Genomic DNA, 57,671 nt, shown 5'->3' on the forward strand with positions numbered 1-57,671 from the left:
TTCGACTCGATGACCGGAGCCGCTTGCCTCAGCGAGGAAGGCGTATTCTACGCACTTCCTGATATTTGTCAACCGCTGTTTTCAGCGGGTGAAGCAAGCGATTAAAACTTCGCTAACCTCCTGACAAACCGAAGGTTTTCACCTTCTTCACCGCTGGTAACGCTGGACGTCCCCGGCAGCGGATGCGTACTTTACGGATTCGCCGGGCGTTTGGCAAGGGGCTGGGTGAAATATGTTTGAAAAACGTCAGCAGCCTCTTTTATAAGGCCATGAAAGCACTTCGGCGAACCACGTATTGGCGGTTACACTACACGCAGTCACTTCATCTACCCACTTCGCCTTCTACTTCAACATGAGGTCCATGATGAGCCCCCATCTGCTATCCGTTGACTCCTTAAACCGCGACAGCGTTAACCACCTTCTACGCGTTGCGGCCCAAATGGAGCCCATTGCCCAGCGCCGTCAGGTTACCCGTGTTCTTGAGGGCGCCGTTTTGGGCAACTTGTTCTTCGAAGCCAGCACGCGCACCCGGGTAAGTTTTCATACGGCGTTTTGTCGGTTGGGCGGCAGCGTATGTGATACCACAGGCTTTACGTTCTCATCCATGGCCAAAGGCGAGTCGCTTTACGATACCAGCCGGGTAATGAGTGGCTACTGCGATGCGATTGTCATGCGCCACCCGGACCAAGGCTCTGTTGCCGAGTTTGCGGCGGCGACGAATGTACCGGTGATTAACGGCGGCGACGGCCCTGGTGAACACCCAAGCCAAGCCCTGCTGGATATCTATACGATCGATAAGGAGTTTCAGCGATTAGGCAAATCGTTTGGCGGAGCACATATTCTGCTGACCGGCGATCTCAAGTATGGGCGTACGGTGCACTCTCTGATCAAGCTGCTTTCTTTATACGATCCGTTACGTATCACACTGGTATCGCCGCCTGGGCTTGAAATGCCTACTGCACTGATTGATCTGGTCACATCACGCGGGCACCAGGTAGAGGTACGCGATCATTTAGCCACTGACTTCAGTGATCTGGATGTTGTGTACACCACGCGAATTCAGAAAGAGCGCTTTACCGAAGAAATGAACGAGAACTTCCAGGGCATCTCGGATGACTTTATAGTCAACAAGGCGTTTCTGAATCAACGCTGCAGTGAATCGACCATTGTTATGCACCCACTGCCCCGCGATAGCCGCCCCGGCGCGAATGATTTGAACGTGGATCTTAACGGCGACCCGCGCCTGGCGATCTTTCGTCAGACAGATAACGGCATCGCCATGCGGATGGCCATCTTTGCAACGCTGCTGCACGTCGATTCACTGATTGAGAAAGACCTTCGCCCGGTGCGCTGGTTTGTACCCAGCCAGATCGGGACACTGGATCGCTAACGCTACTTATATACGCTAGAGAGCAGAACGCCCATCGGGAAGACCTTCCTGATGGGCAAACCAGCCTTCCAGAATCAACACCGCCGCAATGCCATCGACGCTCTCTTCGCGGTAGTTGCCTCGGTGACCCGCTTCACGGGCAATCAGCTTGGCTTCGCGGGTAGAGCCACGTTCATCTACCATCACGCAGGGTTTGCCGTAGCGCCCATGTAAACGGTTACCAAACTTGCGGGCACGCTTACTCATGTCCGATTCGCTGTCATCCATATTGAGCGGTAAGCCAACCACCAGCAGGTCCGGCTGCCACTCTTTCAGCAGCTGCTCTACTTTATTCCAGTCGGGGATGCCATCACGTGCAGTAAGTGGGGAAAGCTCGCGGGCGCTTTTTAAAAGCTCATTGCCCACGGCGACCCCAATACGCCGCGTACCGTAATCAAAGGCAAGAATTAAGCGCTGGCCAACCTCTGCCATTACGCGTGCCCTGCATCACGAGTCATCAAGTATAGATCGACTCCTAACAATCCTGCGGCAGCCGTTAAGCGCTCAGCAGGTGGTGTGTTGAACAGCACTTCCGTCTGGCCCTCAACCGTCAGCCAGCTATTGTCCTTTAGCTCATCTTCAAGCTGACCGACTTCCCAGCCCGCGCAGCCCAGACAAATCAGATAGTGCTCAGGACCTTCACCGTTAGCTAGCGCCTGAAGAATGTCCATAGAGGTCGTCAGCGCCACACCATCCTCTACTTGAACGCTGGAGTCCCACTCCTGGCTATCGCCAAGATGGAGGATAAAGCCGCGATCCTTGTGCGTAGGGCCACCGTAATAGACCGGAGCATTGCGGTGGGGGCTGTCTTCCCCCCCCAGCTCCAACTGATCAAACAGTGCATCCAGCGTCATATCCAACGGGCGGTTGGTGATAACCCCCATGCAGCCATTATGGTCATGATCACAGAGGTAGATCAGGCTGCCCACAAAGTCAGGATCATCCAGATGCGGCATCGCCATTAAAAAATGGTGTTTCAAACTTTGCATGCGTCTCCTACGACCTGCTGACATAGCCAGCAGACCTTTCTTATCATCAAGTGTGAATCAGGCGTATCAAGCAGCGCTCAAGCGACGTTCGATGGCATCCAACAACAGGCCCGCGATATTCGTGCCGCGCTGGTCATCAATTTCACGCACGCAGGTGGGGCTGGTAACGTTAATTTCAGTGATGTAGTCGCCAATCACGTCCAGCCCTACAAACATCAGGCCTTTTTCACGAATCATTGGCTGTACTTGCTCAATCAGCCAGTAATCACGTTCAGTAAGATCACGTGCGACACCACGGCCACCAGCGGCCAGATTACCGCGCGTTTCACCAGCCGAAGGGATACGCGCCAGCCCAAAGGGCACCGGCTCGCCGTCCACCAGCAGGATACGCGTGTCGCCGTCTTTAATGTCAGGCAGGTAGCGCTGAACCATAATCTGGCGCTGACCACGCAGCGTTAGCTGCTCAATGACCGCGCCAATATTGCGGCCATCAGGGCCGATATGGAAAATCCCGGTGCCACCCATCCCATCCAGCGGTTTGAAAATCACATCGCCGTGCTCGGCATGAAAGGCCCGCAGCACATCATCGCGGCTGGCCACCATGGTGGGCGTGCAGCACTGAGGAAACTGCTGGGCAAACAACTTCTCATTACACTGTAAAAGCGCTGAGGTTGGATTAACAATAAGCACGCCGTCACGCTCAGCAAAACCCAAGAGGTGGACCGCATTGGTGAAGTCAGCATCCACCGGCGGGTCTTTACGCATTAACACCACATCAAGCTCAGCCAGTGGCCGGGCAGCCGCTTCACCCAGGTCATACCAATGCTCAGGGTCGCGATGCACGGTTAGTGGTCGCATGCGTGCGTAGGCCTGCCCCGCCTGTAAGAAAAGATCTTCCTGCTCCATATAGTGCAGGATATAGCCGCGTTCCTGGGCCGCCCACAGCATGGCTATGGTGGTATCTTTCTTGTAAGCGATGTCGCTGATAGGGTCCATCACGACACCGAGATGCAGATTTGATTGACTCATCGGGGCACAATCCATACGTAAACAATAGGTAGGCAGTATGCCGTACTGCCTGTCAGGCTCCAACCATTGGCGCCGTTACGGGGCAAGCGCGCCCGGCACCAGCCGTATCGCGTCAGGCTCTAAGATAATCAGTTGCTGCTTATAAAGCCGCCCAATGGCTTGTTTAAACGCACTTTTACTTACCCCTAAGCGCGCTTTAATCGCGTGGGCGTCACTTTTATCGCCCAGCGGTAGATAGCCGCCGCTTTCACGCAGTGCTTTGAGTATTTTATCGCCGACGACGTCTAGCCGCGCCGCGCCTGGCGGCAACAGAGAAATATCCAGCCGGCCATCCTCACGGCGCTGCTTAACGTAGCCTTTTAGCGTCTGCCCGCGGCGCAGCGGCTGAGAAATATCATCCTGGTAGATTAGTCCCCAATAGCGGTGATCAACCGCTACTTTCATACCGAGGTCGGTGCGGTCAGCGACCACGACGCTCACCTCACTCCCCTTTTCAAGCGCCCAGGCATCATCGGTTAAAAAGCGATCAAGGCGCATGGAGGCCACAGGACGCCCCTGATCATCTTCATACAACATGACCAGCACCCGCTTGCCAGGATCCGGCCGGAAGATTTGCTCGCTGTACGGCAAGAGAACGTCCTTGGGCTGCCCCCAACGCAAAAACGCGCCCGTGTTATTAACGGTCACAACAGTTAAATACGCCACTTCGCCTAACTGGGCAGAGGCGTCGCTTGTAGCGCGAGGAGGAGTCGTTGATTCACGGACCATGGGTGCCGTCCTTAAAAAGTGAGTCTATAGTATGGCGCCTGAGGATCACCGAGCAAAGCAGCTGGCCCGCTACATAGTGATGGCCGCTGCTTAACGCAGGCCAGGCTAATGGCTACTCATTCACACTTGTAAAGCCTATAGCGAAGGCTAACGCTAAACAGCAGGCCACTGAGGAAGGGGATCAATGAAGGTGTTAGTAGGCGCTTACAAATCACCAAAGTAGTGCTGTAGAAGGGTCAAGGCAACCACCGGGGCTGTTTCCGTACGCAGAACACGTGGCCCTAGCGTTAATGGCGTAAAGCCAGCTGCCTGAGCGGCTGCAATATCCGTCTCCGCTAAGCCACCCTCAGGGCCAATTAAAAGTGCGGCGGCCTCAGGGCGCTCCGGCTGATCAAACGCATTACCCGTTGCCAAGTGCAGCATCAAGCGAAGCGGCTCCTGGCGGGCGCTTAGCCACTCAACAAGGCTTAGTGGCGAGTGCACGACAGGCACTACCGCCCGGCCACTTTGTTCGCAAGCGCTTGCCGCAACAGCCTGCCAATGGGCCAGCTTTTTGGCTTCACGATCACCCTTTAAACGTACATCACCACGCTCTGTATACAGTGGCGTGATAGCAGCGACACCTAATTCAACCGCCTTCTGGATCGCGTAATCCATCCGGTCGCCTTTGGAGATCGCCTGGCCAAGGTGAACAGCAAAGGGTGACTCCCCCTCACCAACCCAAACGGCGTCGATAACCGCCGTCGTGTGCTTACGCCCTACCTCAGCCAAGCGGACGCCCGCTTCATTGCCCTGGCCATCGAACAGCACCAAAGGCGCGCCCTCACCCATGCGTAGCACGCGGGTGACATGGCGCGCCGGGCCTTCCGGCAGCACTACCTCTTGGCCTACTGCAAAAACAGCCGGTACATGGAGGCGCGGCATTTTGCCATGCACGGCATACCAGTCGGCAGCCTGCATGCTTAGTGAGTACTCACTTCAGCCTGGCTTGCCTGTTGCGCTTCGCGCTGCTTACGCTGGGCGTACATGGCTTCAAAGTTCACCGGTGCCAACATCAGCGGCGGGAAGCCACCACGGTTTACCAGGTTATCGACACACTCACGCGCGTAAGGGAACAGCAGGTTGGGGCAGAACGCACCCAGTGTCTGCTCCAACTGAGCGCCTTCGATGCCCGAAATACGGAATAAACCCGCTTGTTCAACCTCTGCAAGAAACGAGGTAGTGCCGGTTTCTGAATCGTTGACCTGAGCGGTGACTTTCACAACCACTTCATACTGGTCGTCATCGATTTTAGTGCTGGTGGTATTAAGATCCAGATTCACCTTCGGCTTAAACGCCTGCTTGAAAACAGACGGTGAGTTAGGTGCTTCAAAGGAGATATCTTTCACGTAAATACGCTGCATAGAGAACTTCAGCTGCGGCTTGTCGCCGGACGCTGCTGCACCAGCCTGCGGGGTGTTGTTATCTTCCGCCATGGGGAAACTCCTCGTTGTTCATTGAATCAATAGTAAAAGGTGAGAACGCTTACTTCTTAACGACGGGAAGGCTATCGGCCTGCCACTGCGCCATGCCACCTTTCAATTTAGTCACACGCTCGAAACCGGCCTTGGCAAGCTTGGCTTGAACCGCGCCTGCACTTTGCCCATGCTTGCATACGACGATGATCGGCTGGTTTTTCACTTTATCCAGCTCGTTCATACGGTTATCAAGCTTGTTATGGGGAATGTTACGTGCGCCAGCAATATGCCCGGCTTTGAAGTCTTTGCTTTCACGAATGTCCAGCACAACCGCATCTTCTCGGTTGATGAGCTGGGTGGCCTGGGTTGAGGTCACCGCATTGGTTGAAGCACTACGCGTTTCATAAATAAGCCACGCTACTAGCACCAGCAAAAACGCCCCAACGAGCAGGGGGTGGTTCTGTACGAATTCGAACAACTGATCGATCATCGCGAACACAATCTCTTGGTCTATGCAGAAAAAAGCGGCAACGCCGCCGTCAAAACGCGATAAGTATACACGTCACAGGGCACCCCGCGCAGGCCTTGCTCATGACGCCCGGCGGTCGCCTACGTTATGATGCCCCAAGCGTGCATCAGTCGCGACCCTGATCACAAGGAGTTGTTTGAAAATAACGTGAGTTGACTCACCTTTTTAAACCTCTTTACTTTCAAACAGCGCTTTCGTTGCTGATTGCTTTACGCCGCTTGGATTACTCAACCGAACGAGGTTCTTATGGCTACGTCTACTCCGCGTCCCGTCGCACTGATCATTCTTGACGGTTATGGACACAACCCCGATAGCGCTAATAACGCGGTGGCATCGGCCAACACGCCCGTAATGGATGCGCTTTGGGCGAATCGTCCACACGCGTTTGTGCATACTGACGGCCACCACGTAGGCCTGCCCGATGGGCAAATGGGCAACTCAGAAGTGGGCCATATGAATCTGGGTGCCGGACGCATCGTTTATCAGGACTTCACACGGATCACCAAAGCCATTAAAGAGGGCGATCTGGACGTTAACGAAAACCTGACACAGCCGATTGATGATGCCGTGGCCAATGGCCGCGCCGTTCACCTGCTGGGCTTGCTCTCGCCTGGCGGCGTACATAGCCATGAAGATCATTTCATCGCGATGGCCGAACTGGCGGCTCGCCGCGGTGCGCAACGTATCTTTATTCATGCGTTCCTGGATGGCCGAGACATGCCGCCTCAAAGCGCGCTGGCTTCTATCGAACGCGCTAATGCCCGCCTGGCCGAGCTGGTAGGCGCTGAAAATGGTTTTGTGGCCTCCATTATTGGCCGCTTTTACGCCATGGACCGCGACAACCGCTGGGAGCGGGTAGAAAAAGCCTACCATCTGCTGACCGAAGGCCAGGCTGACATCTATGCCACCAGTGCCGAAACCGCGTTGCGCGACGCCTATGAGCGCGGCGAAACCGACGAATTTGTCCTGCCAAGCTGCGTATTGCTCAACGACAAGTGCGTTACCCTGCAAGACGGTGACGCCGCCCTGTTTCTTAACTTCCGCTCTGACCGCGCGCGCGAACTTACCCGTGCATTTGTAGAGCCTGACTTCAGCGGCTTTTCGCGTAGGGCCTGCCCATCGCTGGCGGGCAAGGGCTTGGTCATGTTGACCCAGTACGCGGCGGACATTCCTGCACCGGCCGCGTTTCCGCCATTTGATCTCAACGATACCCTGGGCGAAGTCGTCGCCAAGCGCGGTTTAACGCAGCTACGTATCGCCGAAACAGAGAAGTATCCCCACGTTACCTTTTTCTTCTCGGGTGGCAACGAAGCCGAGTATGAAGGCGAAGAGCGCATTCTGGTGCCCTCCCCTCGGGACGTGAAGACCTACGACGAAAAACCCGAGATGAGCGCTTACGAGATCACCGACAACCTCGTTGAGGCTATCGACAGCGGCCGCTTTGACTTCATCGTATGTAACTATGCCAACGGCGATATGGTGGGCCATACCGGCGACTTCAACGCGGCGGTAACAGCCATTGAAACGGTCGATATCTGCGTTGGCCGCGTTATTGACGCGATTGAGCGCGCTGGCGGTGCTTGCCTGGTAACCGCCGACCACGGCAATGCCGAACAAATGGTGCATCCGGTCACAGGCGCCCCCCAAACGGCCCACACCACCTTTGTGGTACCGCTGGTTTACGTGGGTGAGCGAGCCGGCACGTTAAGCGATGGCCGCCTGTGCGACCTGGCCCCCACACTCTTGACCATGATGAATCAACCGGTTCCCGAGGCCATGACCGGGAACCCACTGATTGATTTCACTTGATCATACCGTTGCGACGTCCTGTGCGAACCGCGTTAGTACTGGGTGCGCTACTGGTCATTGTGTACTCACCGGCGGGTTTGGCCCAGTCGGATGAGCAGGCAACGCGCCAGCAGCTGGATGCGCTTGGCCAGGAAATTGAGTCGCTTACGCAGCGGCTGAGTACAACAGGAGAAGCACGGGACAGCGCCGAACGTGAACTACGCGAGGTTGAAACGGAGCTGGCCGACACTCACCAGCGGCTGGATGCCTTACAGGCCGAGCGGCGCCAGTTGGACGATGAAATGAACCAGCTGCGCCAGCATCGCGACCGCCTGGAGGACGAGCAAGCCAGCCAGTACGCCGCCCTCAGTCAACAACTCGCGGCGCTTTACCGGCTAGGGCCGACGCCACAGCTCAAGCTGCTGCTGAACCAGGGCGACCCGGCCGAGCTTGACCGTATGCAGGCTTACCTGAACCGCTTTACTCGAGCACGCAATGAACGTCTTGCCGATATTGCCCGGCTGGATACCGCGCTTGCCGATACGGAGCAGGCCCTTAACGAGCGCCAAACGCGCCTGGCAAGTGTCGCCACCGAGCTGGATGCGCAGCGGGTACGGCTTGCCGAGCGCACCTCCGACCGGCGCAACGTCGTGGCCACGCTGGATGATCGCTATGGTAGCGAAGCTGATCGCCTGGCGGATCTTAACGATAACCGGGAGCAGGCCGAGCGTAAGCTGCGTGAAATTCAGGAGGAACTAGCGCGCCTGGATGCCCCCACGCCCAGCACTCAGATTACCCGTACTCAAGGGGATTTACCGTGGCCCGTGCAAGGAGCCATCACCACAACATTTAATCGTCGTGATGGCGTTCACTATAACGGCATTGTCATCCAGGCAAGCGCCGGTACGCAGGTAAATGCCGTGCACACCGGGCGGGTGGTATTTGCCGATTGGATGCGCGGCTTCGGCAACCTGCTGATTATTGACCATGGCGACCAGATCATGACGCTCTATGCTCACTTACAGCAGTTTAGCGTACGTCCTGGCCAGCAGGTCAGTCGCGGCGACGAAATTGGCCGCGTAGGCGACAGTGGTGGACAATCAAGTAATGCGCTCTACTTTGAAGTACGTCAGAGTGGCAAACCAATTAACCCACAGCGTTGGATTGCGCGCCGCTGACGGGATAAGCTGAACCGTATTAGGTTCTGTCTGAAACGTTGCCGAACGCAGACACTTTTCAGACAGAACGGTAATGTCAACTTGGGGCAGCTTTAAACACTGCCTAACGCCTTGCGGAGTCTGCATGACGCTATTTGTTAACGAAGTACCGGCCTCTGCCAAGCGCCTTCTGGTGACTCTACTTCCTGTTGCGCTATTGTCGGCACCGCTACCGCTGTTTGCCCAGCCCGCCAACCAAGCGGCAGCTGATGAATTACCCCTTGAAGAGATCCAGACCTTTGCCGAGGTGTTTGAGCGTATCAAGCGTGGCTACGTTGAAGAGGTCGATGACCGCACGCTACTGCGTAACGCCATGCGCGGTATGCTCAGCGAACTCGACCCTCACTCCGCCTATCTTGATGCGGAAGAGTATCAAAGCCTGCGCGAAACCACTCAAGGAGAGTTTGGCGGCATTGGTATAGAAGTTGGCATGGAAAACGGCCAACTATTGGTGATCACCCCGATTGATGATACGCCCGCCTCACGGGCTGGTCTGCTTCCTCGGGATGTTATCGTTGCCATTGATGGCACGCCGACTGAAAGCATGTCGCTTCAAGAAGCCGTTACGCTAATGCGCGGCGAACCAGGCAGCCAGTTGCGCATGATGATTCTACGCACGGGAGAGGACACCCCGCGTGAGTTCAACCTTACCCGAGAGGCCATCCGCAGCGAAAGCGTTAAGCATGAGCTTCTTGAGCCCGGCTATGGCTACCTGCGAATTAGTCAGTTCCAGTCGCGTACGCCAGAACAGGCACGCCAGGCGATAGAGCGCATGACGCGTGAACAGCCGCTGGAAGGGCTGATTCTTGACCTGCGCAATAATCCCGGCGGTGTACTCCAGGCGGCGGCCGGTGTGGCAGACCTGTTTCTGGATAACGGCCTGATTGTGTATACCGAAGGCCGCCTTTCCGATACCGCCATGTCATTTTCAGCCTCATCCGCCACGCCCGCCAGTGATATTCCGCTGGTCGTGCTGATTAACAGCGGCAGCGCTTCGGCCGCAGAAATTGTGGCGGGTGCGCTTCAAGACCAACGCCGCGGCGTCATTATGGGCACAGACAGTTTCGGAAAGGGTTCCGTTCAGCAGGTCATGCCGCTGGGTAATGGTGAAGGTTTGAAACTCACCACCGCGCTTTACTACACGCCAAACGGACGCTCCATTCAGGCGCAGGGCATCGCGCCCGATGTAGAAGTAGTGCGGGGCCGTCTGGAAGTCGCCGAAAGCCGCCCGGAGCTTCGCGAGGCGGACCTTGGCGGCCACCTGGATGCACAGCAGCCCGCCACCCAGACACGTTCATCCGCGACCGAGCGGCTACGTGATGACTACCAAATGAGTGAAGCGCTCAATCTTCTCAAAGCGCTTAATGTGGTCGACCGCCGCCGTTAGCGGCAGCTATGCGGCAAGCGCCCCCGCTCTCCGGTGGCCTGCCGCATGACGCTGCGTTTAACAGGGCTTAGCTGGTTCATACCGCTCATGCCGAGATTGCGGGCCAGTGTAAAGAGCGGCATTTGGGTACCAAACAGCTCCCTGAACCCTTTCATCAGCCCTAACATGGCACTGTTATCCAAGCGCCGCCTGCGCTCATAGCGTTTCAATGTGGTTAACTCACCCCACGGGGCGCCGCGCTTCCAGGCGCTAACCACTTCTTCAGCCAATACCGCGGCATCCATCAAACCGAGGTTAACGCCCTGCCCTGCCAATGGATGAATGCTGTGCGCCGCGTCGCCGATCAGCGCGAAGTGCGGCAATACATACTGCCTTGCATGACGCTGTACCAGCGGAAAACGATACGCACGATCACACACCTCCACCTCGCCCAGGCGATAACCGAATGCCTCGCCCAGCGCTTTCCCTAACTCGTCAGGCGCAAAATGGCTAAGCGCCAACGCGTGCTCGGGCGTGGTCGACCAAACAATCGAGCAGTAGCGTGCATCGTCCTCTAGCGTGATCGGCAAGAAGGCCAGCGGGCCGCTCTGGGTAAACGCTTGTCGCGCGGTGCTGCCGTGTACATGAGCACACTTGACGGTAGTGACCACAGCCTCTTGGCCCATATCGTCGCTGGTGATCTCTATGTCGGCCAGCTCCCGCAGGGTTGAACGCGCACCATCTGCCGCTACCAGCAGCGGTGCATGCAGCTTGCGCGCATCGTCCAGCACTAACCAACGGCCTGTCGCTGAGGTTTGTAGCGCCTGAACCCGGCAACCAAAAAAATGCTCTACTCTGGGATGATCCAGTACCGCATCATTGAGCGCCGCCTGAGTAATCGCATTCTCTACTATATGCCCAAGTACGGGCACCCCAGCTTCATCGGCCGAAAATTTGATTTCACCACTGCCTTCCGCATCCCATACCTGCATATAGCGATACGGCGTTACGCGACATTCGGCCATGGCGGGCCAAACGTCCAGATGGGTTAACAGGCGCTGAGATACTGGCGTTAATGCACTGACCCGGGGCGTGGGAAGCGTCTTGTTAACGGCCTCCCAGCGCTGGGGTTCATGGCGCGCTTCCACCAATGCCACATGCATACCTGCTTGTGCCAGCAAGGCTGTTAGCGCTGTTCCCACCATGCCTGCGCCCACGACAATAACGTCAAAATTTTCTGTCGGTGCAGTGTCTGTCGCGTGCGTATCCATAACGCTCCTATCCGAGCCCAGCTCTTAGAGCTTTGTTCCTGTTGAGCCAAATAGCTGGCTAAGCGTTTGGCATCTTTAATCTTAAACAGCGGGGCATGCCTAACGCTCCAGCCCCATTGCGCGGCGCGCCAGGCTGCGTCGCAACGGCCCTACAAGGTTAAGGCCGATAAGCCCGGCTGCCCGAGCGTGAGGCAGAAGCGGTAACGAGTGTCCGAACAGGCGCACCAACCCGTCGCTAAAGCGAATGACATTGCGGCGATCACGCGCACGCTTCTGCTCAAAGGCCTGCAGCGTCGTCATATCACCCAGTGGCAGCCCGGTCTGTTCGCCCTGCTCAAGCGCTTCAACGAGGTCCATAATACCGCGTAACGCCAGGTTAAAGCCTTGACCGGCAACAGGATGCAGCGCATGAGCTGCATTTCCCAGGACCGCCAGCCCCGGACGAACCGGCTCTTCTGCCGTTACCAACGAAAGCGGGTAGCTGTAGCGTTTTCCTACGCGAGTGAAACGTCCCACCCGGTCACCAAAGGCGCTCTGTAACTGGGTAAGAAACTCACGGTCCGGGAGCGCCATTCGCGCATGTTCCTGACCGCTGGGGTGTGTCCATATCAGCTCCATTGCCTGACCTGGCAAAGGCAACAAGGCAATCGGCCCCTCCTGAGTGAAGCGCTCATAGGCAATACCCTCGTGTGGTTGGCTGATGCCCACATGGGTAATGAGCGCTGTCTGCTCGTAGGAATTATGGCGACTGTTGATACCCAACTGCTCTTTAAGTCCCGAACGCCCTCCATCGGCCAGCACGGTTAAGGCGGCGCGCAGCTCGCTGCCGTCAGAAAGGCGCAGATAGTGCCCGCCACCTTCTGGGGCAAGCTTTTCTACCTTGGCCGGGCAGTACCAATCGACCGGCAGCGTTTTAAGATGGTGGTGAAGCACACGGCCCATCCAGGCATTGGGGATAACATGACCTAGCGCATCGACGCCTAATCCCTGGGCACTGAGCCGCGTCGCTCCCAAGCGGCCACGCTCACTGATATGAATATACCGAATAGGCGTTGCTTCGCCCTGCATCGCATCCCAAATGCCCAACTGTTGAAAACGCTGTGCTGAGCCTTCAGCAATGGCGCTTGCACGCGCATCAAAGCTCGGCTGCCAACTCTTTTCAAGCGGCGCTTCATTCATCGGCGTCGCTTCGATAATGGCGACTTTCCAGCCATAACGCTTGATAAGCGGGGCCAGTGCACAGCCCAGGCTGGCGCCCACTAATCCGCCCCCCACAATCACGATATCGTGTGTGGTCGTCTTTACTGGCGTATCCGTCGACGACGGCATTAGCATCTCCTGTCACCTAGCGCACCGCCATATCGTAATGGCGTAACGTAAATTACATAATAGATATTCAGGCAATCAATATACGCTTATTATTTAACCATTAGCGCTTCAATGTCAGCCATGCCTTTAGGTACTCCCGCCGTCAGGTTTTCATACCCTTCGTCGGTCACTACGACGTTATCCTCAATCCTGATACCGATTCCACGATACGCAGGCGGAACATCCTCTGCGTCGGGAATGTAGAGTCCTGGCTCAATGGTTAACACCATACCCGCAACTAAAGGTCGTGGCGTTTTTTCATCCAGCCGGTAGCTCCCAACATCGTGGACATCCAACCCCAGCCAGTGGGACGTAGAGTGCAGGTAAAAGCGCCGGTAGCTTTCATCATCAATCCGGGCTTGAACATCGCCTTCAAGTAACCCCAACGCAATCAACCCAGCCGTTAAATCCTCAACGACGTTCTGGTGAACATCAACGAGCGTCGCCCCGGGTTTTATCGCGGCGACTGCGCGCTCCTGGGCGCTCAGTACGACTTGATAAAGAGCCCGCTGAGCCTCGCTAAACTGGCCATTTACCGGAAAGGTGCGGGTAATATCGCCAGCGTAGAGTTCAAACTCGGCCCCGGCATCAATTAACACCAGGCTATCGTTGGTTAGCGCGGCACGATTCTCGATATAGTGTAATACGCATGCGTTCGCACCGCCGCCCACTATCGTACTGTAAGCAGGCCCGCTGCCGCCCTGCCAAACAAACTCATGTTCAAGCTCGGCCTGCAGCTGATACTCGTAAAGCCCGGGGCGCGATGCCTGCATGGCACGCACATGGGCCTGCGCTGAAATCGCCGCGGCATGGCGCAGCAGGGCAATCTCGGCCTCACTTTTTATTAGCCGCATCGCATGAATCAGCGCGCTGACATCCAGCCAGCCTTTGAGTGGGGCCCGCCCACGGCGCAGCCCCACTTGGGCGAAGGAGAAAGCCTCTTCGGCAATACCCAGCGCATCGGGATTATCCAGGGGCACGTAAAGCAGTTCGCGGCCCTCCAGCAGCGCTGGCAGCTGTGCCTCGCGGGCAGCATTTTCAAACGCCTGGTCGATGCCATGCTCCGCTTCAACGCCCCGGGCGCCCAAACGGCGGCCTGTCCAGGCCTCCATCGTTGGGTCGCGGTCCTGGCAAAACACAATGCTCTGTCCGGCGTCATGACCGGGAAGCAGCACCAGCAGCGCATCAGGCTCAGTGATTCCGGTCAGATAGTAAAAATCACTGTTTTGACGAAACGTGTACTCACTGTCGTGTGAACGGGTAACCAGCGAAGCACCAGGCAGCACGACAGCGGCATTTGCGGGCAACTGCGCAATCAAGGCGTCACGGCGAGCGCGATACTCTTCGTTGCCAATCGCAGGCGGCCGGGGAAGTAACTCAGGCAACATACAAACTCCGAAGAATTAGTGAACGGGCGCGTCGGCTTGCTCAACCTGGGGCTTGCCCGGGTGCTGCTCGGTATACAGCAGCATGGCAGCCATCCGCACGTGCTCTGTCAGAGCAAACAGGTCATTCTCATTTTCAGGGCTGTCGTCAATATCTGTTTCGATGTGACCAATGCCTGCCAAATCGTCAATCGCCTCACTCAGCGTTTGTGACCAGCGCTCGCGAAGCTCGCCATCCACCACTTCCTCGACGACTTCCATAAAGCCCAGCGTCCACTCTTTTAGCCCCTGGGCTTGCTCGCCCAGCGAGAACAGCTCATCGGGGAGTAGCGGCGCATAGTTCAAGTCGCTGGCGCTGAGCGCCTCCAGCGTTTGGCGCCGCCAACCCAGCAGGCGTTCTGCACTGGGCTGGTCACGCGGTTGCTCAACGCCCAGGCTTATGCAGACCTCTTCAAGCCATGCCTCGGCACTTACATCGCGCAGCGCTAAAAGGGCGCTTAAACGTCCGTCTAAAAAGGCCGGTGACTGCATACTTCCATGCAGCAAAAAAACATCGGCTACGTCAGAAAAATCCTGGCGCTCATCAATCAATGACATAGTAATAACTCGCTGTGTAATAATGATTCATACGTTAATGCGCCCTGGACACTTGCGCGTTGACCCCGTACAAGCGCCTCTCTTATAGTGAGCGACGACTGTTTTCCTATGCCATGATGTTAACGCATTGGGCCCCTCGCTGGCCCGCGCTGGAGCTTTAAATGAGTAACGCCAAGCGGCCAACGAAAGAAATTACCCTTCTCGGGCGCAGCTATGTCATTGCCTGCGATACCGGGGAAGAAGCCAAGCTTGATCGCGCCGCTCGCTATCTGGACCGCGCCATGAACGGTATCCAAGCGCAAAGCGGCACCCTGGGCAGTGAGCGCGTCACGTTGATCGCGGCGCTTAATATCACTCATGAACTGCTTGAAGCGCTGGATGAGCACCGGGCAAGCGAAGCCAACTTGAACAAGCTAAATGACCGTCTTGAGCGGGCGTTGGAAAAAACCCGCCAGCCTTAGGCAACCTTTCACTCAATACTTTGGCATGGCCGCTGGCTCTGTTAGAATAGCGGGGTTCTCTGGGGTGTACGCCAGTCGTTATAGTCCCTCGAGCCTATGCGCAGTACCCAGGGGGCCAATTGCTAGCCAGACCCGTGTGCATGTCCGTGCGTCGGAAAGCCTGACGGTTTGGCTGCGGCCACCCACTCTGAACCAGTAGGTTCAGGGCCAGAATGACAGCGGCACTCTGGGGAACTCTTATTTATGGAAAGCCTGCATCATCCTGAGGCCAAGCGCACCCTGCGCCTTGCGTTACGCCGACAACGCCTCGCCCTTTCAAAACATGAGCAGCGCCAAGCCGCTCTACGCCTTTGCCAACAGCTCAAACGGTTGCCTGAAATTCAGCGCGCCAAGCGCATCAGCCTCTATTTACCGGTTAACGGTGAAATCGACCCTACGCTTTTACTACCCTGGCTCCGCCAGCGTAATGTCGACGTTTATCTCCCGGTTCTGCGCCCGCTAAGCGATAACTCACTGTGGTTCGTTAACTACCACGCGACGACGCCCATGGTAAAAAACCGCTTTGGGATTCTTGAACCGGATACCCGGTTTGGCGCTCACCGCCACAATCGGTTGCCCGCTTGGGCGCTGGATACGCTCATTGTGCCGCTGGTAGGGTTTGATGACGAGGCGAACCGCATGGGAATGGGGGGAGGCTTCTACGACCGCAGTCTTGCGTTTATGCGCAGGCAAGGCCCGGCGCCTGCCTTAATTGGCGTTGCCCACGCCTGCCAGCGTGTCGAATCGCTCCCAGTTGAACCCTGGGATGTGCCGCTAACCGCCGTGGTTAGCAACGAGAGTATCGTGCGTGCTGGCAAAAAAAAGAGCTGACTCTCTTAAAGTCAGCTCACACTACCTTTTGGCAAATGGCTGCGATGTCTTAAGCGTTACGTTTAACTTCCCGATAACGCCTGTGCATAGCCAGTGGCGAGTACGCCTAACAAGAACACTACTGTTAATGCCATTACCATATCAGGCTTTTTCCGCCGCATGCCGATTCTCCAACGCCTTTCGCCAATGCATTAATGCATCACCCACCTGCGTTTTAGAAAGGGCGACGCACCACATAAATATCGTTGACGACTATAGGGCCATAAGGGCATCAATGACAACGACAAAACAGGCTGTTTTTTTGCTTATTTAGACATTTTGATAACTCATGAGCCCTTATTGGCCCTGAATTTTGCAGTTAGCGAGCACTTACCCACCTAGCAAAACACCCTAGGCCATGAACAGCTGGTAAGCCGGGTTGTCGCTTTCACGCCAGTAACGATAGCCAATCGCATCCAGATAATCTGCCACATGAGTTTGGTCACTGCCGGGGACCTGCATACCCACCAGGACGCGACCATAAGCCGCACCGTGATTACGATAATGGAACAGTGAAATATTCCAATCATGGGGCAGTTGGGTCAGGAAATTCATCAGCGCCCCCGGGCGTTCAGGGAACTCGAAGCGGTACACTTCTTCTTCAAAGCGCTCGCTGGGTCGGCCACCGCTTAGATGGCGAATATGCAGCTTGGCCAGTTCGTTATCGGTTAAATCTTCTACCTGATAACCACCATCACGCAGCTTGGCGATCACGGCCTGACGATCTTCGCCGCCCGGCTTTACTTGAATCCCTACAAAAATATGCGCGTCGCTTTCGTCCGCATAGCGGTAGCTGAATTCGGTCACCATGCGCTTACCCAGCGCCCGGCAAAACTTTTTAAAGCTGCCGGGTTTTTCATCAATGGTCACCGCTAAAATAGCTTCGCGCTGTTCGCCAAGCTCGGTACGCTCGGCAATATGCTGTAGTCGGTCGAAGTTGGTATTAGCGCCGGAGTTAATACATAACAGCGTTTCTCCCTCAGCGCCGGTTTGCTGTACATATTTTTTCAAGCCGGCAAGCGACAGCGCTCCAGAGGTTTCAGCAACGGCACGGGTATCGTCAAAGATGTCCTTGACGGCGGCACACATCTCATCGGTATTCACCGTAATGACATCATCAACCAGGTCCTTCACCAGCGAGAACGGTGCCTCGCCAATTTGAGCAACCGCGACACCTTCGGCAAATACACCGACCTGGTCGAGCACGACGCGCTCACCCGCCGCCAAAGCGGCTTTTAGACAGGCGCTGTCTTCCGCCTCTACACCGATAATCTTGATATCAGGGCGCAAGTACTTCACGTACGCCGCCACGCCTGCAATCAATCCGCCGCCGCCGACAGGCACAAAAATAGCGTCCAGACGCCCGCTGTGCTGGCGCAGAATCTCGACACCTATCGTGCCCTGGCCTGCAATCACATCAATGTCATCAAATGGCGGAATATAGGTGTAGCCGTGCTCTTTGATCAACTCGTGAGCATGCTCGGCAGCAGCGGCAAACGCATCGCCTTTCAGCACGACTTTTGCCCCTCGAGCACGTACCGCCTGCACCTTGATTTCCGGCGTAATACGCGGCATCACAATCACCGCTTTCACGCCCATCAGTTTTGCCGCCATGGCAAGGCCTTGTGCATGATTACCCGCAGACGCCGCAATGACGCCTTTTTCCTTTTGCGCCTCGGTGAGCTGAGCCATTTTGTTATAGGCGCCACGAATCTTGAACGAGAACACCGGCTGTAGGTCCTCACGCTTAATCAAAATCTGGTTGCTAAAGCGACGCGACAAAAAGGGAGCGGGGGAGATCGGGGTCTCGCAAGCGGCTTCGTAAACGTTGGCCTGGAGAATCTTTTTGACGGTAGCTTCAAGCATGCAGGTATCCAATGGAAAATCGTGAGTGAGAGTACGCGTTACGGCGAGGGGTTAAAACACTAACAAAGCCTGTATTGGTAGCAGATTACGCCTACCGACGTCTACTGTGTTTCCATCGGCAGCCAGCGCTTTGGTCGGTATACTAACGCAATAACCCTCCTCCTCTGACCTGGAAAAACACATGACTCAAGATGAACTCAAAGCCGCCGTCGCAGATGCGGCAATTAAAGAGATTGAATCAGGATTGGAAAAGAACACCGTACTGGGCATTGGCACTGGCTCAACGGCTAATTTGTTCATTGATCGATTAGGGCCGTTTCGCGACCGTTTTAAAGGCGCGGTGGCAAGCTCAGAAGCCAGTGCCAAGCGTTTGGAAGGCCTGGGCATTGAAGTGTTTGAACTCAACAGCGTAGGCACCGTCCCCTTCTACATCGACGGCGCCGACGAAGTAAATGCTCACTTACACATGATTAAAGGAGGCGGCGCCGCACTTACTCGCGAGAAAATCGTGGCAGCCTGTGCCGAGCGTTTTATCTGCATCGCCGATGGTTCAAAGTACGTGGCAACGCTGGGCGATTTCCCTTTGCCGGTGGAAGTCATTCCCATGGCACGCTCTTACGTGGCCCGTGAGCTGGTGAAGCTGGGTGTCGACCCGGTCTACCGTCAGGGCGTCGTCACGGATAACGGCAATCATATTATCGACTGTTTTGATTTTATGATTGAAGACCCGGTTGCCATGGAAGCGCGCATTAACGCCATTGTCGGCGTTGTGACCAATGGCTTGTTTGCCGCGCGCGGGGCCGATGTATTGCTGCTGGGTAAAGCAGGTGGTGTTGAGCGTATCGTGCGTTAAGGGCTTATCGTTCAGCGCTTGAGAGCGCCTCGAGGCCCTCCAGGGTGCGTACAAGCGCACCCTGCTGCGCTTTGATAGCGGATTGGCCAGCCTGGCCTTCTTGAAGACAGCGCTTGGGGTCGACGAAGCGGCACTGCAAGGCATCGACCAGCGCATCGACATCCGCCACCAGAGTAAGTGCGCCAGCCGTTTCCAGCGGCTCGACCACATCAGCAAAGTTTTCGATAAAAGGACCGCTGAGCACAGGTTTGCCCAGCGCTGCGGGCTCGAGCACGTTGTGCCCGCCTAGCGGCACCAGGCTGCCGCCAACAAATGCCACCTGGCCTGCACCATAGAGAACAGCCAGCTCACCCAGCGTATCGCCTAGATACACTTGGGTAGCCGGGGTAACAGGTTCGCCCTGGCTGCGCCGACTTGTCTCCCATTTCTTTGCTTCACACAGTGCTGCGACCTCATCAAAGCGTTGAGGGTGGCGCGGCACAAGCACCAGCAGGGCGTCAGGAAATTGATGTAGCAATTGCCGGTGTGCTTCCAGCAGTAGCGCCTCTTCGCCATCACGGGTAGAACCGGCGACCCAGACAGGTCGCCCTTTCCACTCTAAAAGTAAGCGCTCACTTTCAACCGAGTCCCTTGGTGGCAGACCCACTTCAAACTTTAACGACCCTACCACCGCCGTTTTATCGGGCGCAGCGCCTAGCGCTTCAAACCGTCTGGCATCGTCAGCAGACTTGGCTGCCAGCCAATCGACATTGGCCAGTGTGCGGGCCATTAGCGGGGCAACTTTCTGATAGCGCTTGAACGCTCGAGGCGAGAGCCGCCCATTGACCACCGCAACCGGCGTGCCATGTTGCTGACACGCATCAAGCAGATTAGGCCAAAGCTCGGTTTCAAACATGATGGCAAGCTCAGGCGCTACGCGGCGCACAAACCGTTTGGCCGCACCGGGAAAATCCAGGGGTAGAAAGCAGTGCGCGAGTCGGGGGCGGTGATCAAGCTGCTGCTCGATCAATGCCTGCACCTGCTGTGCGCCCGTAGCGGTCATGGTGGTTAACAGCAGGCTATGGCGAGGGTAGCGGACGAGCAGGCCCTCTATCAGCGGGCGGGCCGCACGGACCTCACCTACCGAGGCACAGTGCAACCAAATACGCGGCGGCGTAGGCAGCTTGCCAAGGCGCCTGCCCAGCCGCTGCCAACGTGAGTAAGTAGGTACTTGCTCACGCCAGATGCGCCAGCCAATCAGTGGTGAAAGCGCATAGAGCGCCGCAGAATAGCCAAGGCGCGGCCAGTTAATTCGCCCCATTATCCCTCGCGGTCCAAAATGGAGCTAATCATCGCCGAGGTGGATACGCCGTCCTCAAACCCGAGCACTTTAACGTCTCCTCCATTGGCTCGAACGGCGTCTCCACCGGCAATATCGTCTGGGTGGTAGTCACCGCCTTTTACCAGGATATCAGGCAGAACGGTTTCGATCAGCGCTTGCGGCGTATCGTTACTAAACGGCACAACCCAATCGACCGCGCCCAGGCCAGCCAGCACCTGCATACGTCGATTGAGCGGATTAATCGGCCGCTTGGGCCCTTTAAGACGGCCAATGGAGGCATCGTCATTTACCGCCACAATCAGGCGATCACCGAGGCGTTTTGCCTGCTCCAGATAGGCCACATGCCCTGCATGCAGAATATCAAAGCAGCCATTGGTCATGACGACCCTTTCACCGCGTAGCTGTGCCGCACGCACAGCCTCAACGAGAGGCGCCGGCTCGATAACCCCAAACTCGGCGAGCCTATCGCCATGTAGCGCGGTATAAAGCTCAGCTATTGAGAGTGTCGCGGTGCCTGGCTTGGCAACCACCAGACCCGCGCCCAGATTCGCCAGCATCATGGCTTCGGGCAAGGCATGGCCTGCGGCTAACGCGAGGCCCATTAAGCCAATGACCGTGTCACCGGCCCCGGTGACATCAAACACTTCCTGGGCGCGCGTAGGTAAATGAATAGGCGGCTGGCCTTCGCAGATCAGGGTCATGCCTTTTTCGCTGCGGGTGACCAGCAGGGCTTCCAGCTCAAGCTCGGCGCGCAGTGCTTCACCGCGCTTGGCAAGCTCAGCATCGCTTGCGCAGTGGCCTACCACGGCTTCAAACTCTGCAAGGTTAGGTGTGATCAAGCTCGCGCCGCGATACTTACTGAAGTCTTGCCCTTTGGGATCAATCAGAACGCGCTTGTCATGCGCACGCGCTTGGGCAATCAGCCGCTCCACCTGGTTGAGCGTGCCTTTACCGTAGTCAGAAAGGATCACAACATCGCAGTCCGGCAACGCCCGTTCCACCTGGGCCAATAAATCGCCGGTGTCGATGTTATCCAGGCGTTGCTCAAAATCCAGCCGCAGCAGTTGCTGGTTACGACTCATCACACGCAGCTTGGTAATCGTGGGCACGTCGGGGCTGCGTTGAAAGTGAGTATTTACATTGGCTGTATGCAGCCGGTTTTCCAATAACACCGCGTTGTCGTCATCCCCGACAACGCCCGCCAAGGCTGCATGGCCACCTAAAGAGGCCACATTCAGCGCCACGTTGGCCGCGCCACCGGGGCGGTCGTCGGCCTCTTCAACACGCACGACCGGTACGGGGGCTTCAGGAGAAATACGCGACGTGCCACCGTGCCAGTAACGGTCAAGCATGACATCGCCGACGACCAGTATGTGGGCATGCTCTAACGCGGTTAAATCAACTTTCATGAGTAGATCCTGCAACTGTGTCTGACGCTGTATGCGCAAGAAGCGTATCCAGCTGGGCAATAACGGTCTCGGTTTTAATGAGCTGCATCGCATCCTGATGGCGCACCCGCTGCCCCCAGGCGACCTCGCCCACCGACTTATGTAGGTAGGCATGCACGGCATCCGGATACGCATTGACGGCGAAATCACGCCAGCAATAAGGCGCCGCCCGCTGCGGATTCGTGGTGGCGTACAACCCCAGAGTCGGCGTTCCCATCGCATTGGCCATGTGGGCGGGGCCGGTATCCGGCGCGATCACCGCACGCGCCTGGCCAATCAGGGCCAACACGCCTTTCAATGACGTGCCGCCTATCGCATTAATCACGCTGCCCGGCTGGCACAAGGCTTCAATCTGCTCGCCTATTTCGCGCTCAAGCGTACTGCTTCCCCCGGTCAGCACGCTTTTTAGACCATGGTGTCGCCAAGCGTGTTCGATAACGCTGGCGTAACCTTCCACCGACCAATTGCGAAAATTGCGCAAGCGGGCATTACTGCACGGGTTGATGACAAGATAAGGCGATTCACCACTGATGACGCGCGCCTCTTCATAGGCCATCGCGGGTACCGGCATGTTCCACTCCAGGTGGTCGTCCTTCACACCCAGAAGGCGAGCAAAATCCATAAAGGATTCCAGCACATGCGCCTTGGGATGCGGCGCCAGCTGATGCTGGGTAAACCAGTGCTGGGCATCCTTGGCGCGAGCCTTGTCATACCCTACGCGTACATTGGCTTTTAGGCCCAGAGAGAGCACGCTGGCGCGAATCGCCTGCTGCATATGCAGCAGTACATCAAAGCGTGTATCGGCAAGCTCGCGCCACAAGCGGCGCATTCCAGCAAGGCCGGTCGACTTGTCGTACACGACAAACTCGACCCCGGAAAGCCCCGCCAGTAGACTATGCTCCCCCTTACCGATAATCCAGGTAATACGCGTTCGTGGCCACTGGCGCTGCAATGCACGTACCGTCGGCACGAGATTGCACACATCTCCCAAGGCGGAGAGGCGCAAAATGGCAATGTGGTTGGGTTCAGCAGGCAACGAGGGCTTCATGCGCTTAACGGCACTCCGGCAAAAAAATAGTCTGATGTTACATGATGCAGACAGTTTAAGTGACGCACCGGGATCACACCAACTATCACACCCGATTGGGCCTGAGCTGTTCAGCGCGAATTACTGGCGCGGCAAGGACCTTGTGGTAGGTGAAGCGCCCGGCCGGGGCAGCAGCCTTTTCCTACAGGCAACGCCGACCCAGCAGTGGGTGCTGCGCCCCTATCGACGCGGCGGCATGGTCGCCAGGTTGAGTGAAAAGCGCTATCTATGGACAGGTGCCGAGCATACCCGCGCCTTTCGAGAACTGCGCTTAACCGCCACGCTGTTTGAACAGGGCCTGCCCGTTCCAGCCCCGGTTGCCTGCTGCGTCACCCGCTATGGCATCACTTATGAAGCGGCGCTATTAACGGTAAGGGTCCCCGGCGCTCAGGCGTTAGCCTCGCTGCTTACTGAAAACAGCGCCGATAATGCGCTGCTTGCAAGGGTAGGCGCGATGATCAAACGCTTTCATGATGCAGGGCTTGATCATGTCGACCTTAACGCACGCAATATACTGGTCGACCCGGCAGGAGAACCGTGGTTGATTGATCTGGACCGCTGCCGCCTACGCCCACCAGGCAAATGGCAAGCTGCTAATCTGGCGCGCCTTTCCCGCTCAGTGGCGAAGTTTAACGCACCTCACGCCATAACCCCTATCCGGCAAGGCTATGCTGAAAGGGCACTCACTGGCAGGGAAAGCTAAATATATCCGCCAAGCCTAATGACCTAAAGTATCTTCCTTACTAACGCCTTATTCTTATAAAATACTGATTATCGAATTATAATGAGCGCGCGTAAGGAAAATAATCGAATGCCAAGATGGAACAAGGCGCTTGGGCGCAGGCTGCTTGAACGCTGGTACGACTACACTCCCGACAGCTGGCAACCCGACACAGTCCGCAAGGCAGTCATTCTCTGCCCAAAATCGGTTGGCGACGGAATGGCTATTTACCCCATCATCAGGGCCTTACAGGCGCGCCATGTTGATTGGCTTTGTGTCGTAGCATCGCACAGAAACGCCCCGGTCTTCGAAACACTGAAAAGTGAGGGAGTTGAAGTTCAAACTGTACCCAGAGACAGGGACTATAAAGCGGTCAAAACGCTCGCGAGGAACCTTCGAAAGCGCCATGGAAGTATTGATCTTTGCGTAGATGCAACGGGACACGCCACCTCTCCCGGCATCTATTTTGTGGGCAAACTGAAAGCCCGTATGAACCTCACTTATAGCGCTTACAACATGCAGGCATTCGCTGACTTTGGTCAGCCAATCACGTATGACACACCGCTACCCACTCGCTGGTCCAAGCTGATTGAGAAAGTCGGATTAGGTAGTGTCGAAGGGTGCTTTGAGCTGCCGATCCCTGCCAATATCGATCAGGAAGTCCATCAGTGGGCGAGCGAGCTTGGCCCCTATGTACTGTTTAATCTTGATGGCGGCGCTGACTATCGCTGTATTTCCATGGCTAAAGCCAAGGCGCTTATGGATACTGTTCACAAAACCACAGGGTTACCGCTGGTTATTCCCTATGCCCCCAGTGGTGAACAAAAAGCCGTGCAGTTAGCCAAACAGTTTCCATTTGTTCACACGTTTCCTGGCCCGTGCTCACTGTTGGTGTCAGCCGCTCTCGTCAAATATGCCGCCGCCGTTTTCTCACCCGACACCTCTATTGTGCATATCGCCAGCGCCTATAATCGCCCCACGGTGGGCGTGTATACGGTTATCGACAGCGCATGGCAACCCCAGGCAACGCTCCATGAAATCATCCATTCAACGGATCATGTTGAGCAGGGGCTGACACCCGAGCGGCTGGCTGACGCATTTAAGCGGGTCTACCCTTCATCTGCCGAGATTTTGTAATACTCAATCAAGCGCTTTACATGCCGCTGGTTACTAAAATGCTGCTCAACTCGCGTGCGGGCTGCCTTACCCATAGCATGACGCGTTGTTTCATCACGCACCATGGCCTCCATCGCCGTGGCCCACGCGTTAATATCGTGCGGGCCCACGAGCACGCCAGAGGCTTCATCGACCAGTTCGGGTAGCGACCCCGTGTTGGAGCCAATAATCGGCAATGCGCACGCCATCGACTCAATAATGGTCAAGCCAAACGCTTCATTTTCCGAGGGGATACATACCAAATCCAGCGCGGGAAATATCTCGGGTAGGTCACTGCGGTGGCCGAGAAAGCTGATTCTTTTCTCAAGCGGCGTGCCCGCAATCATCGCTTGCAGCTCGCTATAGAAACTTTCTTCCCCCCCGGACGCATAGTCAGTACCGCCTATCGACACGGCGTAAAAGGGCAACGCGGGATCAAGTTCCAGTAGTGCTTTAACCCAGACATCCTGGCCTTTACCTGGCGTCACGCGCCCAGGCAATCCGATAATAACGGCCTCTTCAGGCACTCCTAATTCTGCACGTTTGGTGTGAATAAAACGCTCATCATTGCAAGGGCGATACTTATTGATATCGACACCGTGAGGTAAGCAGACAACCCTTTCGCTGGGCAGCGGAAGATTGCGAATGTTACGAAGGTGAGTCGCCTGGCTAATCGACAGGACACGTTCTACATTGGCATAAGCGAAGCGGTGGTAGAGACTTTTTTTGGGACGCTGCCCGCCCATGTGGTCGGTGTAGAACACTCGAACACTCGGCATAACCAGTTTTAAAAGTGCGGTTAAACGCAGGTCACTCGATTTATGGCAGTGGATAACGCGAACGTTCTCTTCGATCAACCATCGGCGGATGCGTAACACGTGCTTTAGCGCTTGGGTACTGCTTTTGAATGCCAGGTAAGGTATCTGATGACGCTGCATATAAGTATTAATCCGCGTGCCCTCAAGGCAGATGCCGATGACGTCAATCTGGGCCGCTTTTAAATCCTCGGTTATACGGTCAACATAAAACTCCATTCCGCCGTTACCCTTCGACAGACAAAGTTGCACCACCTTATTTACCATCGCATCCCTCACTTCGCCACGCACTGTTAAACAAGCCCTTCATTCTCTTGTAGTATACAGGCTGCAATTAACGGGGCACCCAAAATGGCGCAGAAAGTGCTGGTCGTACGTAATGATAAAATTGGTGATTTCATGCTGGCCTGGCCAGCGCTGGCCTGCCTAAAAAGCGCATCACCTACGCCGCATATTACGGTGCTGGTACCGGCTTACACTGCACCGCTGGCTAGCGAATGCCCTTGGGTGGATGAGGTGATTATCGACCCTGGTAGCCATGCTGACAAACACGCCCAGAAAGCACTGCTTAAGCGCATCAAATCCGCCCAGTTTGATGCGCTGCTGACCCTGTTTTCAACGCCACGCATTGGCTGGCTAGGCTGGCGGGCAGGTATACCGCTTCGTGTTGCTCCTGCGACCAAGTGGGCTCAACTGTTTTACAACGTGCGCATTCGCCAGCGCCGCTCTCAATCGGCAAAGCCTGAATATCAGTACAACGTGGACCTGGCGTGCGAGCTGTTATCCAAACTTTCGCTTAAGCTGCCTGCACGGCCCGAACCGCCCTTTTGGCCACTGCCCAGAACACCAATGCAGGGCCAAACGCCGACAGAGGAGATGACAGCCGAAGTATCTATCGTTGTGCATCCAGGCAGCGGTGGCTCGGCGGTTAATCTTTCAATTGATCAGTACGCGGGGCTTATTGCTCAAATAGACCAGCAGGTGAAAGAAGTGCCGTCTATTAATTGGTTGATCAGCGCCGGCCCCGGAGAAGAGGCACCTGCCCAGGCGTTAATCGACCGGCTTGCCAGCGCTGGCGTCACGGCCAGGCATCTACCCGAGAGCAGCAACGTCGCTGAGTTTGCCCACCGGCTGGCCGAGGCCGATATGCTGATTGCGGGCTCAACTGGTCCGCTGCATATTGCTGGATGCCTGGACATCGCCACCGCAGGATTCTACCCGGCTAAACGCTCAGCCACCCCACTGCGCTGGCAAACGTGCAACAGCGCTGAAAAGCGGCTGGCCTTTAGCCCTCCAGCCACTGCTGATCAGCAGGACATGTCGGCGATTGATATTGACGCTGCCGCTCAGCAAATTTCAACGTTTCTCCTTTCAGCGTTTATACGGGGGTGATGTTCGGGTGCGGATCCATAAGTCAGCGTATTTATTAAACGTAGAGTGCGCTGACAAAAGCGCTAGCAAGAACCCCTGCTTACCATCCTTAAAGCCCGCTTTTAGCAGATACATCTTCACAAAGCAGGCAAGCCCATGTGTGAAACCGCTCGCCAGCGTGGCTGTTTTACCCTGAGCGGCCCGTTGCTCCGACCACGCCTGCGCATAGTGGGCAGATTTTTCCAGATAATGGCGCAGATCACGGTAGGTGTAGTGCAGCAAATCACCTGATAGGCGTTTGACCGCTAGACCATCGGGCACCACCAGTTTTTCATGTACCAGCGCTGCATTATAGGAGGCTTGCCCTTTGGGATAGAGACGCGCGACCCAGTCCGGGTACCAGCCAGAATGACGAATAAACCGACCGAAACACCAGGAAAGCCGCCCGAGACTAAAAACGGCTGGCCCCCCCTGCACAGCCTCCTGAATGCTTTTTTGCAGCGCTGGCGTAATGCGCTCATCGGCATCCACCATCAATATCCACTCGTGGCTGGCCAGCGCCTCGGCGCGCTGGCGCTGTACGCCAAAGCCCTGCCAATCCGTATTAACGCTTACGTTATCCGTATACTCGCGCGCAATCGCGCAGGTTTCATCCTGGCTCCCCGCATCCAGCACGACGATTTCGTCGGCCCAGGTGAGCGTATCAAGACATTCGCGCAGATGGTGCGCTTCATTTTTAACAATCAACACAGCAGAAATTGGCAAGAGGATTTCTCAGCTTAAGAATTTTTCAAGGTAACAGCATCATAGCTTTCACAAATCGCATATGAAAATTAGCATCTTTTTAATTAGCATCTTGCTGTTTTCTAAACGACCTTTTCGTGGTGCTTCTTTATTTTTTGAGAGTATCTCAAGCTGTTTTTTTGCGGAAATCCACTTAGCATAGACAGGAACATTCTGACGCCCATTTTCTTCTTAAACATTCTAAAAAACAGCTTAAAGAATAATGCTATTTTAAGTAGAGCCCGACCGGTGCGACTGTAGTGTTTACTTAGCAAGTGGTAATAGGAAATATAAAACTCTTGTTGCATTAGAAACCCTTGCTCTGTGCTACCACCCGCTTCGTGAAATACCTGTGCTTCAGGAATAAAAAAAACTTTCCCACCAGACTCCCAAACTCTTTTTGCAATATCCTCTTCTTCACAGTAAAGAAAAAAGGCGGTATCAAAACCACCAATATCGCAAAAAGCATCTGCATTAAAAAACATGCAAGAGCCACTAACAACTTCAACCTGCGTGGGTTTATCTAATTTCACTCGGTTGCTTGGAAATTTAACCTTTGAAAATTTTCTTTGCACGCTGTTACCAAACAGCTGTTTTAAAAGATGGGGAAACTGTTTGTGCGAAGATGAATAATTGTTGTTGGCATCGACTATTTGAGCAGTTGCCAACGCCACCTCTGCGTTTGAATCCAGATATGTTTTTAATACACCTGCCGTATTATTTAAAAGTTTACAATCATTGTTAACAAAAAAGTAATACTGTCCACTCGCATGATTTACCCCTAGCATGTTGCCACTTGAGAACCCGCTGTTGATGGAGTTCCTAATTAATTTCACGTCATTTTTATCTTTCAGAAACTCTTTCAGACTTAAAAAGTCTTTATCTTCAGAGGCATTATCAACAACAATAATTTCGTAAGATACGCTATCAGTATTCGATAAAATGCTATCAATTAACTCAGCTGTATGTTGTGAAGAATTATAATTTATCGTAATAAATGACACTTCTATTTTTTTCATAAGGAACCACTGTGGTTGAGTTCAATTTAAAGAATGCTTCATTACAATAAATGACGAATACTTCTGATAGCGGTTGCAGATAGATGTATATAGTCAACTATTTAAATTCTACCGTAAGCCGCCATACTATTAAACATCGCTGCCAACCTACCCTGGATCGATAAAAACCAACAGCTCATTCATATAGCCACAGTAGGCTGCCTCAACGTGCTGCCATATAGAAAATCAAACTTCCCCCCCCTGCCGATCAAGGGCATAAGAAGGCAGATGGTTTTTCAGCGGCGCTTTAGCGTAACATTGCACTAGCACCAACAACGTTATTTTACCAAAATTGCAATAGCATTAGGATATGGCATGCCCTCTTCAAGGATACTGAAACTTACTCCCTGGCTGCCACTAGCGACCATTGGCCTTAGCCTGGGCTATGCCGCTACCGTGTTAACTCGCCTGCCCTGGTGGGCGCTCTTTCTCATCGCCGCAGGCTGGATCGGCACGGGGTTGAAGCTGAGCTGGGGTCGCCCAGCAAATGCTCGCTACCGCAAAGTATGGCCCTGGTCATTAGTGCCGCTAAGCTTGATGGGCGTGTACGTTTATTTAGCTGACAGCTTCGGCAATGTCGATTTAGGTGCTGTGTTTTTTCATTTACAGGCCGGTATCGCGGAGCACGGCGGCGCCAGCAAAATGGTGGTCGCGGTGCTTTATACGCTGACTATGCTGGGCATTTTATGCTCCATTACGTGGCTTTCCCGCCATGACCAGCGCTGGCGACTAGCCGAGCGCTATTTTGCGATTATTTTGCTGGCGACCAACCCGTTACTTTATGGCTTGGGGCAACGCAGCGTTGCCGTCGTGGCTGATGATAGAGAGTGGTTAAATCGACGTTATATGCCGCCCATGACCGGCGAGCAGTCACACACGCCTAATCTGCTAATCATGTACCTGGAGAGCCTTGAGCGGACCTATAGCAACGAGGTTTTTGATGACGCTTATGCCGACTTGAACACGCTGGGCGAACAGGGTCTGGTTTTCGAAGGCATCCGACAAATGGAAAACACCGGCTGGACCATGGCGGGAATGATCGCCAGTCAGTGCGGTGTTCCGCTAATGCCTGCCGGGCTTTTACACGATACACAGTTTGAGCCATTGAAAAAGGTGGTGCCTGGCGTTGACTGCCTGGGTGATATTTTAGCGGCTCAAGGGTATCAATTAAGCTACCTGGGGGGCGCTAGTACGCAGTTCGCGGGTAAAGGCCTTTTCTATCGTGGTCATCAGTTTAATCGCGTAATGGGTAAAGAAGCGTTTTTACCCGACATGGAAGATCCAGAGTATTTAAATAACTGGGGACTCCATGACGACACGCTTTATGAGTTTACCGCTGATGAAATACGCCGGTTAAATGAAGAGAATAGCGGCCCCTGGGCAGTGGTGAATCTTAACCTGGCAGCCCATGCGCCGAGCGGGTTTCCGTCCCAATCCTGCCAGGACCGCCAGGGCATATTTGATGGCCAGGATATTCTGTACTCAGTGGAGTGCTCGGCTCATGAAGCACGGGTATTTATCGAGCAGTTACAGCGCGAAGGGCTTTTGGATAATACGCTGGTAGTTGTACTCAGCGATCACCTCACCATGCGAGTCTCCGTATGGGACCAACTGACAGCCCTGGACCGCGATAACACGCTGATTATGCTAGGCGACTATATTGAGCCCCAGCGTATTCGCCGCGATGCCACGATGCTGGATGTGTTTCCAACGATATTAGAAGCGCTTGGCTTTACCTTGAACGATCACCGAGCAGGGCTGGGTGCTTCACTACTCAGTGAAAAACCCACGCTGGCTGAGGTGCATGGTATCGAAACACTCAACGAGCGCTTGCGTGAGGAAACCGCCCTGCAGCACCGCTTATGGGAAGGGCTAACGCCCCAGCGCCGCGAAGCAGAAGATACCTCAGCAACTCAAGTGACAGAAACGCCAGCGGATCAGGCCGACGAAGTAAACATCACCCATTAATGATCAAGCCGCTGGCACGCTGCGGGTCGGCTTGCATCGCCTGATAGACCTGCTCTACCGCTAACTGATTAAGGCAGTTGGTATGCCCCAACGGGCAAACACGCTTAAAGCAGGGCGAGCAGTAGAGCCCCAAATAATGAGCGACAGCGTTGTTGGTCAAGGGCGGCGTATAGGCCGGTGACGAAGAGCCGTAAAGCGCATGAATGCGCACGCCGACGGCAGCGGCCACATGCATGAGACCTGAGTCGTTGGTTACCACTTGCCGACAGTCGGCCAACAGGTCTACCGCATCGGCTAACTGCGTTTTGCCGCATAAATTATGCGCATGGGGAAGCCCTTTCACAATGCTCTCGCCTGCCGAATGATCTTTTGGCCCACCCAGTACCCGAATTTCAAAACCGTCGCTGATAAGTTGTGCGGCCAGGTTGTGAAAATAGGCCAGCGGCCACTGCTTGGCAGGCCCATATTCTGCACCGGGCATCATGCCAATGGCGGGCCGCGATGACAGCGCATGAGCCAGGCGCAAATTAACCAGGTTATCCCGGTCGATCATTAAACGCGGCCTGGGGATCGGAAAATCCCCGTTTAGCGCTTCATCACGAGGCAAACCCAGCGATACAAACCGCTTTACGGTCTGGTCCAGAACCTGCTTATCTAGCTTGCGGCGCTCTTTTAAAAGCCCATAGCGATGCTCGCCCAAAAAGCCCACCCGCTCAGGAATGCGAGCCATGAAGGGAACGAGGGCGGCTTTCCAGGAGCGTGGCAGCACAATGGCACGGTCAAAGCGCCCTTTTAGCTGGCTGGAGAGTTCACGGCGATTAGCCAAACCAAACTCGCCGTGACCAACAGCCAAGGGGAGCACTTCGTCTACCTCCGGCATACGCTCTAAAATGGGCTGTGACCACGCGGGCGCAACCACCCCAATGGTCGCATCAGGCTGACGCGCTTTAAGCGTCATAAAGAGGCTTTGCGCCATGACCATATCGCCCACCCATGACGGGCCAACCACCAGCAGACGCTTGGCGGAATTAGCCATTTAGCCACTCCAGGTAAGCGCCAACCCCTTGGGCCACGGTTTTGAACTCAACATCGCAGCCGGCTTCACGCAAATGACTGATGTCGGCACGCGTGTAGCTTTGATAACGGCCTTTCAACTCTTCAGGAAAATCGATGTAATTGATCTCGCCTTTACCATAGAAGTCGATGACTGCTTCGCCAATCGCTTTAAAGGGCTCTGCTCGGCCAGTTCCCAGGTTAAAAATGCCAGACGCTTGAGGGTTATCCAAAAACCATAGATTGACGTCGACGACATCGCCCACGTACACAAAATCCCGGCTCTGCATGCCAGCCTCATAACCACCATAGGCGCCAAACAGTTTCAGGGTTTCGCCGTTACGGATTTGAAGATGGTTATGGTAAGCGACACTTGCCATCTTGCCTTTATGCTGTTCACGAGGGCCGTAAACATTGAAATAACGGAAACCAACGACCTGGGTAGTCAGCGACTCCCAGCGTGAGCGCACATGTTGATCAAACAGCAGCTTGGAGTAACCGTAGACATTAAGCGGTTTTTCGTACTCGGGCGCCTCTTTAAAGACGTCACTGCCGCCATAGGTCGCGGCGGATGATGCGTAGAGGAAAGGGATACCGAATTTCTCACAATAATTCAGCAGTACCTTCGAGTACTCGAAGTTATTTTTCATCATGTACTGGCCGTCCCACTCCGTGGTATCGGAACACGCCCCTTCATGAAAAATCGCCTCGATGTTTGGCAAGTCGGTTATCTCGCCGCGCAACGCGGCCTCTACCTTGGCAAGAAAGTCATCTTTATCCAGGTAATCGGCCAGCGTACAGTCGGCTAAATTGACAAATTTAGTGCCGTCGCGCAGGTCATCCACCACCATGACATCATTACGGCCGCGCGCATTCAGTGCTTTCACGATGTTTGCGCCAATAAAACCGGCACCGCCTGTTACAACGATCATTTTGCTCTCCTTAACCAAAAGCGGTTCTGTTGGCTTATGTGCCTATAACCCATCTGCCTAGGATTGTATACTTGACGGCTTATGAATTCATGGCCAACGGTGCTTTCTGCGATGAGTGTCTCGACAAACCAATCGACACCTGATGTGTCGACCTTCCAAGGCTTGATCCTTGCTCTGCAACAGTACTGGGCAGAACAGGGCTGCGTCATTCTCCAACCTCTTGATATGGAAGTTGGCGCGGGCACCTTTCATCCCGCTACTTTCCTGCGCTCAATCGGCCCGGAAAGCTGGAACGCGGCCTACGTTCAGCCTTCTCGCCGCCCAACCGATGGCCGCTATGGCGAAAACCCCAATCGCCTGCAGCACTACTACCAGTTTCAGGTCGTCATGAAGCCATCGCCAAGTAATCTGCAGGACCTTTATCTTGGCTCACTAAAGCGTTTAGGCCTGGACCCACTGATCCACGATGTGCGCTTTGTTGAGGATAACTGGGAATCGCCAACACTGGGCGCTTGGGGCCTGGGTTGGGAAGTATGGCTCAATGGGATGGAAGTTACCCAGTTCACCTATTTCCAGCAAGCGGGCGGTATTGAGTGCTACCCCGTTACCGGTGAGCTGACCTATGGTCTTGAGCGGATTGCCATGTATCTGCAAAACGTTGACAGCGTTTACGACCTGGTATGGGCGATTGCCCCGGACGGTAGCCAAGTCACCTATGGCGATGTGTATCTGCAGAACGAGCGTGAGCAATCGACCTATAACTTCGAGCATGCCGACGTCGATCAGCTGTTTGCCTCCTTCGATCACCAGGAGCGTGAGTGTGCCAAGCTGCTGACCGCCAACCTGCCCTTACCTGCTTATGAGCAGGTACTCAAGGCATCACACACCTTTAACCTTCTGGATGCCCGTCACGCTATTTCGGTAACCGAGCGTCAGCGCTTTATTCTGCGCGTGCGCACCATGGCGCGGGATGTTGCCCATACCTACTTTGAGTCGCGTAAAGCAGCAGGTTTCCCCATGGCTCCAGAAGCGCTTCGCCGCGAACTACTTGCCGATCAGGGAGATGCATAATGGCTGTTGATACGCTTTTATTAGAACTGGGCGCCGAAGAGCTGCCACCCGCGGCGCTGGATGCACTCTCTGACGCGTTTGCTGCGGGGATTGAAAAAGGCCTGCAAGAGGCCGAGATTCCTTTCCAGCACGTGACCGCTTACGCCACACCTCGCCGTTTAGCCGTCAAGGTCAGCGAGCTTGCCGATAAACAGCCGGACCGCGAGGTAGAGCGTCGTGGTCCGGCGCTGGCCGCCGCCTTTAAAGACGGTGTTGCAAGCAAAGCAGCCGAAGGCTTCGCTCGTTCCTGTGGTGTTAGCGTCGATGAGCTAATTCACCTGGAAACAGACAAAGGCACTTGGCTTGGCTACCGCGAACAGCAGCAGGGTGAGAGCCTTCAAGCACTTCTGCCCGAGATTCTGCGTAAAGCCATTCAGGGCCTGCCTGTACCTAAAAATATGCGCTGGGGGGCATCACGTATTGAGTTCTCCCGCCCGGTGCACTGGTTGGTCGCACTTTACGGCAGCGATGTCATTGCCGCAGAAGTGCTGGGATTACAGGCTAGCCGCACCACCTATGGCCACCGCTTCCACGCCCCCAATGCGATTCAGCTTGAGCACGCCGATGATTATCTGGCCACGCTCGAAAACGCTTACGTATTGGCGGACCGCAAGCTGCGTCGCGAACGCATTCGCGAGCAAGTACTAGCCGAAGCGGAAGTACAGGACGCCAATGCCGTTATCGACGAAACCCTGCTCGTTGAGGTCAGTGGTTTGGTGGAGTGGCCGGTCGCACTTACCGGCAGTTTCGATGAGCGCTTTTTGGAGGTCCCGGCGGAGTGTTTGATCTCCTCCATGAAGGCCAATCAAAAGTACTTCCACCTGCTGGATGACCAGGGCAAGCTCAAACCGCTGTTTATCACTATCTCCAATATCGATAGCGCTGATCCACAACAGGTAATTTCGGGTAACGAAAAAGTCATTCGTCCGCGCCTGGCGGATGCCGCCTTCTTCTACGATACCGACCGTAAGCAGAGCCTGGCTTCGCGCATTCCGCAACTTGAAAGCGTAGTGTTTCAGCAGCAGTTGGGAACACTGGCCGACAAAGCACGTCGTACCACCGCTATTGCCACTTTCATTGCTGAGAAGATCAACGGTGACGTTGCCAATGCACAGCGTGCTGTGGCACTTGCCAAGTGTGACCTGGTCACCGAAATGGTGCTCGAGTTCCCTGAGTTACAGGGCATTATGGGTCGCTACTACGCCGAGCAGGACGGCGAGCCTGCGGATGTTGCTCAAGCGATTGAAGAGCAGTACCTGCCACGCTTTGCCAGCGATGCTATTCCGCAAAGCCTGACCGGGCAAACGCTGGCCTTGGCGGATCGCCTGGACACCCTGGTAGGTATCTTTGGTATTGGTCAGCGTCCAACCGGCGCAAAAGATCCCTTCGCCCTGCGCCGCGCCTCAATTGGCGTGTTGAATATCCTGATCAAGGGCGAGCTGAATCTTGATCTGCGCGAGCTTTTAGATGCCGCCGCTCAGCAGCATCAGGGGCTGCCCAAGGCTGAGGGGCTGGTAGAGGACGTGCTGACCTATATGCTGGATCGCTTCCGCGCTTGGGGTCAGGAAGAAGGCATTAGCGCCGAGATGTACCTAGCGGTGCGTGCACGCCCGGTCACCAACCCGCTCGATTTCGCTCGCCGGCTGCGCGCGGTGAAAGCCTTTGCTCAACGTGAAGAGGCAGCTGCGTTAGCCGCCGCTAACAAGCGCGTGACCAATATTCTGAGCAAGCAGGATCACAACGGCAACCTTCAGGTTGACCCGAGCCTGCTGCAAGAGGAAGCCGAGCAGGTACTATTCAAGGCCGTTACCAGCCGCCAGGAGCAGGTAGCCCCGCTGTTTGGTACCGGTGATTATCAGCAAGCGCTGGATGTACTGGCGACGCTTCGTGAACCCGTTGATGCATTTTTTGATCAGGTGATGGTCATGGCGGATGATGAAGCAGTGCGCAATAACCGTCTTGCTCTTTTGGCGAGCCTTCAGGCACTGTTCCTGGAAGTTGCTGATATTTCGCTGCTCCCCCAATAACGCTCTCTCGACCGTCTGCCGGTGGCTTTTATGCCACCGGCAGCACGCTTATCACTCCTTCCCCTACCTGCCTTTTAGCGCGCTCATTTCTGGCTGTGACGTATAATCGTGACGCTCCTCTTTGAAGGTCTCTTCACGCGCTGCTGGTTTGTTTCACGTGAAACACCGTGAAAAAATAATCGATTTTTACTAAAATAAAGTTTTCCTGATGCGTTAATTCCCCTTTGTAGACGTAATGCGTGTTATTGCTTGGGTGCATAAGCACTCTGGATTTGCCCTGTGTACGATCTCTTTCTACTGGACTCATTTCCCCAGCAACAGGCTAGCATGGCTTCCCATACGCTGAATGGCCAAAAGGTGTGGTTAAAACGTGCCGCCAAACGGAACTCGCAGCTTGCCTATGCGCCGCTCAAGTTATTGGCTGCATGGTTTAATATTGAAGCGTTAAAGCCGGTCCCCAACCTGGGCGGCGAGCAAAGTATTTTCACCGAGGCCCAACGGATTAGAGCCTTAAGTGAAGCAGGTATCTCCGTTCCCGTCATCCTGGCCGAAAATCCTCAAGCCCTTCTTTTAGCGGATGCAGGGTCGCCTGAACAACCCGCGGTGACACTGCTGGAAAAGCTCAAAAAGGCGAGCAGTGTTGAGGAAGTGGATAAAGCGCTTAGTCAAAGCATTCAGGCACTCAACGCGGTTCATGAGCGCAGTTGCTACCTGAGTGAAGCGTTCGCACGCAATATCCTTATCACCCACGACCAAACTGTCTTTATCGATTTTGAAACGGATCCAGGTAAAGTACATACCCCAATCAACTGCATGGTGCGCGATTGGTACTGCTTTATCTTTTCACTCTATGGCAAACTCTCTAAATCACCGATGCAAATCGAACGTTTAACCCCTGCGCTGATTGATGGATTGCACAGCGCCCGGCAGGAAGTTCGAGAGCAGTTTAAAAAAACGCTGCCCAAACTACTCCGCTTGCAAAAAATCCCATTTAAATACCTGGGTAGTGATGGCCGCAAAATTAGCGTCACGTTGCAGGCGTTGGCGATGCTTAATCAGCGTCTTTAATGGAACGCGCAATGCCTATTTCCCCCGAGCAGCTGGTTATTCTTGATCGTGACGGCGTCATTAATCAGGATTCTGACGCCTATATAAAGTCACTCGAAGAGTGGCTGCCCTACCCTTCTTCCATCCATGCTATCGCTAAATTATCCCAAGCCGGCTACACCGTTGCGATAGCCACGAATCAGTCGGGCATTGGCCGCGGTTATTACGATGCAGGCGTTCTCGGTCAAATGCATGACCGTCTAAATGCGTTGGTCAATGCCGCAGGAGGAACCATTGCGCATATCGCTTATTGCCCGCATGGACCCGCCGATGATTGCGAGTGCCGCAAACCCTTACCGGGCTTGCTGCATGATATTCAGCGTGCGCTAAGTTTATCGAGCTTATCCGGCAGTTGGATGGTAGGTGATAGCCTGCGCGACCTGCAAGCGGGCGAAGCATGTGGCTGTCAGTCGGTATTAGTAAAAACTGGCAAAGGCGAGAAAACACTGGCCAAGGGCGTAGGCCTGGAAAATGCCCACGTTTATACAGATTTAGCCGAGTTTGTTGATTGGCTGTTATCCCGTTCATCCGGCTGAATTTTATAGCTCAAAAAAATGCCGCTGGCTTTAAGCCAGCGGCATTTTTCATTTCAAACAATGTTTCACGTGAAACATGTTATGCGAGCTTCGCTCGGTGCCTTATACGTCCAGATTAGCGACCAAGGCATTGCTTTCGATAAAGTTACGCCGTGGCTCTACATCATCACCCATCAAGGTGTTAAACATCATATCGGCGGCGACGGCGTCTTCAACCGTAACACGCAGCATACGGCGGCTATCCGGGTCCATGGTGGTTTCCCAAAGCTGATCTGGGTTCATTTCGCCCAGCCCTTTATAGCGCTGTACCGAAAGGCCACGCTGACCTTCCTGCATTAGCCACTGCAACACCTCGGAGAAGTGAGCCACAGGCTTCTGACGCTCGCCACGGGAAATAAAGGCGCCCTCTTCAAGCAGCCCATTAAGAGTATCACCCAGCGCTGAAATAGCCCGATAATCCGCACTTTCAAAGAAGTCCAGGCCCCAGTCGTACTCGGTAGTCACGCCATGCGCAATAAGCGACACGGTAGGCAGTAACAAGCCACGCTCCTCATCTTCTTTCAGATAGAAGGTGTAACGCGGCCCGCCTTCATAGGCCACCATGTCATCCATGACTTTTTGCAGTTCAGCAATCCAGTTTTCCATGGTGACACGATCTTTAAGACTCGCCTCGCCCTGCAATCCTGTGACATGGATGATCTGCTTCAATACTTCAATCGGGTAAACGCGCGCCAGGCGATCGATACGCTTCATCACGTTGCGATACTGGTTTACCAGGGCTTCCAGCTGCGAACCGGAGATACCCGGCGCGTCCGCATTCACATATAGGCCTGCGCCATCCAGCGCTGTCGTGGTCAAGTAATCGACCATGGCCTGCTCATCTTTAAGATAGAGCTCTTGCTTGCCTCGCTTGATCTTATAGAGCGGCGGCTGGGCAATAAAAATATGGCCGCGCTCAATCAGCTCCGGCATTTGCCGGAAGAAGAAGGTCAGTAGCAAGGTACGAATATGCGAACCGTCGACATCCGCATCGGTCATGATGATGATGGAGTGATAACGGAGTTTATCGGGGTTAAACTCTTCGCGGCCGATACCACAGCCCAGCGCGGTGATGAGCGTACCCACTTCAGCTGACGAAAGCATTTTGTCAAAACGCGCTTTTTCGACGTTCAGGATTTTACCTTTAAGCGGCAAAATGGCCTGAGTGCGGCGGTCACGCCCCTGCTTGGCACTGCCACCGGCCGAGTCGCCCTCCACCAGGTAGAGTTCTGACTGGCTGGGGTCTTTCTCCTGGCAATCAGCAAGTTTGCCCGGCAGGCCTGCAATATCCAGCGCGCCTTTACGCCGCGTCATGTCCCGGGCCTTACGTGCCGCTTCACGCGCACGCGCCGCATCCAGCATTTTATTAACGATTGCTTTGGCTTCGTTAGGCTTTTCAATCAGGTAGTCAGAAAACAGGCGGCCCATTTCCTGCTCAACGGCTGTTTTCACTTCACTGGACACCAGCTTGTCCTTGGTTTGTGAAGAGAATTTCGGGTCAGGCACTTTGACAGAAACAATCGCCGTTAAGCCTTCACGAGCATCATCACCCGCCGTGCTTACCTTGGCTTTTTTGAGCAGGCCTTCCGCTTCGATGTAGTTATTCATCGTGCGCGTCAGTGCTGCCCGGAAGCCGGCCAAGTGAGTGCCGCCATCACGCTGAGGAATATTATTGGTATAACAGAAGATGCTTTCCGTAAAGACGTCGCTCCACTGCATTGCCACTTCGACTTCAACACCGTCCTCCCGCGAGGCAGTAAAGTGGAAAACAGGGTTCAGAACCGTTTTATTGGAGTTGAGGTGATCAACAAAGGCTTTCAAGCCGCCTTCGTAATGAAACAGCTCTTCCTTACCGCTGCGATCATCCATTAGCCGAATGGCAACGCCAGAGTTCAGAAACGACAGCTCACGCAGGCGTTTGGCCAAAATATCGTAATGGAATTCAATATTAGCAAAGGTGTTCTGGGAAGGGCGGAAATGAACACGTGATCCGGTTTTTTCCGTTTTGCCCACCACGCTAAGCGGTGCCTGAGGCACGCCATGGTGATAAATCTGCTCAAACACTTCGCCCTGGCGCCAGATGGTTAAGCGTAGCTCTTCAGAAAGCGCATTAACCACGGAAACACCCACACCGTGAAGACCGCCAGATACTTTATAAGAGTTATCGTCAAACTTACCGCCCGCGTGTAACACGGTCATGATGACTTCTGCGGCAGAGACACCCTCCTCTTCGTGCAGCTCGGTAGGAATACCGCGACCATTATCGCTAACGGTTACCGACTCATCGGCATGAATAACCACGCGAATTTCACTACAATGGCCCGCCAAAGCCTCATCGATGGAGTTATCCACCAACTCGAAGACCATGTGGTGCAACCCGGTGCCGTCGTCGGTATCACCGATGTACATACCAGGACGTTTGCGTACTGCATCCAGTCCTTTGAGCACCTTGATGCTTGATGAATCGTAAGCCTGTTCGCTCATTGACCACTCCGTCGTGAAGTCTGTCTTGTCCCGTATCGTCTACCCATCTTGTACCAACTGGCCAAGCCCTTGCGGGTCATGTTTCACGTGAAACATGCTAACCAGGGTTTTAGATTGCCACATAGGTTGTAATGCGGCGGGGTCGACGCTGGTAATAAATGCCTGACACTGCATCTCTTCAAGCAACTGACAGAAACGCTGTTGGTGTTGCACATCCAGCTCTGCTGGCAAATCATCAATTAAATAAATGCAGTGACGCTGTGCCGTTCTTTCCAGAAACCGCCCCTGGGCAAGCTTGAGTGCGCTTACCACTAGCTTTTGCTGGCCTCTGGAAAGTACTTCAACAGCAGGCTGTTTATTAAGCCTGATACGCAAATCGGCACGCTGAGGGCCTTGTTGGGTAAACCCCATTTGCTGATCGGTGACTCGGTTATCCTGAAGCACATCAGCAAGCGTTTTCTGTTTGTCCCATCCTCGAGCGTAGTTAAGTTTTAAGCCAGGTAACGGAAGAAGTACATTCAGCGTTTCTTCAAAGACAGGCAGAAACTCACTAAACCATTCAAACCGCAACCTATCGACTACCTCGCCCCATAGCGCCAACTCTTGCTCCCAGGCCGCCATTTCCTGTGGGTCTATTCTACCACGCCTGAGTAATGCGTTCCGATGTTTCACTGCTCGACGTGTACGCTTCCATGCTTCCAGAAAGTGATGTTTCACGTGAAACACTCCCCAGTCAAGAAACTCGCGCCGTCCGGCCGGGGACCCTTCAAGAAGCCTAAAAGCGTCAGGATTGATTAGTTGCAAAGGCATCGCCTCGACCAACTCGGCCAAGCGTACCCCCTTATCCCCACGCAAACGCAGCTCTAGTTCACGCTGAGCCCGTAACCGGCGCACCCCTATGGAAATCTCTGGCTCCCCTTCCAGGCGCCCGTAGAGCGTCATATGTGCCACATCAGATTGGATGGCATGCTTTAGCTGACGGGTACGAAACGAGCGGCCCATTCCCAAAACATGAATGCCTTCTAGCAGGCTGGTTTTGCCACTTCCGTTCAGCCCAGTGATGATATTGATCCCCCGAGAAGGATGCATATCCAGCGGCGCTAAATTCCGTAACCCTTGGAAGTTAAGCTGACTCAAGCTCATGTAAACACTCGGGTAAAAGGCGTAACCAACCCTTAAGAGAAAGCGGCGCCCCTGCTACCAGAAGCGCCGCCCCGTTTGGCATTTATGAAACGCTATATTACAACCGCATGGGCATAACAACATACAGCGCATCGCCACCACCCGGCTCTTCAAGCAGCGCACTGCTATTAGGGTCGGCCAGCGTTATTTGCACTCTGTCTTCATTTAGCACGCTAAGCACGTCAACCAAATAACCCACGTTGAAGCCGACTTCCATCGCAGAGCCGTTATATTCGACGGCCACGTTCTCTTCGGCTTCTTCCTGTTCAGGGTTATTCGCCATGACCTTAAGGTTGCCCTCTTCCAGGTATAAGCGCACACCACGATACTTCTCATTGGAGAGAATCGCTGTACGTGACAGCACCTGACGCAACTCGGCGCGTTCAGCAATGAGCACCTTATCGCCATTGCGTGGTACGACGCGCTCATAGTCAGGGAACTTCCCGTCAATCAGCTTGGACGTAAAGGTGAAGTCACCGGTATGAGCACGCACATGGGTTGAACCCAACGTCAGGCTTACCGGCTCATCGCTATCATCCAACAGGCGCGAAAGCTCAAGAATACCCTTACGAGGTACAATCAGCTTCTGCGGCTGGTTAACCGCGACATCAACAGGACGTGAACACATCGCCAAGCGGTGGCCGTCTGTCGCCACCGTGCGTAGCAAGTTACTTTGAATTTCCAACAGCATGCCATTGAGATAGTAGCGAACATCCTGCTGCGCCATGGCAAATGATGTAGTTTCAATAAGATGCTTTAACGTGCCCCGTGGAACGCTTAACTCCTGACTGCTATCGGCATCTTCAATATTGGGGAATTCAGCGACCGGTAATGTCGAGAGCGTAAAGCGTGAACGACCGCTGCGCAGCACCGCTCGGCCATCTTCAACGGTCAGTTGGATATCGGACTGATCAGGCAGCGATTTACAAATATCCATCAGCTTACGAGCAGGCACGGTTGCCGCCCCTGGCTGGTCAACCTGGCTTGCGACAGTACGCCCGATGAGTTCAACCTCAAGGTCCGTACCGGTTAGTGCGACCTGGTCACCTTCGACCTGAATCAGCACATTAGACAGTACAGGTAGCGTTTGGCGCCGTTCTACCACGCCTGCCACCAGAGTCAGCGGACGCAGCAATGCCTCTCGGGAAATGGAAAATTTCATCAACACTCCGGTTTATATCCTGAAAACCTGCAGACGGCAGGCCAATCCCATGGATGATTTAGCTGGTTAAAAGGCGCAACAGATTTTTGTAATCTTCGCGAATATCCGCGCTCTCCTCTTGCAAGGCTTTCACCTTGCGGCAAGCGTGAAGTACCGTTGTATGATCACGGCCACCAAACGCATCGCCAATTTCCGGCAAACTATGATTGGTCAATTCCTTGGCTAGCGCCATGGCCACCTGCCGGGGGCGAGCGACTGAGCGCGAGCGTCGCTTGGATAATAAATCTGCCACCTTGATTTTGTAATACTCGGCGACTGTGCGCTGGATATTATCTACACCCACCTGCTTATCTTGTAGCGCGAGTAAATCTTTTAGCGACTCACGAATAAAGTCCTGGGTAATCGGCTTACCCATAAAGTGTGAGTCAGCAATCACTTTTTTCAGTGCCCCTTCCAATTCACGTACGTTCGAGCGAATTTTTTGAGCAATAAAGAAGGCCGCATCATGAGGTAAATCAACCTTGGCCTGGTCGGCTTTTTTCATCAAGATGGCTACGCGGGTTTCAAGTTCGGGCGGCTCAATAGCCACCGTCAAGCCCCATCCAAAGCGCGATTTCAGGCGCTCCTCAACACCACTGATCTCCTTTGGATAACGATCAGAGGTGAGAATCATTTGCTGGCCGCCTTCCAAAAGCGCATTAAAGGTATGGAAAAACTCCTCTTGGGAGCGCTCCTTGCCAGCAAAAAATTGAATATCATCAATGAGTAACGCATCAACACTGCGATAAAAGCGTTTGAAATCGTTGATCGCATTAAGCTGAAGTGCCTTGACCATATCGGCAACAAAACGCTCAGAATGCAAATACACCACCCGGGCATTTTCCCGGCGGCCAGCCAGCGCATTGCCTACGGCGTGCATCAAGTGCGTTTTACCCAGACCTACCCCACCGTATAGAAATAGTGGGTTATAGGCGCCACCCGGATTTTCTGAAACCTGCCGAGACGCCGCACGCGCCAGTTGGTTGGATTTACCTTCCACGAAGGTATCAAACGTAAAATTTGGGTTCAGCCCACTGCCGTGCTTAAGACTACCTTCGACCTGGGCCTGACGCTCGTTAGTCCGCCGACGCGGCGTTTCTTCACGCTCACGCAGCTGATCAATTTCACGCTCATCGGCAATATCACCGCGCGGGGGCGTATGCACTGAAGGCGCCGAGGTTGAAGCGGAAACAGGATTACCCAAATCACGCGGCTGGGGGACTGCCGCTACTGGACGACGGCTACCTACGGTCAGGCTTACTTTGGGTGGTTTAGACGGCGCAAGCTCGCGGATCAGCTCACTGATTCGCTTGGCATACTTGTCACTCACCCAATCGCGCACAAAGCGATTAGGCGCCAGTAAGCGCAACTCATTGGACTCTCCTTCTTCTGCCTGCAAGGGACGTATCCAGGTATTGAATTGCTGAGAATTCAATTCGTCCTGCAGGTAGTCCAGGCACTGTTGCCAAAGCGCGAGTGACACTCATCTCACCATCAGTTGAAAACGGCCGACCATTGTAGCGCTCTAAAGCTTGGTTATCCACACGGGTTTGGCTAACAATTATGCCTGTGGACAACTTATCGTAAGCACGTGGGACAACCCGCTGATGGAGTGGGGACAGATCCGTTTTTAGCGTTTTTCCACATCTCTACGCACATCAAAACAACAGTTTATAGACCGCTTATACGACACTTATGCACATTGTTTTTATGATTTTATCCTATTGATTAACCTATTCATTATTCACTTATCCACAAATAGTATCCCCACTATTAATAACAACAAGATTTAAAAACCTTATTAGTAATAGTAGCTGTTTTGATTTTCGCGTAAAAAAGCCGGCAGGCCCCATGCCCACTGCCTTTTTGTTGGTTTTTATGCAAGGAAAAATTGCACCCGGCGCGGGAAGTCTCTACAATTTCCGGTCTTGAATTGAAACTCCCCGGCTAGTTTCCTCACTGGGCCGGGTCTTTTGGATTCACATCCGTCCTAAACCACGTGGGAATTACGAGTTATGAAACGCACTTTTCAACCCAGCGTTCTCAAACGCAAGCGCATGCATGGCTTCCGTGCTCGCATGGCAACCAAAAACGGCCGTGCCGTTATCTCTCGCCGCCGTGCGAAAGGCCGCAAGCGTCTGAGCGCCTGATCTCGGATTGCGTGTGCCGCCTCAAGGCTTTCCCCGGCGTTTGCGTCTTTTAAACGCTGGGGATTTTAGTCACGTGTTTGAACAAGCTGACCTTAAAGTTCATGGCAAAGGTATGATGGCGTTAGCGCGCATGACTACCCGAGGGCATCCTCGCATTGGACTAATCGTCAGCAAGAAAAATGCAAAGCGCGCTGTAGATCGCAACCGCTTTAAGCGTCTAGTCCGAGAGTCCGCCAGGCTTCGCCAGGATCACCTTCCCTCCATGGATATTGTGATATTAGCCAAGCGCGGTGTGCAGGATATCGACAATGAAACGCTTAGTCGGCAGTTGCATGGTATGTGGAAACGCCTTCAGCGTGACGCGCAAACGGTATCAATTGCACCACCGCTTGATGGCGTAACACGTGACACTTGACGACACACCTCGCCGCTCGACCTCGGCCTGCCGCTTGGCAGGCTTTCGTGTGTCATGGGTCGAGTAAATGACACTGCGCCATTAGCATGTTCATCACCCAGCGGGCAGAACCCTCATGGACGTAAAACGACTTCTCTTACTGATTCCAATGGCAGTACTTGCCTATCTACTGGTGATCCAGTGGAATCAGGATTATGGGCCGACAGATTACGACTCGACGCCTGAAATTACGCAAAGCAGTAGTGACGCCCCCTCAGCCAATGCTGAAAGCAGTAACGACCTGACGGTTCCGTCAACGTCGGCACCCAACAGTGCGGTAGACGACGGGCTGGCAAGCAGTACTGAAAGCGAAACATCTAGCCGTGACTTTATTGCGGTGGCTACCGATGTTCTCGACGTGCGCATTGACCCGCACGGCGGCGACATTATTTATGCTGCGTTACCTCAGCATAAAATGACGCTGGATACTGAACGCAACTATGTGTTGCTCTCGGATAATTCAACGCGTAGCTATGTTGCACGTTCCGGCCTACAGCTGGACGGGCAAGCAAGTCGTATTGAATTTACCCCGGAAAGCAATGCCTATCGTCTGGCAGATGATGATGACCAGTTGGTCGTTGATTTACGGGCAGACGTTAACGGCGTTGATATTATCAAGCGTCTTACGTTCGAACGTGGGAATTACGCGGTCAATGTTGATTACTATATTGCCAATAATACCGATGCGCCGGTAAGTGCTCGTTTTATTGGCCAATTAGCGCGTGATAACAGCCCTGACCCGTCAAGCGGCGTTGCCATGGGTATGAACTCCTATATTGGGGCAGCGTACTCAACGCCAGACGAACGTTATGAAAAGATCGATTTTGAAGACATTCAAAACCGTAACTTTGAAAATCGTGAAGCCCAGGGCGGCTGGATTGCGCTTATCCAGCACTACTTTGTTTCTGCCTGGGCACCGCCCCAAGACCAGCAAAACCTTTACTACGTCACCACTGACTCAAGTGACCGTAACGTGGTGGCGTTTGCAGGCCCCACCAGCAACATTGCGGCGGAAGGTGAAGCGACACTGGGCGCCACACTCTACATGGGCCCCAAGGTTCAGGATCACCTTGAGCAAGTGGCACCCAACCTGCGCCTGACCGTTGACTATGGCTGGTTGTGGTTTATTGCCAACCCACTGTTCTGGTTACTGGATAAGATCCACGACATCGTGGGCAACTGGGGCTGGTCAATTGTTCTGCTGACGGTTGTGGTTAAGCTGGTGCTCTTCCCGCTGTCTGCCAAGGCTTATAAGTCAATGGCACGCATGCGGAAACTGGGCCCGGAAATGCAGCGTCTTAAAGAGACCTATGGCGATGATCGTCAGAAAATGTCTCAAGAGATGATGAAATTCTACCAAAAGGAGAAGATCAATCCTTTAGGTGGCTGCTTACCCATCGTCATACAGATGCCGGTGTTTATCGCGCTTTACTGGATGTTGCTGGAGTCGGTAGAGCTGCGCCATGCGCCGTTTATCTTCTGGATTCACGATCTATCGGTGAAGGATCCTTACTTCATCCTGCCAATACTGATGGGTATATCCATGTATGTTCAGCAGCTGCTGAACCCGACACCTCCGGACCCCATGCAGGCGAAGATCATGAAGATGCTGCCGATTATCTTCACCTTCTTCTTCCTGTGGTTCCCGGCGGGTCTGGTCATCTACTGGGTAACCAACAACATCATTTCGGTCGCGCAACAGTACTTTATTACGCGTAGTATCGAAAAAGACCCCAGTGTGGGTAAAGGAATGCGAACCAAGTAATCCTTGTTAACCACGCTCCCAGACCCCCGCCCTCGTGCGGGGGTCTGGCGTTTTAGAGACGACAAATTCACAATGTACGCATCCATTAATGAGGCGCGCCATGGCTGAACGACTTTATACCCAGGATACGATTACTGCTCTGGCGACACCGCCTGGGCGTGGCGGCGTAGGGATTATTCGCGTCTCAGGACCTGCCTGCCGCGATATTGCAGCGTCCATACTCGGCCACTGCCCGGCGCCTCGGCATGCCTATCACGGCCCCTTTAAGGGCGCTGATAGCATTATTGACGAAGGCATCGCCCTGCTGTTCAACGGCCCTCACTCCTTTACCGGCGAAGATGTGCTGGAGCTACAGGGGCACGGTGGCCCCATTATCATGGACATGCTGCTTGAGCGTTGTGTGGCCTTGGGCGCGCGGTTGGCGCGGCCTGGTGAGTTCTCCGAGCGGGCCTTTCTCAATGACAAGCTCGACCTTGCCCAAGCCGAAGCGATTGCCGACTTGATTGATGCCACCTCGCGTTCAGCAGCGGAAAATGCCGTACGCTCACTGCAGGGCGAGTTTTCTACCCGCGTCTCCCATCTGGTTGAGCGGCTTATCGAGCTGCGTGTCTATGTAGAAGCCGCCATCGACTTCCCTGAAGAGGAGATCGACTTCCTGGCGGATGGTCATGTCGCCCAGCGTTTGGAAAGTGTTCAGCAAGCACTCAGCGACGTGCGCAAAGCCGCCGGCCAAGGGGCGCTGTTACGCGAAGGCATGAACGTGGTCATTGCCGGTCGCCCCAATGCGGGTAAGTCCAGTCTGCTTAACGCGTTGACCGAACAAGAGACCGCCATTGTGACCGATATTGCAGGCACCACGCGGGACGTGCTGCGTGAGCACATCCATATTGATGGCATGCCGCTGCACATTATTGATACAGCGGGCTTGCGTGATACCCCGGACGCCGTTGAAAAAATCGGTGTCGCCCGCGCCTGGGCCGAGATTGAGAAAGCCGACCGGGTACTGCTATTGGTGGACGCCTCTACCACCGAGGCGACCGACCCAATGATGATTTGGCCCGAGTTTGTCGCCCGCCTTCCCGACCAAAGCCGCTTAACGCTGGTCCGCAACAAAATCGATACCAGCGCTGAGCAGGCTGGAATTGATTTATCCACAGCCACTCCTACGCTTCGTCTTTCCGCCAAAACCGGTGCGGGTGTGGATAACCTAAAAAACCATTTGAAAACCGTGATGGGCTTTGCGGCGACCACCGAAGGACGCTTCTCCGCACGTCGGCGTCACCTGGATGCCCTCGACCGGGCAATGGCAGCGCTTGATACCGGCCGTGCCCAATTGGATGGCTACGGCGCTGGAGAACTGCTGGCCGAAGACCTGCGCGACGCGCAGCAAGCGCTGAGTGAAATTACCGGCGAGTTTAGCGCCGATGACTTGCTGGGCGAGATTTTTGGCAGTTTCTGCATCGGCAAGTAATACGCTCACTTTTTGGATCGGCGGGGCGGCGCTGTTGTTCCACCGTAATCCTAACGTCAAATGGTTTAGAACAGTGGTGGTAGTGGAGCGTGTTAAAACCACGCTAGAGGTCATCTAGCGGGCAGCTTTCACCCAACGTTTTTGTGCCTGGCTACTCCTCAACCCACCACTGCGCATCAAAGCGGCTTTCACTTCCAAGGCGGTGGGTTACCTCTGCCATTGCGGCCTTCAAGCGCTCATCAAGCCCCCAGGGCGGGTTAATGACCAACATACCGCTACCGTACATACCGTGCGTTTGCTCACCTGGCGCGCGCAGCAAAAGCTCGCTGCGCCATATTTTGCGTATACCGCTTGCCTTTAGCCCATCCAATAACGCGTGATGATGCCCAGCGGGTAGCAGGGGATACCAAATCAGTAGTATGGCGTGGCGCGCCTTTTCAAGCGTGTATATCGCCGTATCAACCACTTCCTGGTACTCCGCTTTACGCTCAAAACTAGGGTCAATCAATACGCAAAGCCGCGGGGTAGGCACCGGCAGCATGGCCGTTAAACCCGCTAAACCGTCGCCATAAATACGTTTTGCCTGAGGAGGAAGCGACTGCGTGTTCAAGTGCTCATGCTCACCCGGATGAAGCTCAAAAAGGCGCAGCTTATCGTGCTCGCGCAATGATTGGCTTAGCCACCATGGGGAGCCGGGATAGTGCGTTAACGCACTGGTACTAGGCTGAACGCTGGTGACAGCATTTAACCAATCACAGAGTAACGGGTCGGTGAGCACCTCGCGTTCGTGCCATAGCGGCCAAATGCCCTCACGGTACTCCTGAAGCCGCTGCGTCTCTTTGGTGGCTAACGGATATAGCCCTCTTCCCGCATGCGTATCTATATATGTAACAGGTGTTTTTTTACGTAATAAATAATCAACGACGGTGTAGAGCGTCAAGTGTTTGTGTACATCGGCAAAATTACCGGCGTGATAGGCGTGTTGATAAGACAGCATGGTAACTCGCAGATAAGTGAACGAAAAAAGCCCGCTATGGGATCATAGCGGGCTTTAAACGGTAATGCGCGGGGGAGTTATGTCTTACTTAGCCCTGGCCGTTACCAATTGGCGTCAGGGTGATTTCAACTCGGCGGTTTTGCGCCCGGCCCTGCTCGGTATCGTTGCTGGCAACCGGCTGGTTAGCGCCGTATCCCATGGTGTTAAGACGCGAGGAGGATACCCCGTTTTGACTTAAGTAGTTGCCCACTGACTGAGCTCGGCGCTCAGAGAGACGCTGGTTGTAGCTGGCATCCCCGGTGCTGTCGGTGAAGCCGGCAATATTAACCCGCGTATCGGTATACTGCTTGAGCACGCTAGCCACTTCATTAAGCGCACTGCGCGCATCGCCGGTTAGATCTGAGGAGTCAAACCCGAACGTCACGCTGCTGGGCATATTCAGCACGATATCGTCGCCGCGACGGTCGATTTCAATGCGCGAGCCCTCCAGGTTCTGGCGAAGCTGCTGTTCCTGACGGTCCATGTAAGCGCCAATACCGGCACCCGCAGCAGCGCCCACGGCAGCACCAATCAAGGCACGATCACGACGGCTGGTACTTCCGCTACCCGAAAGTGCACCCGCAGCAGCGCCTACCGCCGCGCCAATCCCAGTCCCCATGCCGGTCGATGAACGTTGTGTCTGGCCACCATAAGGGTCAGAGGTGGCACAACCCGCCACTAAGATCGCAGCAGCCAATGGGGTCAGTAGTCGAGAAATACGCATCACTCACTCCTTGTATATTTTTGCGCTTGAATTATTCGTCGCTGATAAAGGCCAGCAACTCATTCAAGAATAATAGACCTTGAGGCGATGCACGCAGCTTTTCGGGCATTTCCATCAAAAGTCCTTTTTTGGCGGCGGTGTGTAAACGAGCTAAAAGTGCTTCCTGCGGCTGGCCGGTATGCGCCGACCAGGCCTGCATGGCAACCCCTTCGGTTAAGCGAAGCGCATTCATGGAAAACTCAAGCGGCAACTCGTCCGCCGCGATAGGCTGCTTGCCCGCCACGAAACCGCGTGGGTCATTATCACGCCGTAAGTAAGCATCCGGCTGGCGCGTTTTCCAGCGCCGTTCAATATGCCACTGCCCTTGCGGGTCAATCGTCGTCAGCTTACCGTGTGCCCCGGCGCCAATACCCAGATAGTCGCCAAACTGCCAATAGTTGAGGTTGTGCCGACTCTGCTTGCCAGGTTTTGCGTAGGCCGAAATCTCGTAGCGTTCAAAGCCCGCCTGCTCCAATCGCTGATGGCCAAGCTCCTGAATATCCCAAAGCGCCTCCTCTTCAGGCAGAACAGGTGGCTGTGAATGAAACGCGGTATTCGGCTCAAGGGTTAGCTGATACCAAGAGAGATGGTCCGGTGACAGCGCAAGCGCCTGGTCAATATCATCAAGCGCCAGGGAGGGTGTCTGGCCAGGCAAGCCGTGCATCAGGTCGATATTAATATTATCAAACCCCGCCGCACGCGCCTGGCCTACCGCAGTAATAGCCTCTTCACCGCCGTGAATACGCCCCAAGGCCTTCAACTGAGCGGGCTGAAAGCTTTGAATACCCAACGAGAGACGATTGATGCCCGCCTCGCGGTAGCCCGTAAAGCGTGCCTGCTCGGTGGTACCAGGATTCGCCTCCATGGTGATTTCTATATTGGGCGCGAAGGGCAAGCGTCGGCGTATTCCATTAAACAGCCGTTCAAAGAACTCGGGCGACATCAGGCTTGGCGTACCACCGCCAATAAAGATGGTTTGAATCTGGCGCTCAGCAGCTAACGCCAGATCGCCATCCAGATCATGAAGTAGTGCTTTTAAATAAGCTGATTCGGGTAAATCACCGTTAGGTTCATGAGAGTTGAAGTCACAATAAGGGCACTTGCGTACGCACCAGGGCGTATGAATATAGAGCGATAACGGAGGTAATGGCTTAGCCATGTGCCACCTTAAGTATATCAACCAACCCTTGAAGCGCCCGCCCACGGTGGCTTAGCCGATTTTTTAAGTCACTGGGTAATTCCGCCACGCTCATTCCCTGGTCGGGTAGCCAGAACAGCGGGTCATAGCCAAAGCCACCCTCTCCGCGTGGATGAGCAAGTAACTCCCCTTCCCAGCTGTGCTGAACAATAACCGGTACCGGATCAGCAGGATGGCGCAAATACACCAGCACGCACCAGTAGCGCCCGGTGCGCTGACCTTCCGCACAGTCATTAAGCGCTGCCAATAGTTTTTCATTGTTACGCTGATCGCTTTTCGGCTCACCAGCGTAGCGTGCGGAGTAAATCCCCGGCGCCCCTGAAAGCGCATCAACCTCAAGGCCGGAGTCATCAGCAAGCGCCGGTAAGCCGCTAACCCGGCTCGCCTCACGCGCTTTTAAAAGGGCATTTTCAACAAAGGTTAACCCCGTTTCTTCGACATCATGTACGCCAAAATCTGCCTGTGGGCGAACATCCAACCCCAATGGGGCCAGCAGTTGATTGAACTCGTTAAGCTTTCCCGCATTGCCGCTTGCTAGAACAAGGGTATTTACCGTGGCCATTGTATTTCTCCCGGCATGGATATAGCAGACAGGTTGCCTGACTACATTATTGAGAAGGCTTTTTCTGCAGCATCCAGCGTAAATTGGATATCCTCAGGCGTATGAGCGCTCGACATAAAGCCTGCTTCAAACGCCGAAGGGGCCAGATAAACGCCGTGATCCAGCATTGCGCCAAAGAAGCGGCGGAACGCCTCGGGGTCACACGCGGTTGCCTGGGCAAAGTTATCCACACGGCGTTGAGAGGTGAAAAACAGCCCAAACATGCCCCCCGCTGACTGTGTCATCATGGAGACACCGGCTGCATTAGCACGCTCTTTCAGGCCGCTGCAGAGTGTTTCAACCCGCTGAGAAAGCGCGTCATGAAAGCCGGGGACCTGGAGCTTGGTTAATAACGCAATACCTGCCGCCATCGCCAAGGGGTTACCCGACAGCGTACCTGCCTGATAAACCGGCCCCATGGGGGAGATATTTTGCATAATCTCGCGCTTGCCGCCAAACGCACCGACTGGCATACCACCACCAACAATCTTACCGAGGCACGTTAAATCAGGCGTAATGCCGTAATGCGCCTGAGCCCCGCCCAGCGCAACGCGGAATCCGGTCATGACTTCATCGAAAATCAGAATGCTTTCATGCTCGTTACACACCCGGCGCAGTGTTTCCAAAAAGCCCGGCTGGGGAGGAATACAGTTCATGTTACCTGCAACAGGTTCAACAATAATGCAGGCAATCTGGTCACCGATTTCAGCAAAGCACGCCTCAACGCCTTCAATATCGTTATAGGAGAGCGTAATGGTGTGCTCGGCAAGTGACGCGGGAACACCTGGCGAGCTGGGTTCGCCATGGGTGAGCGCGCCAGAGCCCGCTTTTACCAGCAACGAATCAGAATGGCCGTGATAGTTACCTTCAAACTTAACGATCTTGTCGCGCCCGGTGGTGCCGCGAGCCAAGCGGATCGCCGACATGGTGGCTTCCGTACCGGAGCTGGTCATGCGCACCATTTCCATGGTGGGGATCATTTCGCAGATCAGATCTGCCATGGTGGTTTCAACCGCGGTCGGGGTACCAAACGAGAGACCGTTGTCCAAACGAGCACGTACCGCTGCCAACACATCCTGGTCCGCATGACCGGTAATCATTGGGCCCCAGGAACCTACATAGTCCACGTAGCGGTTGCCTTCCACATCAAACAGATAAGCGCCCTGGGCGCGCTCCATAAATACCGGCGGACGGTGCAGGCCTTTAAACGCACGTACCGGCGAATTTACGCCACCTGGAATATGGCGGCTAGCAAGCTCAAACAGTTCAGCAGATGTGGTCATGGCGTCCTCAATATCAATGGCGTAGCGCGAATAAAATCAAAAGCGAACCGGCCGTGGCAAGCGATTAGGTAAACACTGCCCGCTAGGCGGCTGATACCCATGAGACAGACTCTCCCAGGTAAAGTGCTGGGCCTGTTCACAGGCCGTCGGCAAACGCTCACCGGCGGCCAGGCGTGCCGCAATGGCAGATGCCAAGGTGCAGCCTGAACCGTGAAACCGTTCCGGCAGACGTGGCCACTGCCATTGGCGCGTGGTATCCGGCGAGTGCAGTGTATTAACAACCTGCTGCTCGTTACCTGGAACAGGCTCATCGGTCGCGGTTACTAAAATAGTCTGGCAACCCTGGGATAAAAGTGCGACGGCGCGCGCCGTATCATCCAGGGGGCCGTCAATCTCTGGGGTGAGCTGCTTAAGCTCATAACGGTTGGGAGTTAAGATATCCACAAGCGGTAGCAGGCGAGTCGCATAGAGGCGTTGCAATTGGGGTGTAGATAACTCAGTACCGCCACCGGCTTTAAGTACCGGGTCGGCCACAACCGGGATACCAGGGAAACGGCGAATAATCTGCTCAGCCGCCCTTAGCGTTGCCTCATCTGCCAACAGGCCCAGCTTGATCGCAGCAACCTGCATCCCGCTAAGCGCCTCTGCCATTTGGCGCATCAACGCGGGGTCGGCCGGAACGACATGGCTCACGTTATGGCAGTTTTGCACCGTTAACGCGGTGGGAATCGTCACTGCCCAGCCGCCACAGGCGGCAATGGCTTCGCTATCTGCCACTAAACCCGCTCCGCCCGTCGGGTCATGGCCCGCCAGTACTAAAACAACCGGTGAAAGAGGTTGGCGCATCAAAAAGGTTTCACAACGGCAAGTAGAATAATCGCCACTAGCGCAATCACCGGCGCTTCATTGAACCAGCGAAAGAATGTGTGGCTTTTCGTGCAGCGATCCTGGGCAAACTGTTTTAAATAAATCAGACAGACGTGATGATAGGCGATCAGCAGTACCACAAAGGTGAGTTTAACGTGCATCCAGCCTTGGCTGAACCAGCCGGGCACCAGATACAGCATCGCCCCGCCAAAGATAAGCACCAGTATCATGGAAGGCGTCATGATGCCGCGATAAAGCTTACGCTCCATGGTTTTGAAATAGGCGATAGCTTGATCGTCGCCTTTATCTCGTGCCATGGCGTGATACACATACAGCCGCGGCAAATAAAACAGGGCGGCAAACCAGGTCACCATGGTCATTAAGTGCAGGGCCTTCAACCATAGATACATTGTCTCTCCTTATACGGGCGAATCGTTCGCTTTCGGGTCAGTACGGGTATTTGGGTCAGCGTCGGTATTGGGGTCAGAATAGTAATAATAACGTTCAATGGCACCACGGGTGATGATACCTGAAATTCGCTGCCGCTTTGGCCGATAACCGTGCACTACATAAAGCGCGCCCAAGGCATCGTCTTGAAGCTTTACAAACGCCTCTGACAGAGTGGCCTGTAGGCCAATCGGCGCAAGCTCCAGGCGCTGGCCCGGAATTTCCAGTAAATCGACGGATTCATTATCGGGAGGAGCATCGCCATCAAGCGCTTCATCGTGCTCCAAAAGCCACCGCGCCAGCGCCGACGCTTTTAATGCTAGTACCGATTTTTCTTCATTTGAACGCTCAATAATCAGCCAGACAGGATTGGTTTCCAGTAGTTTACGTGCCTGCTCAAACGTCACCTTGCGCTCAGTACGTACCAGGCTTCGCTCCATCACCGCAGGCACCGACACGCGGGAAAGCGCCTGCATTAACGGCTGTTGAAGCGGGTGCAGCCCATAGCGTACGGAGCTAATAAAAAATCCTTCGCAGCCGGTAAGCTGGCGGGACGTCAGGCAGGCAACCACCACCACCAACATACCCGGCAACATGACATGCGGCGTATGAGTAAGCTCCAGCAGCGCCATTAACGCCGCAAGCGGCGCTTGCAGCACCGCCCCCATCATGGCCGCCATGCCTAACATGGCGTAAATGCCTGGGTCTGACGCTTTATCAGGCCATAGCCAGCCACCCAAAATACCGCCCAGCGCGCCTGTCGCAGCACCAATCACCAGCGTGGGGCCAATAATCCCGATGGGTACGCTACCTGATACGGTCAGGGCGGTAATCAAAAGCTTGGCAATCATCAGCGCCAGCAACACGTTAATGTCCAATTGATTATTAAGCGCCGCCGCCACACTGTCGTAGCCAATTCCCTGAACCTGCGGAAACCACCATGCCACCACCCCGGTCGCCACACCCACACAAGCCAAACGAAGCCATAACGGCCATGCCTGCATGCGTTTGTTACGTGAAATATGAATAAACAGCCCCGCCAATAGCCCGACCACAAAGCCGAGTACGATGACCCACGGTAAATTCATGAGCGAGCCCAGCACGACCTCGGGGATACGAAAAGCCGGCTCATTGCCATACACCATCTGCGCAATGAGCGCCGCCATCGTAGAGGCTAAAATCACCGGCATAAAGCTCATCAGGGTATACTCCATCATGACGACTTCCATGGCGAAGATAACCCCGGCAACCGGTGTATTGAACGACGCAGAAATCCCCGCCGCCGTCCCACAGGCAACCAAAACGCGCAGGCTGTTATTGGGCAACCGAAGCTTGACTCCCAACCCGCTTGACGCGGCAGCGCCTAAATGAATAGCCGGGCCTTCCCTCCCAGCAGAGAGCCCACCAAGAACCGACACCACCCCCACCCACCATTGATTCAGCCAGTTTCGCATTGGGAAGCGGCCCTGGTGATAAGAGAGGCGCTCAATAACGTGCCCTACTCCCATCTTTTGGGCAGCGGCTTTTTGCCGATAAAGCAGCAGCCCCAGCACGCTAACGGCAATAATAGGCAGCAGTGAGCGCAGCCACGGAGGTAGCCCTTCAAATCCTTCCGGGTTTCCATCCGGCATATAAAACACCGCTCCCGCTTCGAGCAGTAGCCGGAAGGCGACCATCGCCGCCCCCGTAATGATCCCCGACACTAACCCCAATACGCACAGCTGAGGCAGCGCATCAACATGGGCCAACTGGCGTCGAAACCCCTCGAGGGTGAAATCTGATCGGGAAAAACGCGCCACGACGACCTTCCTTTACGCATGTAGTGTAGTTCTCTTGTGTATCATAGCCCGATACGCTTCGACAGCCTGCGCCAATCTGTTTAGGCTGTTAATTATTACCCTGTCTCGAATGTGCAACGTGTAAGGAGTCGTTTGTGATTAAGGTCGGAATTGTCGGCGGTACCGGTTATACCGGCGTTGAGCTACTGCGGTTACTCGCCCAGCACCCCCATGTCAGCGTTGAAGCCATTACCTCGCGCTCGGAAGCCGGCGTCAAGGTATGCGATATGTATCCCAATCTGCGCGGCCACTACGACACATTGACGTTCAGTGAACCCGATGCAAAGCAGTTAGGCGATATGGATGCGGTATTTTTCGCCACTCCCCACGGTGTTGCCCACGCTTTGGCTGGCGAGCTTTTGGACAAAGGCACCCGCATTATCGACCTGTCGGCTGACTTCCGCCTGCGTGATGTCAAGGTATGGAGCCAGTGGTACGGCCAACCTCACGGTGCGCCTTCGCTACTTGAAGAAGCGGTCTATGGCCTGCCCGAGATGCACCGCGAAAAAATCAAAACGGCGCGCCTGGTGGCCGTGCCAGGCTGCTATCCAACCTCTGTGCAGCTAGGCTACCTGCCGCTGCTGGAAGCCGGGCTGGTTGATCCTCAACAGCTGATTGCTGACTGCAAGTCAGGTGTGACGGGGGCAGGCCGAGGGGCCAAGGTGCCTTCACTACTGGCAGAAGCCAGTGAATCTTTCAAAGCTTACGGCGCCTCAGGGCATCGTCATTTGCCCGAAATCCGCCAGGGCCTTGGTGATATGCAGGCGCACCCGGTGGGGCTGACCTTCGTTCCTCATTTAACACCGATGATACGGGGCATTCACGCCACGCTCTATAGTCAGCTCACCACCTCAGTGGATGACCTTCAGGCGCTGTTTGAAAAACGTTATGCAAGCGAACCCTTTGTTGATGTGATGCCTGCGGGTAGCCATCCTGAAACGCGCAGCGTTAAAGGCATCAACACCTGCCGTCTGGCCGTGCATCGTCCGGAAAATAGCAACACCGTCGTCGTGTTATCGGTCATTGATAACCTGGTGAAAGGCGCCTCGGGCCAAGCCATTCAAAACCTCAATCTGATGTTTGGGTTCGAGGAGAGCATGGGCTTGACCGCTCCTGCC

Annotated in this window: 52 protein-coding genes and 1 other RNA gene (1 of these 53 running past the window's edge); 21 read left to right on the plus strand and 32 right to left on the minus strand. The window is 54.6% G+C overall.

Annotated features, from left to right (window positions below; genetic code table 11):
* The first annotated feature begins 364 nt into the window (after positions 1–364).
* Positions 365–1,390, plus strand: coding sequence for an aspartate carbamoyltransferase (gene pyrB, locus ACT3RQ_RS05115; RefSeq protein ID WP_444622418.1), 1,026 nt, complete (start codon positions 365–367; stop codon positions 1,388–1,390).
* A gap of 15 nt (positions 1,391–1,405) precedes the next feature.
* On the opposite strand, the gene ruvX is transcribed toward pyrB, so the two are convergent.
* From ruvX to ACT3RQ_RS05150, 7 genes are all read right to left on the minus strand, one after another.
* A complete protein-coding gene (gene ruvX / locus ACT3RQ_RS05120) occupies positions 1,406–1,861 on the minus strand; it encodes a Holliday junction resolvase RuvX (RefSeq protein ID WP_087106910.1) in 456 nt (151 codons plus the stop codon).
* Positions 1,861–2,418, minus strand: a complete 558-nt coding sequence (locus ACT3RQ_RS05125; protein WP_444622419.1) for a YqgE/AlgH family protein — start codon at positions 2,416–2,418, stop codon at positions 1,861–1,863. The genes ruvX and ACT3RQ_RS05125 overlap by 1 nt, the downstream gene beginning before the upstream one ends.
* Before the next feature lie 66 nt (positions 2,419–2,484).
* Positions 2,485–3,447 carry a glutathione synthase gene (gshB, locus tag ACT3RQ_RS05130; RefSeq protein ID WP_444622420.1) on the minus strand — a complete coding sequence of 321 codons (963 nt, stop codon included), beginning with the start codon at positions 3,445–3,447 and terminating at the stop codon, positions 2,485–2,487.
* Positions 3,448–3,522: 75 nt separating this feature from the next.
* The gene (locus ACT3RQ_RS05135; RefSeq protein ID WP_444622421.1) at positions 3,523–4,215 is read right to left on the minus strand and encodes a CvfB family protein; all 693 of its coding nucleotides are present in this window, start codon (positions 4,213–4,215) and stop codon (positions 3,523–3,525) included.
* Positions 4,216–4,419: 204 nt separating this feature from the next.
* Positions 4,420–5,175 (minus strand): 16S rRNA (uracil(1498)-N(3))-methyltransferase, encoded by a 756-nt coding sequence (locus ACT3RQ_RS05140; RefSeq protein ID WP_444622422.1) that lies wholly within the window; start codon positions 5,173–5,175, stop codon positions 4,420–4,422.
* A 2-nt stretch (positions 5,176–5,177) separates the two neighbouring features.
* A complete protein-coding gene (gene secB, locus ACT3RQ_RS05145) occupies positions 5,178–5,690 on the minus strand; it encodes a protein-export chaperone SecB (RefSeq protein ID WP_444622423.1) in 513 nt (170 codons plus the stop codon).
* Between the two features lie 49 nt (positions 5,691–5,739).
* Positions 5,740–6,162 carry a rhodanese-like domain-containing protein gene (locus ACT3RQ_RS05150; protein ID WP_193053411.1) on the minus strand — a complete coding sequence of 141 codons (423 nt, stop codon included), beginning with the start codon at positions 6,160–6,162 and terminating at the stop codon, positions 5,740–5,742.
* Between the two features lie 285 nt (positions 6,163–6,447).
* Here ACT3RQ_RS05150 and gpmI point away from each other — a divergent pair, with 285 nt between their 5' ends.
* From gpmI to ACT3RQ_RS05165, 3 genes are all read left to right on the plus strand, one after another.
* Positions 6,448–8,010 carry a 2,3-bisphosphoglycerate-independent phosphoglycerate mutase gene (gene gpmI / locus ACT3RQ_RS05155; RefSeq protein WP_444622424.1) on the plus strand — a complete coding sequence of 521 codons (1,563 nt, stop codon included), beginning with the start codon at positions 6,448–6,450 and terminating at the stop codon, positions 8,008–8,010.
* A gap of 20 nt (positions 8,011–8,030) precedes the next feature.
* The gene (locus tag ACT3RQ_RS05160; RefSeq protein ID WP_444622425.1) at positions 8,031–9,167 is read left to right on the plus strand and encodes a murein hydrolase activator EnvC family protein; all 1,137 of its coding nucleotides are present in this window, start codon (positions 8,031–8,033) and stop codon (positions 9,165–9,167) included.
* A gap of 124 nt (positions 9,168–9,291) precedes the next feature.
* Positions 9,292–10,593: a S41 family peptidase gene (locus tag ACT3RQ_RS05165; protein WP_444622426.1), complete on the plus strand. Its 1,302-nt coding sequence runs from the start codon at positions 9,292–9,294 to the stop codon at positions 10,591–10,593.
* Here ACT3RQ_RS05165 and ACT3RQ_RS05170 read toward each other — a convergent pair.
* The 4 genes from ACT3RQ_RS05170 to ACT3RQ_RS05185 form a co-directional block, all read right to left on the minus strand.
* Positions 10,590–11,843: a UbiH/UbiF/VisC/COQ6 family ubiquinone biosynthesis hydroxylase gene (locus ACT3RQ_RS05170; RefSeq protein WP_193057348.1), complete on the minus strand. Its 1,254-nt coding sequence runs from the start codon at positions 11,841–11,843 to the stop codon at positions 10,590–10,592. The two genes, ACT3RQ_RS05165 and ACT3RQ_RS05170, sit on opposite strands and share 4 nt — an antisense overlap.
* Before the next feature lie 99 nt (positions 11,844–11,942).
* Entirely contained in the window at positions 11,943–13,172 is a 1,230-nt protein-coding gene (gene ubiH / locus ACT3RQ_RS05175; protein WP_444622427.1) for a 2-octaprenyl-6-methoxyphenyl hydroxylase, read from the minus strand.
* A gap of 89 nt (positions 13,173–13,261) precedes the next feature.
* Complete coding sequence (gene pepP, locus ACT3RQ_RS05180) at positions 13,262–14,599, minus strand: Xaa-Pro aminopeptidase (protein ID WP_444622428.1); 1,338 nt, start codon at positions 14,597–14,599, stop codon at positions 13,262–13,264.
* Between the two features lie 15 nt (positions 14,600–14,614).
* Positions 14,615–15,193, minus strand: coding sequence for a UPF0149 family protein (locus tag ACT3RQ_RS05185; RefSeq protein ID WP_087106933.1), 579 nt, complete (start codon positions 15,191–15,193; stop codon positions 14,615–14,617).
* A gap of 161 nt (positions 15,194–15,354) precedes the next feature.
* On the opposite strand from ACT3RQ_RS05185, the gene ACT3RQ_RS05190 reads away from it, so the two are divergent.
* The 3 genes from ACT3RQ_RS05190 to ACT3RQ_RS05200 all read left to right on the plus strand — a co-directional run bounded on the left by ACT3RQ_RS05190 (position 15,355) and on the right by ACT3RQ_RS05200 (position 16,524).
* Complete coding sequence (locus ACT3RQ_RS05190) at positions 15,355–15,654, plus strand: cell division protein ZapA (protein WP_172118924.1); 300 nt, start codon at positions 15,355–15,357, stop codon at positions 15,652–15,654.
* Positions 15,655–15,707: 53 nt separating this feature from the next.
* Positions 15,708–15,891, plus strand: a non-coding RNA gene (gene ssrS, locus ACT3RQ_RS05195) — 6S RNA.
* A 6-nt stretch (positions 15,892–15,897) separates the two neighbouring features.
* Positions 15,898–16,524, plus strand: a complete 627-nt coding sequence (locus tag ACT3RQ_RS05200) for a 5-formyltetrahydrofolate cyclo-ligase (protein WP_444622429.1) — start codon at positions 15,898–15,900, stop codon at positions 16,522–16,524.
* 390 nt (positions 16,525–16,914) lie between these two features.
* On the opposite strand, the gene ilvA is transcribed toward ACT3RQ_RS05200, so the two are convergent.
* Entirely contained in the window at positions 16,915–18,429 is a 1,515-nt protein-coding gene (gene ilvA, locus ACT3RQ_RS05205) for a threonine ammonia-lyase, biosynthetic (RefSeq protein WP_444622430.1), read from the minus strand.
* A gap of 181 nt (positions 18,430–18,610) precedes the next feature.
* Here ilvA and rpiA point away from each other — a divergent pair, with 181 nt between their 5' ends.
* Positions 18,611–19,282 carry a ribose-5-phosphate isomerase RpiA gene (gene rpiA, locus ACT3RQ_RS05210; protein WP_444622431.1) on the plus strand — a complete coding sequence of 224 codons (672 nt, stop codon included), beginning with the start codon at positions 18,611–18,613 and terminating at the stop codon, positions 19,280–19,282.
* 4 nt (positions 19,283–19,286) lie between these two features.
* On the opposite strand, the gene waaA is transcribed toward rpiA, so the two are convergent.
* Genes waaA through ACT3RQ_RS05225 form a run of 3 tightly spaced genes read right to left on the minus strand, consistent with a single transcriptional unit; the run spans position 19,287 to position 23,099 of the window.
* Positions 19,287–20,582 (minus strand): lipid IV(A) 3-deoxy-D-manno-octulosonic acid transferase, encoded by a 1,296-nt coding sequence (gene waaA, locus ACT3RQ_RS05215; RefSeq protein WP_444622432.1) that lies wholly within the window; start codon positions 20,580–20,582, stop codon positions 19,287–19,289.
* Positions 20,582–22,012: a bifunctional D-glycero-beta-D-manno-heptose-7-phosphate kinase/D-glycero-beta-D-manno-heptose 1-phosphate adenylyltransferase HldE gene (gene hldE / locus ACT3RQ_RS05220; RefSeq protein WP_444622433.1), complete on the minus strand. Its 1,431-nt coding sequence runs from the start codon at positions 22,010–22,012 to the stop codon at positions 20,582–20,584. The genes waaA and hldE overlap by 1 nt, the downstream gene beginning before the upstream one ends.
* On the minus strand, positions 22,002–23,099 hold the full coding sequence (locus ACT3RQ_RS05225; protein WP_444622434.1) for a glycosyltransferase family 9 protein: 1,098 nt from the start codon (positions 23,097–23,099) through the stop codon (positions 22,002–22,004). The genes hldE and ACT3RQ_RS05225 overlap by 11 nt, the downstream gene beginning before the upstream one ends.
* On the opposite strand from ACT3RQ_RS05225, the gene ACT3RQ_RS05230 reads away from it, so the two are divergent.
* Both ACT3RQ_RS05230 and ACT3RQ_RS05235 read left to right on the plus strand, forming a co-directional pair.
* Positions 23,098–23,841, plus strand: a complete 744-nt coding sequence (locus ACT3RQ_RS05230) for a 3-deoxy-D-manno-octulosonic acid kinase (RefSeq protein WP_444622435.1) — start codon at positions 23,098–23,100, stop codon at positions 23,839–23,841. The two genes, ACT3RQ_RS05225 and ACT3RQ_RS05230, sit on opposite strands and share 2 nt — an antisense overlap.
* Before the next feature lie 108 nt (positions 23,842–23,949).
* Entirely contained in the window at positions 23,950–24,996 is a 1,047-nt protein-coding gene (locus ACT3RQ_RS05235; protein WP_444622436.1) for a glycosyltransferase family 9 protein, read from the plus strand.
* Here ACT3RQ_RS05235 and ACT3RQ_RS05240 read toward each other — a convergent pair.
* Positions 24,969–26,096, minus strand: a complete 1,128-nt coding sequence (locus tag ACT3RQ_RS05240) for a glycosyltransferase family 4 protein (protein ID WP_444680093.1) — start codon at positions 26,094–26,096, stop codon at positions 24,969–24,971. The two genes, ACT3RQ_RS05235 and ACT3RQ_RS05240, sit on opposite strands and share 28 nt — an antisense overlap.
* Before the next feature lie 84 nt (positions 26,097–26,180).
* Here ACT3RQ_RS05240 and ACT3RQ_RS05245 point away from each other — a divergent pair, with 84 nt between their 5' ends.
* Positions 26,181–27,221: a glycosyltransferase family 9 protein gene (locus ACT3RQ_RS05245; protein ID WP_444622438.1), complete on the plus strand. Its 1,041-nt coding sequence runs from the start codon at positions 26,181–26,183 to the stop codon at positions 27,219–27,221.
* Here the strand turns inward: ACT3RQ_RS05245 and ACT3RQ_RS05250 are convergent.
* Together ACT3RQ_RS05250 and ACT3RQ_RS05255 are read right to left on the minus strand one after the other, a co-directional pair.
* Positions 27,201–27,965, minus strand: coding sequence for a glycosyltransferase family 2 protein (locus ACT3RQ_RS05250; protein WP_444622439.1), 765 nt, complete (start codon positions 27,963–27,965; stop codon positions 27,201–27,203). The two genes, ACT3RQ_RS05245 and ACT3RQ_RS05250, sit on opposite strands and share 21 nt — an antisense overlap.
* Positions 27,966–28,066: 101 nt before the next feature.
* The gene (locus ACT3RQ_RS05255) at positions 28,067–29,002 is read right to left on the minus strand and encodes a glycosyltransferase family 2 protein (protein ID WP_444622440.1); all 936 of its coding nucleotides are present in this window, start codon (positions 29,000–29,002) and stop codon (positions 28,067–28,069) included.
* Positions 29,003–29,356: 354 nt separating this feature from the next.
* Between ACT3RQ_RS05255 and ACT3RQ_RS05260 the strand changes: the two genes are divergently transcribed.
* Entirely contained in the window at positions 29,357–31,009 is a 1,653-nt protein-coding gene (locus tag ACT3RQ_RS05260) for a sulfatase-like hydrolase/transferase (protein ID WP_444622441.1), read from the plus strand.
* Here ACT3RQ_RS05260 and waaF read toward each other — a convergent pair.
* Complete coding sequence (gene waaF / locus ACT3RQ_RS05265; RefSeq protein WP_193053428.1) at positions 30,999–32,045, minus strand: lipopolysaccharide heptosyltransferase II; 1,047 nt, start codon at positions 32,043–32,045, stop codon at positions 30,999–31,001. The two genes, ACT3RQ_RS05260 and waaF, sit on opposite strands and share 11 nt — an antisense overlap.
* Positions 32,038–32,994, minus strand: coding sequence for an ADP-glyceromanno-heptose 6-epimerase (gene rfaD / locus ACT3RQ_RS05270; RefSeq protein WP_444622442.1), 957 nt, complete (start codon positions 32,992–32,994; stop codon positions 32,038–32,040). The genes waaF and rfaD overlap by 8 nt, the downstream gene beginning before the upstream one ends.
* Positions 32,995–33,105: 111 nt before the next feature.
* Between rfaD and glyQ the strand changes: the two genes are divergently transcribed.
* From glyQ to gmhB, 4 genes are all read left to right on the plus strand, one after another.
* Entirely contained in the window at positions 33,106–34,065 is a 960-nt protein-coding gene (gene glyQ / locus ACT3RQ_RS05275; protein ID WP_172118752.1) for a glycine--tRNA ligase subunit alpha, read from the plus strand.
* A complete protein-coding gene (gene glyS, locus ACT3RQ_RS05280) occupies positions 34,065–36,131 on the plus strand; it encodes a glycine--tRNA ligase subunit beta (protein ID WP_192526756.1) in 2,067 nt (688 codons plus the stop codon). Before glyQ ends, glyS begins: the two co-directional genes overlap by 1 nt.
* A 279-nt stretch (positions 36,132–36,410) precedes the next feature.
* On the plus strand, positions 36,411–37,199 hold the full coding sequence (locus tag ACT3RQ_RS05285; protein WP_444622443.1) for a hypothetical protein: 789 nt from the start codon (positions 36,411–36,413) through the stop codon (positions 37,197–37,199).
* Between the two features lie 11 nt (positions 37,200–37,210).
* Positions 37,211–37,774 (plus strand): D-glycero-beta-D-manno-heptose 1,7-bisphosphate 7-phosphatase, encoded by a 564-nt coding sequence (gmhB, locus tag ACT3RQ_RS05290; protein WP_193053430.1) that lies wholly within the window; start codon positions 37,211–37,213, stop codon positions 37,772–37,774.
* A 102-nt stretch (positions 37,775–37,876) separates the two neighbouring features.
* Here the strand turns inward: gmhB and gyrB are convergent, their stop codons facing one another.
* The 4 genes from gyrB to dnaA all read right to left on the minus strand — a co-directional run bounded on the left by gyrB (position 37,877) and on the right by dnaA (position 44,163).
* The gene (gene gyrB / locus ACT3RQ_RS05295) at positions 37,877–40,297 is read right to left on the minus strand and encodes a DNA topoisomerase (ATP-hydrolyzing) subunit B (RefSeq protein ID WP_193056893.1); all 2,421 of its coding nucleotides are present in this window, start codon (positions 40,295–40,297) and stop codon (positions 37,877–37,879) included.
* A gap of 39 nt (positions 40,298–40,336) precedes the next feature.
* Positions 40,337–41,440, minus strand: coding sequence for a DNA replication/repair protein RecF (gene recF / locus ACT3RQ_RS05300; RefSeq protein WP_192526759.1), 1,104 nt, complete (start codon positions 41,438–41,440; stop codon positions 40,337–40,339).
* 97 nt (positions 41,441–41,537) lie between these two features.
* Positions 41,538–42,641: a DNA polymerase III subunit beta gene (gene dnaN / locus ACT3RQ_RS05305; protein ID WP_441678678.1), complete on the minus strand. Its 1,104-nt coding sequence runs from the start codon at positions 42,639–42,641 to the stop codon at positions 41,538–41,540.
* A gap of 58 nt (positions 42,642–42,699) precedes the next feature.
* A complete protein-coding gene (gene dnaA, locus ACT3RQ_RS05310; RefSeq protein WP_444680094.1) occupies positions 42,700–44,163 on the minus strand; it encodes a chromosomal replication initiator protein DnaA in 1,464 nt (487 codons plus the stop codon).
* A 532-nt stretch (positions 44,164–44,695) separates the two neighbouring features.
* Here dnaA and rpmH point away from each other — a divergent pair.
* The 4 genes from rpmH to mnmE all read left to right on the plus strand — a co-directional run bounded on the left by rpmH (position 44,696) and on the right by mnmE (position 48,520).
* Positions 44,696–44,830, plus strand: a complete 135-nt coding sequence (gene rpmH / locus ACT3RQ_RS05315) for a 50S ribosomal protein L34 (RefSeq protein ID WP_172118745.1) — start codon at positions 44,696–44,698, stop codon at positions 44,828–44,830.
* 13 nt (positions 44,831–44,843) lie between these two features.
* Positions 44,844–45,245: a ribonuclease P protein component gene (gene rnpA, locus ACT3RQ_RS05320; RefSeq protein ID WP_172118744.1), complete on the plus strand. Its 402-nt coding sequence runs from the start codon at positions 44,844–44,846 to the stop codon at positions 45,243–45,245.
* Positions 45,246–45,360: 115 nt separating this feature from the next.
* Positions 45,361–47,049, plus strand: coding sequence for a membrane protein insertase YidC (gene yidC, locus ACT3RQ_RS05325; RefSeq protein WP_193053434.1), 1,689 nt, complete (start codon positions 45,361–45,363; stop codon positions 47,047–47,049).
* A gap of 100 nt (positions 47,050–47,149) precedes the next feature.
* The gene (gene mnmE, locus ACT3RQ_RS05330) at positions 47,150–48,520 is read left to right on the plus strand and encodes a tRNA uridine-5-carboxymethylaminomethyl(34) synthesis GTPase MnmE (protein WP_172118742.1); all 1,371 of its coding nucleotides are present in this window, start codon (positions 47,150–47,152) and stop codon (positions 48,518–48,520) included.
* 151 nt (positions 48,521–48,671) lie between these two features.
* Here mnmE and ACT3RQ_RS05335 read toward each other — a convergent pair whose 3' ends face one another.
* The 8 genes from ACT3RQ_RS05335 to ACT3RQ_RS05370 form a co-directional block, all read right to left on the minus strand.
* On the minus strand, positions 48,672–49,517 hold the full coding sequence (locus ACT3RQ_RS05335; RefSeq protein ID WP_444622517.1) for a 23S rRNA (adenine(2030)-N(6))-methyltransferase RlmJ: 846 nt from the start codon (positions 49,515–49,517) through the stop codon (positions 48,672–48,674).
* An 88-nt stretch (positions 49,518–49,605) separates the two neighbouring features.
* Positions 49,606–50,280 (minus strand): OmpA family protein, encoded by a 675-nt coding sequence (locus ACT3RQ_RS05340; RefSeq protein ID WP_444622518.1) that lies wholly within the window; start codon positions 50,278–50,280, stop codon positions 49,606–49,608.
* Between the two features lie 31 nt (positions 50,281–50,311).
* Entirely contained in the window at positions 50,312–51,478 is a 1,167-nt protein-coding gene (gene hemW, locus ACT3RQ_RS05345) for a radical SAM family heme chaperone HemW (protein WP_444622519.1), read from the minus strand.
* On the minus strand, positions 51,471–52,079 hold the full coding sequence (gene rdgB, locus ACT3RQ_RS05350; RefSeq protein ID WP_444622520.1) for an RdgB/HAM1 family non-canonical purine NTP pyrophosphatase: 609 nt from the start codon (positions 52,077–52,079) through the stop codon (positions 51,471–51,473). Before rdgB ends, hemW begins: the two co-directional genes overlap by 8 nt.
* Before the next feature lie 41 nt (positions 52,080–52,120).
* Complete coding sequence (gene hemL / locus ACT3RQ_RS05355) at positions 52,121–53,401, minus strand: glutamate-1-semialdehyde 2,1-aminomutase (protein ID WP_192526769.1); 1,281 nt, start codon at positions 53,399–53,401, stop codon at positions 52,121–52,123.
* A 36-nt stretch (positions 53,402–53,437) separates the two neighbouring features.
* A complete protein-coding gene (gene thiD / locus ACT3RQ_RS05360) occupies positions 53,438–54,247 on the minus strand; it encodes a bifunctional hydroxymethylpyrimidine kinase/phosphomethylpyrimidine kinase (protein WP_444622521.1) in 810 nt (269 codons plus the stop codon).
* Entirely contained in the window at positions 54,247–54,678 is a 432-nt protein-coding gene (hemJ, locus tag ACT3RQ_RS05365) for a protoporphyrinogen oxidase HemJ (RefSeq protein WP_087107012.1), read from the minus strand. Before hemJ ends, thiD begins: the two co-directional genes overlap by 1 nt.
* Before the next feature lie 9 nt (positions 54,679–54,687).
* Positions 54,688–56,514 (minus strand): chloride channel protein, encoded by a 1,827-nt coding sequence (locus ACT3RQ_RS05370; protein ID WP_172118733.1) that lies wholly within the window; start codon positions 56,512–56,514, stop codon positions 54,688–54,690.
* A 134-nt stretch (positions 56,515–56,648) separates the two neighbouring features.
* On the opposite strand from ACT3RQ_RS05370, the gene argC reads away from it, so the two are divergent.
* A protein-coding gene (gene argC / locus ACT3RQ_RS05375; protein ID WP_172118732.1) for an N-acetyl-gamma-glutamyl-phosphate reductase crosses the window boundary here: on the plus strand, positions 56,649–57,671 show its 5' portion. It continues 12 nt past the right edge of the window; the window shows 1,023 of its 1,035 coding nt (coding positions 1–1,023); its start codon is at positions 56,649–56,651; the stop codon falls past the right edge of the window.

Source organism: Halomonas sp. AOP43-D1-4, assembly GCF_052446175.1.
GTDB classification, from domain to species: Bacteria; Pseudomonadota; Gammaproteobacteria; order Pseudomonadales; family Halomonadaceae; genus Vreelandella; species Vreelandella citrativorans.

Bases quoted from the DNA above. Each gene is read 5' to 3' on its own strand.
- ACT3RQ_RS05140 (WP_444622422.1), bottom strand. From the start codon at position 5,175: ATGCAGGCTGCCGACTGGTATGCCGTGCATGGCAAAATGCCGCGCCTC.
- rfaD (WP_444622442.1), bottom strand. From the start codon at position 32,994: ATGATCGTTGTAACAGGCGGTGCCGGTTTTATTGGCGCAAACATCGTG.
- ACT3RQ_RS05240 (WP_444680093.1), bottom strand. From the start codon at position 26,096: ATGGTAAATAAGGTGGTGCAACTTTGTCTGTCGAAGGGTAACGGCGGA.
- thiD (WP_444622521.1), bottom strand. From the start codon at position 54,247: ATGCGCCAACCTCTTTCACCGGTTGTTTTAGTACTGGCGGGCCATGAC.
- yidC (WP_193053434.1), top strand. From the start codon at position 45,361: ATGGACGTAAAACGACTTCTCTTACTGATTCCAATGGCAGTACTTGCC.
- rpiA (WP_444622431.1), top strand. From the start codon at position 18,611: ATGACTCAAGATGAACTCAAAGCCGCCGTCGCAGATGCGGCAATTAAA.
- waaF (WP_193053428.1), bottom strand. From the start codon at position 32,045: ATGGCTAATTCCGCCAAGCGTCTGCTGGTGGTTGGCCCGTCATGGGTG.
- ACT3RQ_RS05255 (WP_444622440.1), bottom strand. From the start codon at position 29,002: ATGAAAAAAATAGAAGTGTCATTTATTACGATAAATTATAATTCTTCA.
- ACT3RQ_RS05125 (WP_444622419.1), bottom strand. From the start codon at position 2,418: ATGCAAAGTTTGAAACACCATTTTTTAATGGCGATGCCGCATCTGGAT.
- rdgB (WP_444622520.1), bottom strand. From the start codon at position 52,079: ATGGCCACGGTAAATACCCTTGTTCTAGCAAGCGGCAATGCGGGAAAG.
- hldE (WP_444622433.1), bottom strand. From the start codon at position 22,012: ATGAAAGTTGATTTAACCGCGTTAGAGCATGCCCACATACTGGTCGTC.
- dnaN (WP_441678678.1), bottom strand. From the start codon at position 42,641: ATGAAATTTTCCATTTCCCGAGAGGCATTGCTGCGTCCGCTGACTCTG.
- ACT3RQ_RS05225 (WP_444622434.1), bottom strand. From the start codon at position 23,099: ATGAAGCCCTCGTTGCCTGCTGAACCCAACCACATTGCCATTTTGCGC.
- waaA (WP_444622432.1), bottom strand. From the start codon at position 20,582: ATGGGGCGAATTAACTGGCCGCGCCTTGGCTATTCTGCGGCGCTCTAT.
- ACT3RQ_RS05165 (WP_444622426.1), top strand. From the start codon at position 9,292: ATGACGCTATTTGTTAACGAAGTACCGGCCTCTGCCAAGCGCCTTCTG.
- ilvA (WP_444622430.1), bottom strand. From the start codon at position 18,429: ATGCTTGAAGCTACCGTCAAAAAGATTCTCCAGGCCAACGTTTACGAA.
- secB (WP_444622423.1), bottom strand. From the start codon at position 5,690: ATGGCGGAAGATAACAACACCCCGCAGGCTGGTGCAGCAGCGTCCGGC.
- pepP (WP_444622428.1), bottom strand. From the start codon at position 14,599: ATGTTGCCTGAGTTACTTCCCCGGCCGCCTGCGATTGGCAACGAAGAG.
- ACT3RQ_RS05170 (WP_193057348.1), bottom strand. From the start codon at position 11,843: ATGGATACGCACGCGACAGACACTGCACCGACAGAAAATTTTGACGTT.
- ACT3RQ_RS05185 (WP_087106933.1), bottom strand. From the start codon at position 15,193: ATGTCATTGATTGATGAGCGCCAGGATTTTTCTGACGTAGCCGATGTT.
- gshB (WP_444622420.1), bottom strand. From the start codon at position 3,447: ATGAGTCAATCAAATCTGCATCTCGGTGTCGTGATGGACCCTATCAGC.
- hemL (WP_192526769.1), bottom strand. From the start codon at position 53,401: ATGACCACATCTGCTGAACTGTTTGAGCTTGCTAGCCGCCATATTCCA.
- gmhB (WP_193053430.1), top strand. From the start codon at position 37,211: ATGCCTATTTCCCCCGAGCAGCTGGTTATTCTTGATCGTGACGGCGTC.
- hemW (WP_444622519.1), bottom strand. From the start codon at position 51,478: ATGGCTAAGCCATTACCTCCGTTATCGCTCTATATTCATACGCCCTGG.
- ACT3RQ_RS05340 (WP_444622518.1), bottom strand. From the start codon at position 50,280: ATGCGTATTTCTCGACTACTGACCCCATTGGCTGCTGCGATCTTAGTG.
- hemJ (WP_087107012.1), bottom strand. From the start codon at position 54,678: ATGTATCTATGGTTGAAGGCCCTGCACTTAATGACCATGGTGACCTGG.
- ACT3RQ_RS05150 (WP_193053411.1), bottom strand. From the start codon at position 6,162: ATGATCGATCAGTTGTTCGAATTCGTACAGAACCACCCCCTGCTCGTT.
- ACT3RQ_RS05135 (WP_444622421.1), bottom strand. From the start codon at position 4,215: ATGGTCCGTGAATCAACGACTCCTCCTCGCGCTACAAGCGACGCCTCT.
- ACT3RQ_RS05260 (WP_444622441.1), top strand. From the start codon at position 29,357: ATGCCCTCTTCAAGGATACTGAAACTTACTCCCTGGCTGCCACTAGCG.
- pyrB (WP_444622418.1), top strand. From the start codon at position 365: ATGAGCCCCCATCTGCTATCCGTTGACTCCTTAAACCGCGACAGCGTT.
- ACT3RQ_RS05190 (WP_172118924.1), top strand. From the start codon at position 15,355: ATGAGTAACGCCAAGCGGCCAACGAAAGAAATTACCCTTCTCGGGCGC.
- gyrB (WP_193056893.1), bottom strand. From the start codon at position 40,297: ATGAGCGAACAGGCTTACGATTCATCAAGCATCAAGGTGCTCAAAGGA.
- rpmH (WP_172118745.1), top strand. From the start codon at position 44,696: ATGAAACGCACTTTTCAACCCAGCGTTCTCAAACGCAAGCGCATGCAT.
- ubiH (WP_444622427.1), bottom strand. From the start codon at position 13,172: ATGCCGTCGTCGACGGATACGCCAGTAAAGACGACCACACACGATATC.
- ACT3RQ_RS05335 (WP_444622517.1), bottom strand. From the start codon at position 49,517: ATGCTGTCTTATCAACACGCCTATCACGCCGGTAATTTTGCCGATGTA.
- ACT3RQ_RS05230 (WP_444622435.1), top strand. From the start codon at position 23,098: ATGCGCTTAACGGCACTCCGGCAAAAAAATAGTCTGATGTTACATGAT.
- ruvX (WP_087106910.1), bottom strand. From the start codon at position 1,861: ATGGCAGAGGTTGGCCAGCGCTTAATTCTTGCCTTTGATTACGGTACG.
- glyS (WP_192526756.1), top strand. From the start codon at position 34,065: ATGGCTGTTGATACGCTTTTATTAGAACTGGGCGCCGAAGAGCTGCCA.
- recF (WP_192526759.1), bottom strand. From the start codon at position 41,440: ATGAGCTTGAGTCAGCTTAACTTCCAAGGGTTACGGAATTTAGCGCCG.
- glyQ (WP_172118752.1), top strand. From the start codon at position 33,106: ATGAGTGTCTCGACAAACCAATCGACACCTGATGTGTCGACCTTCCAA.
- ACT3RQ_RS05235 (WP_444622436.1), top strand. From the start codon at position 23,950: ATGCCAAGATGGAACAAGGCGCTTGGGCGCAGGCTGCTTGAACGCTGG.
- ACT3RQ_RS05245 (WP_444622438.1), top strand. From the start codon at position 26,181: ATGGCGCAGAAAGTGCTGGTCGTACGTAATGATAAAATTGGTGATTTC.
- gpmI (WP_444622424.1), top strand. From the start codon at position 6,448: ATGGCTACGTCTACTCCGCGTCCCGTCGCACTGATCATTCTTGACGGT.
- mnmE (WP_172118742.1), top strand. From the start codon at position 47,150: ATGGCTGAACGACTTTATACCCAGGATACGATTACTGCTCTGGCGACA.
- ACT3RQ_RS05200 (WP_444622429.1), top strand. From the start codon at position 15,898: ATGGAAAGCCTGCATCATCCTGAGGCCAAGCGCACCCTGCGCCTTGCG.